The 57,671-nt window shown below is 63.3% G+C and carries 53 protein-coding genes and 1 pseudogene (2 of these 54 running past the window's edge); 33 read left to right on the forward strand and 21 right to left on the reverse strand.

What is annotated here, in order from left to right:
* The 10 genes from ribD to HX881_RS08260 form a co-directional block, all read left to right on the forward strand.
* Positions 1–745: the 3' portion of a bifunctional diaminohydroxyphosphoribosylaminopyrimidine deaminase/5-amino-6-(5-phosphoribosylamino)uracil reductase RibD gene (ribD, locus tag HX881_RS08215; RefSeq protein ID WP_177083890.1), read on the forward strand. It extends 395 nt beyond the left edge of the window; only the last 745 of its 1,140 coding nucleotides appear in the window; its start codon lies beyond the left edge, outside the window; it ends in the stop codon at positions 743–745.
* Positions 746–790: 45 nt separating this feature from the next.
* Positions 791–1,453, forward strand: a complete 663-nt coding sequence (locus tag HX881_RS08220; RefSeq protein ID WP_017123282.1) for a riboflavin synthase — start codon at positions 791–793, stop codon at positions 1,451–1,453.
* Positions 1,454–1,469: 16 nt separating this feature from the next.
* Positions 1,470–2,561 carry a bifunctional 3,4-dihydroxy-2-butanone-4-phosphate synthase/GTP cyclohydrolase II gene (gene ribBA, locus HX881_RS08225; protein WP_017123283.1) on the forward strand — a complete coding sequence of 364 codons (1,092 nt, stop codon included), beginning with the start codon at positions 1,470–1,472 and terminating at the stop codon, positions 2,559–2,561.
* 91 nt (positions 2,562–2,652) lie between these two features.
* Positions 2,653–3,129: a 6,7-dimethyl-8-ribityllumazine synthase gene (gene ribH / locus HX881_RS08230; protein WP_017123284.1), complete on the forward strand. Its 477-nt coding sequence runs from the start codon at positions 2,653–2,655 to the stop codon at positions 3,127–3,129.
* Complete coding sequence (gene nusB, locus HX881_RS08235) at positions 3,126–3,626, forward strand: transcription antitermination factor NusB (protein WP_017123285.1); 501 nt, start codon at positions 3,126–3,128, stop codon at positions 3,624–3,626. Before ribH ends, nusB begins: the two co-directional genes overlap by 4 nt.
* Positions 3,627–3,644: 18 nt before the next feature.
* Positions 3,645–4,610 carry a thiamine-phosphate kinase gene (gene thiL, locus HX881_RS08240; RefSeq protein WP_177083892.1) on the forward strand — a complete coding sequence of 322 codons (966 nt, stop codon included), beginning with the start codon at positions 3,645–3,647 and terminating at the stop codon, positions 4,608–4,610.
* Positions 4,607–5,110 carry a phosphatidylglycerophosphatase A family protein gene (locus HX881_RS08245; protein WP_017123287.1) on the forward strand — a complete coding sequence of 168 codons (504 nt, stop codon included), beginning with the start codon at positions 4,607–4,609 and terminating at the stop codon, positions 5,108–5,110. The genes thiL and HX881_RS08245 overlap by 4 nt, the downstream gene beginning before the upstream one ends.
* Positions 5,111–5,120: 10 nt before the next feature.
* A complete protein-coding gene (locus tag HX881_RS08250; RefSeq protein ID WP_017123288.1) occupies positions 5,121–5,891 on the forward strand; it encodes a substrate-binding periplasmic protein in 771 nt (256 codons plus the stop codon).
* A 99-nt stretch (positions 5,892–5,990) separates the two neighbouring features.
* Complete coding sequence (gene ribA / locus HX881_RS08255; protein WP_017123289.1) at positions 5,991–6,608, forward strand: GTP cyclohydrolase II; 618 nt, start codon at positions 5,991–5,993, stop codon at positions 6,606–6,608.
* Positions 6,605–7,024, forward strand: a complete 420-nt coding sequence (locus HX881_RS08260; protein ID WP_177083894.1) for an MFS transporter — start codon at positions 6,605–6,607, stop codon at positions 7,022–7,024. Before ribA ends, HX881_RS08260 begins: the two co-directional genes overlap by 4 nt.
* A gap of 384 nt (positions 7,025–7,408) precedes the next feature.
* Here HX881_RS08260 and dxs read toward each other — a convergent pair whose 3' ends face one another.
* From dxs to HX881_RS08275, 3 genes are all read right to left on the reverse strand, one after another.
* The gene (dxs, locus tag HX881_RS08265; protein WP_017123291.1) at positions 7,409–9,307 is read right to left on the reverse strand and encodes a 1-deoxy-D-xylulose-5-phosphate synthase; all 1,899 of its coding nucleotides are present in this window, start codon (positions 9,305–9,307) and stop codon (positions 7,409–7,411) included.
* 129 nt (positions 9,308–9,436) lie between these two features.
* Positions 9,437–10,324: a (2E,6E)-farnesyl diphosphate synthase gene (ispA, locus tag HX881_RS08270; RefSeq protein ID WP_017123292.1), complete on the reverse strand. Its 888-nt coding sequence runs from the start codon at positions 10,322–10,324 to the stop codon at positions 9,437–9,439.
* Positions 10,321–10,563 carry an exodeoxyribonuclease VII small subunit gene (locus HX881_RS08275; RefSeq protein WP_017123293.1) on the reverse strand — a complete coding sequence of 81 codons (243 nt, stop codon included), beginning with the start codon at positions 10,561–10,563 and terminating at the stop codon, positions 10,321–10,323. The genes ispA and HX881_RS08275 overlap by 4 nt, the downstream gene beginning before the upstream one ends.
* 360 nt (positions 10,564–10,923) lie before the next feature.
* Between HX881_RS08275 and HX881_RS08280 the strand changes: the two genes are divergently transcribed.
* The gene (locus HX881_RS08280; protein WP_177083896.1) at positions 10,924–12,378 is read left to right on the forward strand and encodes an MFS transporter; all 1,455 of its coding nucleotides are present in this window, start codon (positions 10,924–10,926) and stop codon (positions 12,376–12,378) included.
* Here the strand turns inward: HX881_RS08280 and HX881_RS08285 are convergent.
* Positions 12,354–13,349: a LysR family transcriptional regulator gene (locus HX881_RS08285; RefSeq protein ID WP_177083898.1), complete on the reverse strand. Its 996-nt coding sequence runs from the start codon at positions 13,347–13,349 to the stop codon at positions 12,354–12,356. The genes HX881_RS08280 and HX881_RS08285 overlap by 25 nt on opposite strands.
* A 226-nt stretch (positions 13,350–13,575) precedes the next feature.
* Between HX881_RS08285 and HX881_RS08290 the strand changes: the two genes are divergently transcribed.
* The 9 genes and pseudogenes from HX881_RS08290 to HX881_RS08325 all read left to right on the forward strand — a co-directional run bounded on the left by HX881_RS08290 (position 13,576) and on the right by HX881_RS08325 (position 25,277).
* On the forward strand, positions 13,576–14,169 hold the full coding sequence (locus tag HX881_RS08290; protein WP_177083900.1) for a chorismate--pyruvate lyase family protein: 594 nt from the start codon (positions 13,576–13,578) through the stop codon (positions 14,167–14,169).
* Positions 14,170–14,274, forward strand: a pseudogene (locus tag HX881_RS33160) (helix-turn-helix domain-containing protein); the annotation flags it as partial.
* 246 nt (positions 14,275–14,520) lie between these two features.
* Entirely contained in the window at positions 14,521–15,309 is a 789-nt protein-coding gene (locus tag HX881_RS08295; RefSeq protein WP_017123297.1) for a YfaP family protein, read from the forward strand.
* 51 nt (positions 15,310–15,360) lie between these two features.
* Positions 15,361–17,085: a DUF2138 domain-containing protein gene (locus HX881_RS08300; protein ID WP_177083902.1), complete on the forward strand. Its 1,725-nt coding sequence runs from the start codon at positions 15,361–15,363 to the stop codon at positions 17,083–17,085.
* Between the two features lie 23 nt (positions 17,086–17,108).
* Complete coding sequence (locus HX881_RS08305; protein WP_244861920.1) at positions 17,109–17,720, forward strand: DUF1175 domain-containing protein; 612 nt, start codon at positions 17,109–17,111, stop codon at positions 17,718–17,720.
* Entirely contained in the window at positions 17,717–22,285 is a 4,569-nt protein-coding gene (locus HX881_RS08310; RefSeq protein WP_177083904.1) for an alpha-2-macroglobulin family protein, read from the forward strand. The genes HX881_RS08305 and HX881_RS08310 overlap by 4 nt, the downstream gene beginning before the upstream one ends.
* Position 22,286: 1 nt before the next feature.
* Positions 22,287–23,933: a DUF2300 domain-containing protein gene (locus tag HX881_RS08315; protein ID WP_177083906.1), complete on the forward strand. Its 1,647-nt coding sequence runs from the start codon at positions 22,287–22,289 to the stop codon at positions 23,931–23,933.
* A gap of 3 nt (positions 23,934–23,936) precedes the next feature.
* Positions 23,937–24,752, forward strand: a complete 816-nt coding sequence (locus tag HX881_RS08320) for a YfaP family protein (RefSeq protein WP_177083908.1) — start codon at positions 23,937–23,939, stop codon at positions 24,750–24,752.
* 327 nt (positions 24,753–25,079) lie between these two features.
* Complete coding sequence (locus HX881_RS08325; protein ID WP_177083910.1) at positions 25,080–25,277, forward strand: helix-turn-helix domain-containing protein; 198 nt, start codon at positions 25,080–25,082, stop codon at positions 25,275–25,277.
* Positions 25,278–25,375: 98 nt separating this feature from the next.
* On the opposite strand, the gene HX881_RS08330 is transcribed toward HX881_RS08325, so the two are convergent.
* From HX881_RS08330 to HX881_RS08345, 5 genes are all read right to left on the reverse strand, one after another.
* Positions 25,376–25,897, reverse strand: a complete 522-nt coding sequence (locus HX881_RS08330) for a LasR-specific antiactivator QslA (RefSeq protein ID WP_177083912.1) — start codon at positions 25,895–25,897, stop codon at positions 25,376–25,378.
* 511 nt (positions 25,898–26,408) lie between these two features.
* Positions 26,409–27,551, reverse strand: a complete 1,143-nt coding sequence (locus HX881_RS08335) for a protein NO VEIN domain-containing protein (RefSeq protein ID WP_177083914.1) — start codon at positions 27,549–27,551, stop codon at positions 26,409–26,411.
* 227 nt (positions 27,552–27,778) lie between these two features.
* The gene (locus HX881_RS33345) at positions 27,779–27,934 is read right to left on the reverse strand and encodes a DUF6124 family protein (protein ID WP_484573279.1); all 156 of its coding nucleotides are present in this window, start codon (positions 27,932–27,934) and stop codon (positions 27,779–27,781) included.
* A gap of 17 nt (positions 27,935–27,951) precedes the next feature.
* Positions 27,952–28,638: a response regulator transcription factor gene (locus HX881_RS08340; protein ID WP_017123306.1), complete on the reverse strand. Its 687-nt coding sequence runs from the start codon at positions 28,636–28,638 to the stop codon at positions 27,952–27,954.
* Positions 28,613–31,990: an ATP-binding protein gene (locus HX881_RS08345; RefSeq protein ID WP_017123307.1), complete on the reverse strand. Its 3,378-nt coding sequence runs from the start codon at positions 31,988–31,990 to the stop codon at positions 28,613–28,615. The genes HX881_RS08340 and HX881_RS08345 overlap by 26 nt, the downstream gene beginning before the upstream one ends.
* A 322-nt stretch (positions 31,991–32,312) precedes the next feature.
* On the opposite strand from HX881_RS08345, the gene urtA reads away from it, so the two are divergent.
* From urtA to HX881_RS08390, 9 genes are all read left to right on the forward strand, one after another.
* Positions 32,313–33,557: an urea ABC transporter substrate-binding protein gene (gene urtA, locus HX881_RS08350; RefSeq protein WP_017123308.1), complete on the forward strand. Its 1,245-nt coding sequence runs from the start codon at positions 32,313–32,315 to the stop codon at positions 33,555–33,557.
* A 396-nt stretch (positions 33,558–33,953) separates the two neighbouring features.
* The gene (urtB, locus tag HX881_RS08355) at positions 33,954–34,871 is read left to right on the forward strand and encodes an urea ABC transporter permease subunit UrtB (protein ID WP_017123309.1); all 918 of its coding nucleotides are present in this window, start codon (positions 33,954–33,956) and stop codon (positions 34,869–34,871) included.
* Positions 34,872–34,881: 10 nt separating this feature from the next.
* A complete protein-coding gene (gene urtC, locus HX881_RS08360; protein WP_177083916.1) occupies positions 34,882–36,069 on the forward strand; it encodes an urea ABC transporter permease subunit UrtC in 1,188 nt (395 codons plus the stop codon).
* Positions 36,066–36,824, forward strand: a complete 759-nt coding sequence (gene urtD, locus HX881_RS08365) for an urea ABC transporter ATP-binding protein UrtD (protein WP_017123311.1) — start codon at positions 36,066–36,068, stop codon at positions 36,822–36,824. Before urtC ends, urtD begins: the two co-directional genes overlap by 4 nt.
* 10 nt (positions 36,825–36,834) lie before the next feature.
* A complete protein-coding gene (urtE, locus tag HX881_RS08370) occupies positions 36,835–37,524 on the forward strand; it encodes an urea ABC transporter ATP-binding subunit UrtE (protein WP_017123312.1) in 690 nt (229 codons plus the stop codon).
* A gap of 175 nt (positions 37,525–37,699) precedes the next feature.
* Positions 37,700–38,929 (forward strand): formamidase, encoded by a 1,230-nt coding sequence (fmdA, locus tag HX881_RS08375; protein ID WP_177083918.1) that lies wholly within the window; start codon positions 37,700–37,702, stop codon positions 38,927–38,929.
* 30 nt (positions 38,930–38,959) lie between these two features.
* Entirely contained in the window at positions 38,960–39,304 is a 345-nt protein-coding gene (locus tag HX881_RS08380) for an FmdB family zinc ribbon protein (RefSeq protein WP_017123314.1), read from the forward strand.
* Between the two features lie 15 nt (positions 39,305–39,319).
* Entirely contained in the window at positions 39,320–40,363 is a 1,044-nt protein-coding gene (locus HX881_RS08385; RefSeq protein ID WP_017123315.1) for an aliphatic amidase, read from the forward strand.
* Positions 40,364–40,366: 3 nt separating this feature from the next.
* A complete protein-coding gene (locus HX881_RS08390) occupies positions 40,367–41,383 on the forward strand; it encodes an AAA family ATPase (RefSeq protein ID WP_246356477.1) in 1,017 nt (338 codons plus the stop codon).
* Between the two features lie 22 nt (positions 41,384–41,405).
* Here the strand turns inward: HX881_RS08390 and HX881_RS08395 are convergent, their stop codons facing one another.
* Positions 41,406–41,996, reverse strand: a complete 591-nt coding sequence (locus HX881_RS08395) for a malonic semialdehyde reductase (RefSeq protein ID WP_017123317.1) — start codon at positions 41,994–41,996, stop codon at positions 41,406–41,408.
* A 150-nt stretch (positions 41,997–42,146) separates the two neighbouring features.
* Here HX881_RS08395 and HX881_RS08400 point away from each other — a divergent pair, with 150 nt between their 5' ends.
* Positions 42,147–42,464, forward strand: a complete 318-nt coding sequence (locus tag HX881_RS08400) for a winged helix-turn-helix transcriptional regulator (RefSeq protein WP_246356478.1) — start codon at positions 42,147–42,149, stop codon at positions 42,462–42,464.
* Between the two features lie 318 nt (positions 42,465–42,782).
* Here the strand turns inward: HX881_RS08400 and HX881_RS08405 are convergent, their stop codons facing one another.
* Positions 42,783–43,397 (reverse strand): hypothetical protein, encoded by a 615-nt coding sequence (locus tag HX881_RS08405; RefSeq protein ID WP_177083922.1) that lies wholly within the window; start codon positions 43,395–43,397, stop codon positions 42,783–42,785.
* 206 nt (positions 43,398–43,603) lie between these two features.
* Between HX881_RS08405 and HX881_RS08410 the strand changes: the two genes are divergently transcribed.
* The 3 genes from HX881_RS08410 to HX881_RS08420 all read left to right on the forward strand — a co-directional run bounded on the left by HX881_RS08410 (position 43,604) and on the right by HX881_RS08420 (position 46,650).
* Entirely contained in the window at positions 43,604–44,563 is a 960-nt protein-coding gene (locus tag HX881_RS08410) for a GlxA family transcriptional regulator (RefSeq protein WP_177084545.1), read from the forward strand.
* 57 nt (positions 44,564–44,620) lie between these two features.
* A complete protein-coding gene (locus tag HX881_RS08415) occupies positions 44,621–45,532 on the forward strand; it encodes a LysR family transcriptional regulator (RefSeq protein ID WP_177083924.1) in 912 nt (303 codons plus the stop codon).
* A 182-nt stretch (positions 45,533–45,714) separates the two neighbouring features.
* On the forward strand, positions 45,715–46,650 hold the full coding sequence (locus HX881_RS08420; RefSeq protein WP_177083926.1) for an alpha/beta fold hydrolase: 936 nt from the start codon (positions 45,715–45,717) through the stop codon (positions 46,648–46,650).
* 37 nt (positions 46,651–46,687) lie between these two features.
* Here HX881_RS08420 and HX881_RS08425 read toward each other — a convergent pair whose 3' ends face one another.
* The 10 genes from HX881_RS08425 to exaC all read right to left on the reverse strand — a co-directional run.
* Positions 46,688–48,169, reverse strand: coding sequence for a leucine-rich repeat domain-containing protein (locus HX881_RS08425; protein ID WP_177084547.1), 1,482 nt, complete (start codon positions 48,167–48,169; stop codon positions 46,688–46,690).
* Between the two features lie 360 nt (positions 48,170–48,529).
* Complete coding sequence (locus HX881_RS08430; RefSeq protein WP_177083928.1) at positions 48,530–49,288, reverse strand: LexA family transcriptional regulator; 759 nt, start codon at positions 49,286–49,288, stop codon at positions 48,530–48,532.
* Between the two features lie 228 nt (positions 49,289–49,516).
* Positions 49,517–50,044, reverse strand: a complete 528-nt coding sequence (ppa, locus tag HX881_RS08435) for an inorganic diphosphatase (protein ID WP_017123326.1) — start codon at positions 50,042–50,044, stop codon at positions 49,517–49,519.
* Between the two features lie 112 nt (positions 50,045–50,156).
* The gene (locus tag HX881_RS08440) at positions 50,157–50,969 is read right to left on the reverse strand and encodes a zinc-dependent peptidase (protein WP_177083930.1); all 813 of its coding nucleotides are present in this window, start codon (positions 50,967–50,969) and stop codon (positions 50,157–50,159) included.
* Between the two features lie 4 nt (positions 50,970–50,973).
* A complete protein-coding gene (locus HX881_RS08445; protein WP_017123328.1) occupies positions 50,974–51,627 on the reverse strand; it encodes a DedA family protein in 654 nt (217 codons plus the stop codon).
* 294 nt (positions 51,628–51,921) lie between these two features.
* Positions 51,922–52,380: a GNAT family N-acetyltransferase gene (locus HX881_RS08450; RefSeq protein ID WP_017123329.1), complete on the reverse strand. Its 459-nt coding sequence runs from the start codon at positions 52,378–52,380 to the stop codon at positions 51,922–51,924.
* A gap of 103 nt (positions 52,381–52,483) precedes the next feature.
* Positions 52,484–53,314: an ethanolamine ammonia-lyase subunit EutC gene (gene eutC / locus HX881_RS08455; RefSeq protein WP_177083932.1), complete on the reverse strand. Its 831-nt coding sequence runs from the start codon at positions 53,312–53,314 to the stop codon at positions 52,484–52,486.
* The gene (locus tag HX881_RS08460) at positions 53,311–54,705 is read right to left on the reverse strand and encodes an ethanolamine ammonia-lyase subunit EutB (RefSeq protein ID WP_177083934.1); all 1,395 of its coding nucleotides are present in this window, start codon (positions 54,703–54,705) and stop codon (positions 53,311–53,313) included. The genes eutC and HX881_RS08460 overlap by 4 nt, the downstream gene beginning before the upstream one ends.
* Before the next feature lie 123 nt (positions 54,706–54,828).
* On the reverse strand, positions 54,829–56,199 hold the full coding sequence (gene eat, locus HX881_RS08465; protein ID WP_177083936.1) for an ethanolamine permease: 1,371 nt from the start codon (positions 56,197–56,199) through the stop codon (positions 54,829–54,831).
* Positions 56,200–56,491: 292 nt separating this feature from the next.
* A protein-coding gene (gene exaC / locus HX881_RS08470) for an acetaldehyde dehydrogenase ExaC (RefSeq protein WP_177083937.1) crosses the window boundary here: on the reverse strand, positions 56,492–57,671 show its 3' portion. It continues 341 nt past the right edge of the window; the window shows 1,180 of its 1,521 coding nt (coding positions 342–1,521); its start codon lies off the right edge, out of view; its stop codon occupies positions 56,492–56,494.

The raw sequence follows: 57,671 nt of genomic DNA on the forward strand, positions 1-57,671 counted from the left end.
CGGCGTGCTCGAAGGTGAAGCGCGGGCGATCAACCAGGGTTTCCTCAAGCGCATGGAACATGGCCTGCCGTTCGTGCGGGTCAAGCTGGCGATGAGCCTCGACGGCCGCACCGCCATGGCCAGTGGTGAAAGCCAGTGGATCACCGGTCCCGCCGCGCGTTCCGCGGTGCAGCGGCTGCGGGCCCAGTCCAGCGTGGTGCTTACCGGCGCCGATACGGTGCTGGCCGACAAGGCCCGGCTGACCGTGCGCCCCGCCGAACTGGGCCTGGACCCCGAACTCACGGCCCTGGCCGAACGCCGGCCGCCGTTGCGGGTGCTGATCGACGGGCGCCTGCGGGTGCCGCTGGATGCGGCCTTCTTCCTGGCCGGTCCGGCACTGGTGGTGACCTGCGCAACGACCGTCAGCGCCGACTACCAGGCCGCCGGGCATGAAGTCCTGAGCGTGCCGGGCAGCGACGGCCAGGTCGACCTGCGCCAGTTGCTCGGCCTGCTGGCGGCCCGTGGCGTCAACGAACTGCTGGTCGAGGCCGGCCCGCGCCTGGCCGGGGCCTTTGCCCGACAAGGCCTGGTGGACGAATACCAGATCTTTGTCGCCGGCAGGTTCCTCGGCTCCAGCGCGCGTCCGTTGCTGGACTGGCCGCTGGAGCGGATGAGCGAGGCGCCACGGCTGAAAATCACTGAAATGCGCGCGGTGGGCGATGACTGGCGAGTCACCGCGATACCTGACCCGGCACCCGGCGTATAATTTGCGGCTTGCGCCCTGCGCTGGCTCGTTCTCGAGGAGGATTTCATGTTTACCGGCATTATCGAATCCATCGGCAGTATCCGTGCGCTGAGCCCAAAAGGCGGCGACGTGCGGGTCTATGTAGAAACCGGCAAGCTCGATCTGGGCGACGTCAAGCTCGGCGACAGCATCGCGGTCAATGGCGTGTGCCTGACCGCCGTGGAACTTCCGGGCGACGGTTTCTGGGCTGACGTCAGCCGCGAAACCCTGGACTGCACCGCGTTCAACGAATTGAAGGCCGGCAGCCGGGTCAACCTGGAAAAGGCCCTGACCCCGACCACCCGTCTCGGCGGTCACCTGGTCAGCGGTCACGTCGACGGTGTCGGCGAAGTCGTGGCCCGTGAAGAAAACGCCCGGGCCATCCAGTTCCGCATCCGTGCGCCGAAAGACCTGGCCAAGTACATCGCCCACAAGGGTTCGATCACCGTCGACGGCACCAGCCTGACGGTCAACGCGGTGAATGGCGCCGAGTTCGAGCTGACCATCGTCCCGCACACCCTGGCCGAAACCATCATGGCGGACTACCGTCCCGGTCGTCAGGTCAACCTCGAAGTCGACCTGCTGGCCCGTTACCTGGAGCGCCTGCTGCTGGGCGACAAGGCTGCCGAGCCGTCGAGCGGTGGCATCACCGAAAGTTTCCTGGCCGCCAACGGCTACCTCAAGTCTTGAAAGAAGGGGGTGCCGCGTGGCGCTCAACACGATTGAAGAGCTGGTCGAAGACATTCGCCAGGGCAAGATGGTCATCCTCATGGATGACGAAGACCGCGAGAACGAAGGCGACCTGATCATGGCCGCCGAATGCTGCAAGGCCGAGCACATCAACTTCATGGCCAAGCACGCCCGTGGCCTGATCTGCATGCCGATGAGCCGCGAGCGTTGCGAGCTGCTCAAGCTGCCACTGATGGCGCCGCGCAACGGTTCCGGTTTCGGCACCAAGTTCACCGTCTCGATCGAGGCCACCGAAGGCGTCACCACCGGCATCTCCGCCGCCGACCGCGCGCGCACCGTGCAAGCGGCCGCCGCCAGGGATGCCAAGGCCGAAGACATCGTCAGCCCCGGCCACATCTTCCCGCTGATGGCCCAGCCCGGTGGCACCCTGGCCCGCGCCGGCCACACCGAGGCCGCCTGCGACCTGGCGCGCATGGCCGGTTTCGAACCGAGCGGCGTGATCTGCGAAGTGATGAACGACGACGGCACCATGTCCCGTCGTGCCGAACTCGAGACTTTTGCCGCCGAACACAACATCAAGATCGGCACCATCGCCGACCTGATCCACTACCGGATGATCCACGAACGTACCGTTCAGCGGATTGCCGAGCAGCCGCTGGACAGCGAACTGGGTCATTTCACCCTGGTGACCTATCGTGATTCGGTCGAAGGCGACGTGCACATGGCCCTGACCCTGGGCAATGTCTGCGCCGAAGAGCCGACCCTGGTTCGCGTGCACAACATGGACCCGCTGCGCGACCTGCTGATGGTCAAGCAACCGGGTCGCTGGAGCCTGCGGGCCGCCATGGCCGCGGTGGCCGAGGCGGGCAGCGGGGTGGTGCTGCTGCTCGGGCATCCGCTGGATGGCGACGTGCTGCTGGCGCATATCCGTGAAACCGCCGACCACGCACCGGCGAAAAAACCGACCACCTACAGCATTGTCGGTGCCGGTTCGCAGATCCTGCGCGACCTCGGTGTGCGCAAGATGCGCCTGATGAGCGCGCCGATGAAGTTCAATGCGATATCCGGTTTCGACCTGGAAGTAGTAGAATACGTGCCCTCCGAATAAAAGGCTGGCGGGTGCCGGCCTTGATTCGCGGTTCAAATATCACTAAGGGGCGCGTACTTGACGCGTCCCGGCTCTTTAAGAGATTTGTCGAATGACCCTGAAGACCATCGAAGGTACCTTCATCGCCCCTAAAGGCCGCTATGCCCTGGTGGTCGGCCGCTTCAACAGCTTCGTCGTCGAAAGCCTGGTGAGCGGTGCCGTTGACGCCCTGGTTCGTCACGGTGTGAGCGAAAGCGACATCACCCTCATCCGCGCGCCTGGCGCCTTCGAAATCCCGCTGGTCGCGCAGAAAGTCGCCCAGAAAGGCGATTTCTCGGCAATCATCGCCCTCGGTGCGGTCATTCGTGGCGGTACCCCGCACTTCGAATACGTCGCCGGCGAGTGCACCAAGGGCCTGGCCCAGGTGTCCATGGAGTTTGGCGTGCCGGTAGCCTTCGGCGTACTGACCGTTGACTCCATCGAGCAGGCCATCGAGCGTTCCGGCACCAAGGCCGGCAACAAAGGTGCCGAAGCTGCCCTGTCCGCCCTGGAAATGGTCAGCCTGCTGTCGCAGTTGGAGGCGGTGTGATTAGCGACGAAAGCGATCGTTTCAACCCGCGCGATCCGAAGCCTGAAGGCAGCGGCAAGCCGTCCAAGAGCGCCAAGCGTCGCGAAGCCCGTCAGCTCGCGACCCAGGCACTCTACCAATGGCACATGGCCAAGCAGTCGCTGAACGAAATCGAAGCGCAGTTCCGGGTCGATAACGACTTCAGCGATGTCGACGGCGCCTACTTCCGTGAAATCCTCCACGGCGTGCCGCAGTTCAAGAGCGAGATCGACACCGCGCTCAAGCCGTGCCTGGACATCGAGATCGACGAACTGGACCCGGTCGAGCTGGCGGTCCTGCGCCTGTCCACCTGGGAACTGCTCAAGCGCGTCGACGTACCGTACCGCGTGGTGATCAACGAAGGGATCGAACTGGCCAAGGTCTACGGTTCCACCGACGGTCACAAGTTCGTCAACGGTGTGCTCGACAAGCTGGCACCGAACCTGCGCGAAGCCGAAGTGAAGGCGTTCAAGCGCTGACCGGCGCTTGCACTTCCCATGGGTGAGTTCGAGCTGATCCGCAACTTCTTTGCCGCCGCGCCCTGTGCGCAGGCCGGCGAAGGTGTTGACCTGGGGATCGGCGACGACTGCGCCCTGCTCAGTGTTCCTCCCGGGGAACAGCTGGCGGTTTCCACCGATACCCTGGTGGCCGGGGTGCATTTCTCCGACCCCTGCGATCCTTTCCTGCTCGGACAGCGCGCGCTGGCCGTCGCCGCCAGTGACCTGGCCGCCATGGGCGCCACGCCCATTGCCTTTACCCTTGCCCTGACCCTGGCGCATAACGACGCGGGCTGGTTGCAGGCGTTCGCCCAAGGGTTGAACCAGATGGCGCAGCACTGTGCCCTGCGGCTGGTGGGGGGGGATACCACGCGCGGCCCCCTGAGCCTGACACTGACGGTGTTTGGCCGGGTGCCGGTCGGGCAGGCACTGACCCGCGGCGGTGCGCAGGTTGGCGACCTGCTGTGCGTGGGCGGCGAACTGGGCAATGCGGCAGGCGCCTTGCCGTTGGTGCTGGGCCAGCGCACGGCCGCGCCGGCAATTGCCGAGCCGCTGCTGGCCCACTACTGGTCGCCTCGGCCGCAGTTCGCCCTGGGCCTGGCCTTGCGCGGCAAGGCGAACTCGGCGCTGGATATTTCCGATGGACTGCTGGCCGATTGCGGGCATATCGCGAGCGCGTCCGGCGTGCGTCTGTTGATCGAGCGTGAAAAGCTGCCACTGTCCCCGGCATTGCTGGCGTTTCTCGGCCAGACTTCAGCCGGGGATGCAGCGCTGAGTGGCGGTGACGACTACGTGCTGGCATTCACCCTGCCACCGGCTGAGCTGCCCGGACTGTTGCTCAACCATCCTTCGGTGCGGGTGGTCGGGCAGGTGGTCGCCGGGCAGGGCGTGGCACTGCTGGATGCCGACGGCCAGGACATCACCCCGCAGATCCGGGGCTACCAACATTTTCCGGAGACACCGTGACAGATCATCCCAAACAGGTCCCCGCTGAATTCGTACCACCGTCGGTGTGGCGCAATCCCTGGCATTTCCTCGCCTTCGGCTTCGGCTCCGGCACCTTGCCCAAGGCCCCGGGCACCTGGGGGTCGCTGGTTGCGCTACCCTTTATCCCGTTATGGCAGATGTTGCCGGACTGGGGTTACTGGCTGATGCTCGGCATCACCATGCTGTTCGGCTTCTGGCTGTGCGGCAAGGTGGCCGACGATCTGCGGGTGCATGACCACGAAGGCATCGTCTGGGACGAAATGGTCGGCATGTGGATCACCCTCTGGCTGGTGCCGGAAGGCTGGTACTGGCTGTTGGCGGGGTTCCTGATGTTCCGCTTCTTCGACATCCTCAAGCCGTGGCCGATCCGCTGGATCGACCGGCATGTGCATGGCGGCGTGGGGATCATGCTGGATGACGTGCTGGCCGGGGTGTTCGCCTGGCTGGCCATGCAGGGATTGGTGCATTTCCTTACCTGAGGGATTGGGTATGTCTGGCTGTCGCTTGTGGGGGCTGCTGTTATCGCTGTTGCTCTGTCCGCTGGCCTGGGCCGCTGAGAACCCGGGCCTGCCCGCGCAGATCCGCCTGGTCAGCGAGGAGTGGATCGACTACACCAATGCCGATGGCAGCGGGCTGGCCTGGGATGTGCTGCGGGAGATATTCGAGCCCCGGGGCGTCAAGGTCGAGATCCGCAGCGAACCCTACATCCGCTCGGTCGGCCTGGTGGAGCGCGGCGAGGCGGATGCCTGGGTCGGCTCCTACAGCAAGGAAATCAGCGACGCCCTGTACCCGCGCTGGAACTTCGATACCGACCATATCTACGCCCTGGGGCTGGCCAGCAACCCGGCCCCCAGCCTGGAAACCCTCGGTGCCTATCGCCTGGCCTGGGTGCGCGGCTACAAGTACCAGGACTACCTGCCCAATGTGCGCCACTTCAACGAGGTCCGCCGTCGCGACGGCATCCTCTCGATGCTGCAGCACAGTCGTGCCGACTACTACATCGACGCCGTGGCCGAGGTCGACTATGTCCTCGGCCAGGCCCCGGACCCCACGGTCTTCCGGCGTACCCACCTGCTGGAACTGCCGCTGTACCTCGGTTTTTCCGACAGCGAGCGGGGACGGGCGTTGCTGGCCCTGTATGACCAGCGGATGGATGAGCTGGTCAAGGGCGATCGGTTGCGCCATCTGTTCGAGCGCTGGAAACAACCTTATCCGTTCGAAACCGGCAGTGCCCCGGCGGCAACCAATCAAACTTATTGATAGTTATCATGGATAATTCGGCCTAAGCGTCTGTAGGAACCTCCTGTTACAATGCGACCTCTGCGAATTTCCAGTCCTCATACTGATCAGGAGCACACGGTGCCCGTCGTTTTCGTCGCCGCTTCCAAACTGCCCACCCCTTTTGCGACCTTCACCATGAACGGCTTTCTCGAAGAAGCCACCGGTCGTGAACACGTCGTGCTGACGCTCGGGGATGTGGCTGATGGTGCACCGGTTCTTGGCCGCGTGCACTCCGAATGCCTGACTGGCGATGCCTTGTTCAGCCAGCGTTGCGACTGTGGTTCGCAACTGGAAGCCGCCTTGCAGGCAATTGCCCGCGAAGGGCGTGGCGTCCTGCTGTACCTGCGCCAGGAAGGCCGTGGCATCGGCCTGATGAACAAGATCCGTGCCTACGAATTGCAGGATGGCGGTGCCGACACGGTCGAGGCCAACGAGCGCCTGGGCTTTGCCGCCGACCAGCGCGACTACGCCATCTGCCTGCCGATGCTCGAACACCTGGGCATCCAGTCCCTGCGCCTGATGACCAACAACCCGCGCAAGGTCAAGGCGTTGACCGACATGGGCATCACCGTCGCCGAGCGCGTGCCGTTGCACACCGGCCACAACCCGCACAACAAACTCTACCTGGCCACCAAGGCCGGCAAGCTCGGCCACATGATGGGCAATGAGCACCAGAGCGAGGCCGATCCGGCGTGACCCGTGGTCAGGTCAAGCGCCGGCTGGCGATCGGCTGGTACAAGCAACTGGTGCTGAGTGTGTTGCCGCTGTTTGTCGCCAACTGGTTTTTCGCCCGGTCGGAGTCGTTGTTGCCGGTGCTGGCGATGCCGTTCTTCATTGCCGGCGTGGCTTCGATGTTTATCAGCCTGCGGTTTTTCGGCGCCTACAAGCGTTCGCTGATCGCCACCCAGGCTGCCCTGGATACCCCCGAAGAACCGGCGGCCTGGATCGCCCTGGCGAATGTCCGGCGCAAGGCGCTGGTAGTGGCCGCACTGCCGACCTGGATCGGCACCCTGGCGGTCTTCGTCGGCCTGGAGGCGGTGCCACTGGTCTTGCTGGCGCTGTCCACCGTGGTGCTGTTCTACCTCTACCGCATTCCGCGTCAACTCGGCTGACGCATCGCTGGCCGTGGCGACTTCGGCCAGCGCCACGTCAGGGTGCCAGTCTGGCGCCTACACTGTCGGAAATCGTGATCGAATTGGGCGCTGCCGATCTGCTGGTCGGTGTGGCTGCAGGCGATGGCGCCGGGAAGCCAGACCGAGGTGCGCCCTTCGCGGGCAAGCCCGCTCCCACAGGGTTTTCGCCAGGACCACAAAACCGTGGGAGCGGGCTTGCCCGCGAAGAGGCCCTGCCAGGCAATCAAGACACCCGATTCAGAGTCCCGGTGTCCAGATCACCCCGAACAGACTTTCCTCAGACCCGGCCGCCGCGCTGGCATTTCGGGCAATACGACCGCCTGCGGGAACCGGCCAGCCGATTCCCGCAGGGGAGAGAGTTTTTTACAGCCCCAGCAGTTGCATGCGCCCGGTGACCGAAGCTTCGATCCCCGCCACATCCAGTCCGCATTCGGCGAGCATCTGTGCCGGCTTCGCGTGTTCCACGTAGGTGTCCGGCAGGCCCAGGTGCAGGATCGGCTTGAGCAGGTTGTCGCGCGCCAGGAACTCGCTGACCGCCGCACCGGCGCCGCCCATGATGGCGTTTTCCTCGATGGTCACCAGCAGTTCGTGGCTGCCGGCGATCTCGCGCACCAGGGCTTCATCCAGCGGCTTGACGAAACGCATGTCGACCACGGTCGCGTCGAGCTTCTCGGCCACCACCAGGGCTTCGGCCAGTTGCACGCCGAACACCAGCAGGGCGACCTTGCTGCCCCGGCGGCGAACCACGCCCTTGCCGATCTCGATCGGTTCCAGGTCTTTCTCGATGGTCGCGTTCGGGCCGTTGCCGCGTGGGTAGCGCACGGCCGCCGGACCGTTGTACAGGTGGCCGGTGCTGAGCATCTTGCGCAGTTCGTTCTCGTCGCTCGGGGTCATCACCAGCATGCCGGGGATGCAGCGCAGGTACGACAGGTCGAAGCTGCCGGCGTGGGTCGGGCCATCTTCGCCCACCAGGCCGGCACGATCGATGGCGAACAACACGTCGAGGTTCTGCACCGCGACGTCATGCACCAACTGGTCATAACCGCGCTGCAGGAAGGTCGAGTAGATCGCCACCACCGGCTTGGCGCCTTCGCAGGCCATGCCGGCGGCGAAGGTCACCGCGTGCTGCTCGGCAATCGCCACGTCGAAGTAGCGCAGCGGGAAGCGCTCGCTGAAGGCCACCAGATCGGAGCCTTCCTTCATGGCCGGGGTAATGCCCACCAGGCGGGGATCGGCGGCGGCCATGTCGCATAGCCATTCGCCGAACACACCGGAGTACTTCGGTCCGCCGGCCTTTTTCGGCGCGGCCGCCGGAGCGTCCAGGGGTTCGAGCTTGGTAATCGCGTGATAGCCGATCGGATCGACTTCCGCCGGGGCGAAGCCCTTGCCCTTCTTGGTCACCACGTGCAGGAACTGCGGGCCCTTGAGGTCACGCATGTTGCGCAGGGTGGCGATCAGGGTCGGCAGGTCGTGGCCGTCGATGGGGCCGATATAGTTCCAGCCCAACTCTTCGAACAGGGTGCCGGGGACCAGCATGCCCTTGGCGTATTCTTCGGTGCGGCGGGCGATTTCCCAGGCGCCGGGCAGGCGCGAGAGAACTTTCTTGCTGCCCTCGCGCATGCTCGCGTAGGTGCGGCTGGAAAGAATCTTCGCCAGGTAGTTCGACAGGCCGCCGACATTGCGCGAGATCGACATGTCGTTGTCGTTGAGGATCACCAGCATGTTGGCGTCCACTTCCGGCGCGTGGTTCAGCGCCTCGAACGCCATGCCGGCGGTCAGTGCGCCGTCGCCGATCACCGCGATGGCCTTGCGGTCGCTGTTTTGCAGGCGGGCGGCGATCGCCATGCCCAGGGCGGCGCTGATGGAGGTACTGGAGTGGCCGACGCCAAAGGTGTCGTACTCGCTCTCCGAGCGGCGCGGGAAGGCGGCCAGGCCGTCCTTCTGACGCAGGGTATGCATCCGTTCGCGCCGACCGGTCAGGATCTTGTGCGGATACGCCTGATGACCCACGTCCCACACCAGCCGGTCATCCGGGGTGTCGAAGACGTAATGCAGCGCGATGGTCAGCTCGATGACCCCGAGACCGGCGCCGAAATGTCCACCGGTCTGGCCGACCGAATAGAGCAATTCCAGGCGCAATTCATCGGCCAGGGTTTCCAGCTCGGCTTCACCCAACCGGCGCAGGCCGGCCGGCGTATCGGCACGGTCCAGCAGGGGCGTGGTCGGGCGCTTGCGGGGAATCTCATGGAACGTCGTGGGCATCAGGCGAATCGTTATAGGTATGGAGAGGCGGCAGTTTACCTTATGGAGCGCACGCTGCCCACGCGCTGTGACATCGGCGGGTCGGACGAGAGCCCCGCGCAGGTGCGAAAGGCCCGTGGCAACGCCAGGTCAGCTGCGCCGTTCAACGATATAGCGGGCCAGCTCGCGCAGCGGTTCGGCGGCCGCGTCAAACGGTCGCAGGGTGTGCAGCGCCTGGTCGCGCAGTTCCAAGGCGTAGGCCTTGGCGTTGTCGAGGCCGAGCAGGGCCGGGTAGGTCGGCTTGTCCCGGGCGATATCGGCGCCCTGGCGCTTGCCGAGGGTCGCGGTATCGCTCTCGACGTCGAGAATGTCGTCCTGCACCTGGAATGCCAGGCCGATGGCCTGGGCGTAGGTCTGCAGCGACTTGAGCTCGTCTTTCTGCGCATCGCCGCTGGCGAGGGCGCCGAGGACGACACTGGCCTCGATCAATGCGCCGGTCTTGTGCCGGTGCATGTATTCCAGGGCTTTCTGGTCGAGCTTGAGGCCCACCGAGCCGAGGTCGATGGCCTGGCCACCGACCATGCCGGCGGGACCGGCAGCCTGGGCCAGGGTGCTGACCATGGTCAGGCGGATCTCGGCGCTCAGGTTGCTCAGGCGTGGATCGAGCAGGGCGCTGAAGGCCAGGCTTTGCAAGCCGTCGCCGGCGAGGATGGCACAGGCTTCGTCGAAGGCCTTGTGGGTGGTCGGCTGGCCGCGACGCAGGTCGTCATCGTCCATGGCCGGCAGGTCGTCGTGGACCAGCGAGTAGGCGTGGATCAGTTCCACCGCGCAGGCCGCGCCATTGGCCTGTTCCGGCTTGCCGCCGAGGGCTTCGCAGGCGGCGTAGGCGAGCAGCGGGCGGACACGCTTGCCGCCGTTCATCACGCTGTAGCGCATGGCTTCGTAGAGGCGGGCGAGTTCGCCGCTCGGGGCGGCGAACAGTGTGTCCAGCGCGGCGTTGACCCGTTGCTGGCTGCTGTCCTGGTAGGCTTTGATCATTCTGGCTGTTCCGCGTCGAAGGGTTCTTCGGCCAGCTCGCCATCGCGCTCCAGCAGGATCTGCACCTTTTGCTCGGCCTGGGCCAGGGCGCCCTGGCAGTCGCGCGTCAGGCGGATGCCTTGTTCGAAAGCGGTCAACGAGTCTTCCAACGACAGCTCGCCGTTCTCCAGGCGCTCGACCAGCGTTTGCAGGTCAGCAAGGGATTGTTCGAAATCCAGGGAAACTTTTTTGCGGGCCATGGCGGCGATCTCGATAGGCGTTAAACCGGCGCGACACTAGCAGACAGCGGGTTTCGGGGCAAATGCGAGGGAGTTGCAGTCACGGTCCTGACGGGCCACCTATCCCTTGTAGGCGCTGGCTTGCCAGCGATGAGGCCCTTGAAGCTTGCATCATCCTTGCGGACGCCATCGCCAGCAGGCGGCTCCCACAGGTGGGGGATTATCCCGATTCCTGGCGAGGGGCATCCCGGTTTGTCCCGCTAGTCGGTACAAAGTCGTCTCTTTATAGTAGTCCATCGATCAAGGATGAATGATCGACATGGACCGCCCTCTCGTCGCCCCCGATATTCTCCTGCGCTTCTACACATAAGGCTGTCATCCATGGCGTCTTCTTCCGCTCGTACTCCCGGGTCCGGTGTTCTGTTGCTGATCATCCTGGCCTGCCAACTGATGATAGTGCTCGACGTGACGGTGCTCTACACCGCCCTGCCACATATCCAGAAAGCCCTGGACCTGTCGCTGCCCGACCTGACCTGGGTACAGAACGCCTACACCCTGACCTTTGGCGGGATGATGCTGCTCGGTGCGCGTTCCGGCGACCTGCTCGGGCGGCGCCGGGTATTTATCGTCGCCGTCACGGTCTTCACCCTGGCCTCGCTGCTCGGCGGGCTGGCGCAATCGGCCCACGAGTTGCTGATTGCCCGTGGCGTGCAGGGCATCGCCGCGGCGTTCCTCGCGCCGTCGACCCTGGCCCTGATGATGACCCACTTCGCCGCCGGTCCCCAGCGGCTGCGGGCGATCAGCTTCTACACGGCGGTGTCCGGCGGCGGTGGCGCGGTCGGACTGGTGCTCGGTGGGGTATTGACCGACATGCTGTCCTGGCGCTGGGTGATGTTTATCAACCTGCCGGTGGGCATCGGCCTGTTCCTGCTGGCCTGGCGTTATCTGAAGGAAACCGAGCGACATACCGGGCATTTCGACCTGTCCGGCGCGCTGACGGTCACCCTGGGCATGAGCGCCCTGGTCTACTGCTTTGTCCGCGCCGGTGCCCAGGGCTGGGACGATGCACCGACCCTGATCGCCCTGGCCTGTGCCCTGGTGCTGCTGACCCTGTTTGTCTGGATCGAACGTCGGGCCGAGCAACCGATCATGCCCTTGTACCTGTTCGCCAGCGCCGAGCGTTCCGGCGCCTATATCGGCCGGATGTTGCTGGTGGGCGGTATGGTCGGCACCTATTTTTTCCTGATCCAGTACGTGCAGGAGGTGCTCGGCTACAGCGCGCTCAAGGCCGGTGAAGCGTTTCTGGCGTTGACCATCACCCAGTTCGCCATGTCGATGTACGGCGTGAAGTGGCTGGCGCGGCATATCAGTGCCTCGACGATGCTGTTCTTCGGCCTGGGCACGGCGCTGGTGGGCATGCTGATGCTCACCGGACTGGGTAGCGAAGTGGACTACTTCCCGCGGTTGATGCTGCCGTTGATCATTCTCGGTATCGGCTGCGGTGCGGCGTTCGTGCCGCTGACCAGCGCCGGGATCGCCGGGGTGGAACCGCAGAATGCCGGGGCCGCGTCCGGCCTGGTCAACGTCGCCCACCAGGTCGGCGGTTCCCTGGGTACGGCGGTGATCATCGCGATTGTCGGCATGGCCGCGCGGTTGTCGCCGCAGCCGCTGGCGGCGGGGGCCGACGCCCAGGCCCGTCAGGCCCTGAGTCAGGCGTTGTCGGTGGGGGCGATCAGTTCCGCGGCGTTTTTCGCGCTGGCGCTGCTGGTGCTGTTCTTCACCTCGCGCCATACCCGTCGACGGGAACGACTTCAGGCGGCTGACGCGGCTTCCTGAACCCGGCTGGCCACCTCGCTCAACTGTGAGCGCAGCCAGTGCTGGGCCGGGTCTGCATCATTGTGGCTGTGCCAGATCAGTTCCAGCGACCTGGACACGCAGTGATAGGGCAGTTCCTGGGTCACCAGGCCCAGGGTCCGGCTGAATACGGCGGCGAGCGGACGGGGGACGATGGCCATCAGGTCGCTGTCTTCCAGCAGCATCGGAATGGCCATGAAATGCGGAATCAATACCTGCCGGCGCGGCTGCAGGCCGAGGGTTTCCAGGGCGCTTTCAAGGGCTGCGCGGTCGTAGCCGTCGGTCTGCCGGGACAGGCCGCGTTCCAGGATATAGCTCGGTGGCGCGCCGTCGGCGGCGGTCCCCAGCGACATCACCACCAGGGCATAGGTCGCCATGTCCTGCAGGGTGACGGCGCGTTGCGCGGTCGGGTGGTGTCTGCCGGTCACCAAGACTTCTTCCTGCTGCCACAGGGTGTGCGAACGCAGGCGTTCCGGCCGGTCCTGGAACATGCCGAGGGCGATATCGATACGCCCCAGGTCGAGCTGTTCGGCCAGGTCCAGGCGGGTCGACGGGGTGATCACCAGATTGATGCCGGGTGCCTCGGCGGCCAGCAGGCGATTGAACGGTGGCAGCAGCACGGTCGACGAATAGTCGCTGGCGGCGATCACGAACGAGCGCCGGGCCGACGCCGGGTCGAAAGCGGTGGTCGCCCGGGTCAGTACGGCGCTGATGTTCTGCAGGGCTTCACGCACCGCGCCGCTGATTTCGAAGGCGTAGTGGGTCGGTGTCATGCCCTTGCCGGTGCGCACGAAGATCTCCTTGCCGACACTGTCGCGCAGGCGTGACAGCGCATGGCTGACCGCCGACTGGCTGAGGTGCAGGCGCTGGCTGGCACGCAGGACGCTGCGCTCCTCCATCACGGCATCGAAGACCCGCAGCAGGTTGAGGTCGAGGCGGTCGAAAGCAATCATTCACGGGGCTCCGGTGGCGATGACGAATTCTGTGCCGAGCCGGCGCCGCGGGCAATCGGTGATGCAGGTTCCGTTGCTGATGATTGTTGTGCAGATTCGGCGAACGTTGAGAAGTGAATCCTGTGCACTTCGACAGTGCAGGAATGTCCCTTCAGTCGCCCGCCTCCCTATGTGACCCTATTGCCCATGCCGCACGATCGGTTTCGAGAAAAGGTGGAAAAGTGCAATGTTCGACAACGTCAGGAATCATCGAACCCTGTGTGCCGATCCGCATGTGCAATGGCAACTGGCCGGGCAACCGGGCGCCGGACTCGAGGCATCGGTTGCCGATTACCTGCTGGATCCGGGCTCATTGACCCAGCGTCTGGTCGAGATTTCCGGCGGTCGCTTCGCCATCACCCCGCTGTATGAGCGCGAAGACGTGTTGCTGGACAGCGAATGCACGGCGCTGCAATTAACCGCCGGCAGTCGTGGCTGGATTCGCGAGATCTATCTCACCGGCCAGGGCGTGCCCTGGGTTTTCGCCCGCACGGTGATCCCGGCTGCGGTGCAGCAGATGACCGGCCAGGACTTGCGGACCCTGGGCGATCAGCCGATCGGACCGCTGCTGTTCGGTGACCTCGACTTCCGACGTGGGCCGATAGAGTTCTGCCGTTACGAGGACTCGGCCCGCAACGGTCAGTTGACGGCATCGCCGCTGTGGGCGCGACGCTCACGCTTCGAACGGGGCGACCTGGGCATTCTGGTATCGGAAGTGTTTCTGCCGACGTTCTGGGCGAAGGTGGATGGGCCAGCAATCCTGGAAAAGCGCAGGGCCTGAAAGGATTGGGAGCAGGGGCGTCGACAACCCACGGGTGCGGCTCAGACCCTACTGCGGGTCGCCAGCCAACACCCCGAAGCCCTGCGTGATCTGCAGCCGGTGTGACACCATCAGTAGTGGCCTTTGGCCTTGTTTTTCATGGCGTGCACGGGGTTGAGTGTGCACGACCTCTCATTTGCCGACGCGCCCCGCAAATAGCGCTTTTCCGCCATTGTGCAACCAGATGTGAATCGCTAACCTCTGCGACTTCCCGACCTGTCCTCGACAGGTCCTTTCTGATTTCAGTGTTTCAGTGGTGCGCCATGGATGGATCGGGCGCAGGGTTTCGTGATGTCTGGCAAGGAGGCATAGATGCGTCGGTTTTTCCCCATCCTGATCGCCCTCTGGGCCGCGAGTGCCTGGGCCGAGCCCTCGGCCGAGTTGCAGGAGCCGACCGGTGGCTGGCGTTATTCCGGCCTCCTCGATCGCAGCGATGCGCCGCAGGTCGCTTATCCGACGCCGCCCATCGATCGTGGTATCCAGCGCAGTCGCACGCCCATCGAGGGCAAGGTCAATCCGCCATCCGGCCCGCGCCAGCCGCATACCCTGTCGGTCAACGGCAACCCACTGAATCTCTACACCGATGACAACGGTCGCTTCGTGCGGCCTTATGCCTTCGGTGCTGGTTCCAACAGCGTCGAAGTGCGCAGCTCCGCCGGCAAGTCCCTCAAGCGCGTGCAGTTCTACGAAGCCAATCGCTCGGTCACTCCCGCGCGTATCCGCGTGGTGCTTGGCTGGGACGACCCCAAGGCCGAGTTGGACATGCACATCATCACGCCGGACGGCCAGCACGCTTTCTTCGGCCATCCCGGCCTGACCAATGGCGGCGGCCTTGACCCGGATGGCGTCGATGGCCCTGGCCCGGAAATGTTCACCATGACCGCGCCGCTGCACGGCACCTACCTGATTTACGTCAACTACTGGGGCAACTTCGGTAGCGAAGGCTATAACTTCGATGAAGGCAAGAACCAGAACGAAGTGATCACTTCGCAGATCAACCTGATCCTCGATGAAAACACCGTCAACGAGAAACGCGAGACGTTTATCGTGCCGATGCGCGCCATCGGCGACCTGATGCTGGTCAAAACCTTCAACTATTGAACACTTCAATTACTGGGCATCCCGCTCCACGGATGAATGGGCTTTGTGAACATGAGCGATAACACTGCTTCCCCGGACGCCGGCACACCCGCCGCGGCCAAACCCGTCGGTTCGCGCCGCTGGCTGGGTGTCGTACTCGGGCTTTGCGTGGTGGGTGCGGTCGGCGGCGGGTTGGGCTGGTTTCTCCACCACAAACCCAAGGCCCCGGTGGCGGAACTGGCCCTGGAAAAGCTCGGCCTGAGCCGCCCGGATGCCCTGCTGGAAACCGCGTCCCTCAGCCAGTTGCCCAAGGACCTGCTCAGTGTGCCGTTCCTGCGCGAGACCCTGACCGAGGATTTCGTCTTCTACTACGAAACCCATGGCGACCGCCTGGGGCTCATCGGCAGCCTGCGCCGGATCATCTACGAGCATGACCTCAAGCTGCAGGACACGCTGATCGAGCAACTGTTCGACCAGCCGGCGGACGTCGCCCTGTGGCGCGGCAAGGATGGCCGGCTCAAGGACTTCCTGCTGGTGCTGGACCGCGGTGGCCTGGCCAAGGTGCTGGAGCCGCTGGCGCAGGTCGCGCTGGACGACACCCAGTTGAGCAAGGTCGGCGAACTGAAGGTGGGTGGGGATAACGTGTCGCTCTACCGCCTGGCCTACAACGCCAGCAAATCGCTGCTGTTCGCTTCCCGTGGCGACAAGATGGTGGTGCTGTCCAACCCGGAAAAACTCTACGACCACACCGACGATGCCGCGGCCGAACCGGGCGAGGTTTCGCTGCAGGCCATGGCCGCTTTGCTCAACGGCGACAAGCTGTTCCCCGAGGCCTTTGGTCTCAAGCCGCGGGAAACCACGGTGAAACAACGGATCTCGGTCGGCGCCAGCGTCCTCGCCATGGGTTACCAGCGCTTTATCCCGAACTTCGTCGGCCTGCGCCTGGACATGGACGACAAGGGCTGGCACAGCTTCCTGGCCATGGACGAGCTGGACAACCAGCCGGACTTCGACTTCAAGCCGATCTGGCAGGCCATGCCGGTGGGCGCCAGCGCCTGTGTCGCCTTGCCGGTCGCGGCCGAGCAGCAGAAGCCGCTGCTGGTCAAGCTCGGCGCCGACGAGGCGACCGCGCAGAAACTCACCGAACACATGAACGGCGCCGCCGGCCTGTGCTGGTACGCCGATTCGCGGCTCTACACGCCGTTGCTGGTGGCGAGCCTCGACAGCAAGGCCGGCGATGCGCTCGATGCCGACCTGGGCAAGCTGTTCGGCTCGATGGTCGGTTCCAACGAAAGCAATGTCGAAGGCGGCCTGTTCCCCGTCGACGAGCAGAAGAAAGACAGCGCCCACCAATGGAAGCGCCAGGTCAGCTCGACCTTCGGCCAGTACGCGGCCAAGGAAGCGCCGCAGCCGGACGCGATCACCGGCAAGGGCTTCTTCCGGGTCAGCCTGGCCCGCCACGGCTCGACGCTGCTGTTCTCCCTGGACGACAAGCTGGTGGACAAGGCCCTCGGCACTCTCGACAAGCACTTCCCGCCGCTGGCCGATGTGCTGCCCAAGGATGTGCTGATGCCGATCTACTTCGGGCCTGACGCCCTGGCACAACTGATGAAGCAGGAAACCCTCGACAGCCTGCCCCAGGACATGGAACCGGTATTCCGCAACGCCGCGCAGACCCACCTGCTGCCCAAGCTGCAGAAGCTCGCCGGCTACGGCAAGTACGCCCTGACCCTGCCCGAAGGCAGCGAACCGGATGGCCACTGGCAGTGGCTGCCTCTGCAATGGCGGGCGATGTGATTCGTCTGTTCAAGAGCCTGGGCATGGTGGCGTGCTTGCTGAGCCTGCCCGCGTGGGCCATCGAGGCTCCGCCGCTGAATGTCGAGCAGTCCCAGGTGTTTCGCGCCTGGTTCGTGCGCATTGCCCAGGAGCAACTGACCCAGGGCCCGAGCCCGCGCTGGTACCAGCAGGACTGCGCGGGCCTGGTACGTTTCGCCGCCAACGAAGCGCTGAAGGTTCACGATGACAAATGGCTGCGCGCCAATGGCCTGTCCAACCGCTATCTGCCGCCGGAGCTGGCGCTGGAGGCCGGGCAACGCAGCCTCGCCCAGCAATGGCAGCAGGGCGGCGGCAAGGTCGGGCCCTACGTCAATGCGATCAAGCTGATCCAGTTCAACAGCCAGTTGGTCAGCCGCGACCTCAACCAGGCGCGGCCCGGTGACCTGTTGTTCTTCGACCAGGGCGACGACCAGCACCTGATGATCTGGATGGGCCGCAACATCGCCTATCACACCGGCACCACCACCCCTACTGACAACGGCATGCGCTCCGCCAGCGTGCAGCAACTCATGACATGGAAGGACACCCGATGGATACCCGATGCAACGAACCCCAACTTCATCGGCGTCTATCGGCTGAACTTCCTCTCTCGATGAACGGGTCTCGAATGATGCGTCTGTTATCCCGAATGGTTTTTGCCCTGGCCGTGCTGCTGCCGGTGGCCGCCGGTGCCGCCGACGACTCGGTGCCGCCGAGCAACTACACGCCGATTGCCGGGGAGAGTTTCTTCCTGCTGGCCGACACCAGTTTCGCCAGCGACGAGCAGGCGATGGTCCGTCTGGAAGCCCCGGGTCGCGACTACCGGCGGTTCCGCATGGAGCCCTATGGCGGCGCGGACATCCGTGTGTACCGCATCGACCAGCCGCTGGAATTCCTCAAGCGCCAGAAGAACCTGCACCGGGTGGTCAGCGATGCCCAGTTCAAGGGCGAAGGGTTGTCCAACACCCTGGCCTACCTGTGGGACAACTGGTACGCCAAGTCCCGCCGGGTGATGCAGCGTGCGTTCTCCTACGAGTCGCGCAAGCAGGTCACCGAGCAAGTGCCGGAACTGAAGATGGGCAACACCCTCGGCGCGCCGACGCCCTACGACGCCCATCCGCAATACGCGCCGCTGCCGGGCCTGCCGCTGGTCAGCCAGTTCCGCTACCCGCTGTGGGAAGCCAAGCCGATCCAGCCGCCGAAGGGCGTCGACTTGGCCGGTTCGTCGAGCCAGTTCATCAGCGTCTCGCCGGGTAACGTCTATGTGCCGCTGGGCAAGTTGAAACCGGGCCTGTACCTGGTGGAAGCGCTGATCGGCAAATACCGCGCGACCACCGTGGTATTCGTCTCCAACACCGTCGCGGTGAGCAAGATCACCGGCGACGAGCTGCTGGTCTGGGCCGCGCGCAAACATGAAGGCAGCTCGGTGCCCAAGGTCAAGGTGCTGTGGACCGATGGCCTGGGCGTGATGAGCAGCGGCGAGACCGATGCCGATGGCCTGCTGCGGCTCAAGCACGTCAGCCCGGAGCGCTCGTTCATGATCGGTGAAGACGAGGAGGGCGGTGTCTTCGTCTCCGAGAACTTCTACTACGACAGCGAAATCTACGACACCAAGCTCTATGCCTTCACCGACCGGCCGCTGTACCGGCCGGGTGATTGGGTGTCGCTGAAGATCGTCGGCCGCGAATTCAAGAACGCCCGCGACTCGGTCAACCCGACCACCGCCCCCGTGCGCGTCACCGTGCTCGATGCCACCGGCACCGCCTTGCAGTCCCTGGACCTGAACCTGGACGCCAAGTCCGGTACCCAGGGGCGTTTCCAGTTGCCGGACAATGCCGTGGCCGGCGGCTACGAACTGCGCTTCACCTACCGCGACCAGACTTACAGCAGCGCCTTCCGCGTCGCCGAGTACATCAAGCCGCATTTCGAAATCTCCATGGACCTGGCCAAGCAGGACTTCCGTACCGGCGAGGCGATCAAGGGCAAGTTGCTGCTGCTCTACCCGGACGGCAAGCCGGTGGCCGATGCCCGCGTGCAACTGAGCCTGCGTGCCCAGCAACTGTCCATGGTCGACAACGAACTGCAGTACCTCGGGCAGTTCCCGGTGGAACTGACCAGCGCCGAACTGACCACCGACGACAAGGGGGTTGCCGTCCTCGACCTGCCGGCGGCGGAAAAGCCGAGCCGCTACATGCTCACGGTATTTGCCAGCGATGGCGCCGCGTATCGGGTCAAGACCACCAAGGAAATCCTCATCGAGCGTGGCGCGGCGCGTTATCGCCTGTCGGCGCCGCAGCGCTTCAGCGCCACGGGTGAGAAGGTCCAGTTCGGCTACGTCAGCGAAGCCAGCGCCGATGCGGCCGCCCGCCAGCCGGCGACCTACAGCTGGGTGCGCCTGGAAGACCAGTCCACCGGCGGCGGCAAGCTCGCGGCCGTGGACAAGGGCTTCAGCGTCACCTTCGATCGTCCGGGCACCTACAACCTGTCGATCAAGGACGATCACGAGCGCATCCTCGGCGCCACCGGCCACTCGGTGACCGGCGATGGCGTCAAGGCCGTGCCGGGCACGGTCGAAATCCTCCTCGACAAGCCCGAGTACCAGGCCGGCGACGAAGCCCTGGCGCTGATCACGTTCCCGGAACCGGTCACCGATGCGCTGCTGTCCCTGGAGCGGGACAAGGTCGAAGCCACCGCGCTGCTGTCCAAGGGCGCCGACTGGTTGCGCCTGGAAAAGCTCAGCGACACCCAATACCGCGCGCGCATCCCGGTGAAGGACAACTTCGCCCCCAACCTGACCTTCTCCGTGCTCTACACCAAGGGCGGTGAATACAGCTTCCAGAACGCCGGCATCAAGGTCGCCGCGCCGCAGATCGACATCGCCGTCGCCACCGACAAGGACAGCTACCAACCGGGCGACACCGTCTCCGTGGACCTGACCACACAGTTCGCCGGCAAGCCGATTCCGGCGCACCTGACCGTCAGCGTGGTGGATGAAATGATCTACGCGCTGCAACCGGAAGTGGCGCCGAGCATCGACCAGTTCTTCTATCATCCGCGGCGCAACAACGTACGCACCAGCGCCAGCCTGTCGTTCATCAGCTACGACGTCGCCCTGCCGGGCAGCCCCGGCGCACCGGGCAAGGCCAATCGCAGCGAGCGCGGCGTGAAGGTGCTGGAGCGGCCACGGCGTGAAGACGTCGACACCGCCGCCTGGCAGCCGGAGCTGGTCACCGATGCCAACGGCAAGGTGCGTTTCACCTTCCGCATGCCCGATTCCCTGACCCGCTGGCGCATCACCGTGCGCGCCATGGCCGATGCCGGGCAAGTCGGGCAGAAGAACCAGTTCATCCGCTCCGACAAGCCGCTGTACCTGAAATGGAGCGGACCGACCCACTTCCGCAACGGCGATAAACCGACCTTCGGCGTGTTCGCCTTCAGCCAGGCCGACAAGCCGGTCAAGGCCGAACTGCTGATCCGCCTGGCCGGCCAGGAGCAGCGCCTGCCGCTGTCGCTGAACAAGGGCATCAACTACATTGCGCTACCGAGCAGCGCCCTGAGCAGTGGTCAATGGAGTGCCGAACTGCAACAGGAGGGCAAGACCCAGGATGCCCTGGCGGTTCGCCTGACGGCCGTCGGTGACGGTTGGCAGATCACCCAGAGCCAGAGTCTCGGCGTAGCGGCGGGCGATACCCCCCTGAGCCTGCCGGCGGACGCCAGCGATATCCGCCTGCGCCTGGATGACAGCCCGCAAGCGCTGTTCCGCGCCAGCCTCGACGACCTGCTCAGCTACCCCTACGGTGGTGTCGAGCAGACCGCCAGCCAGTTGCTGCCGCTGAGCATTGCCTACCCGGCGCTCTCGGCCAATGCCCAGGTCCGCGATCGCCTGCGCCTGATCATGCAGAACAGTCGCCTGCGCCTGGTGCAGATGGCCGGCCCGGATGCGTGGTTCACCTGGTGGGGCGAAGATGTCACCCCGGATGCCTTCCTGACCGCCTATGCCTATTACGCCGACTGGAACGCCAGCAAGGCCCTGGGCATCAGCCTGCCGCCGGAACACTGGCAGCGGGTGCTGGACGTCTACGCCAAACAGGCCGCCGCCACGCCGCTGTTGCAGCGGGCCCTGGTGGTGGCGTTCGCCAAGGAGATGCAGTTGCCGGTGAACACCCTGTTGAGTGGCCTGGTGGACGAACTGGCGAAAGCCGGTGAGGGCGATACCGCCAACCTGCTGGACGATGGTGAGGACAGCCTGGTCATGAGCGCGCCGGATTCGGCCCTCGGCCTGGCCAGCGCACGAGTACTGACAGCCGCCCTGGCGCGCCAGAACAAAGTGGCCCTGCCAGACGCTTTCACCAGGCAACTGGCCGCCGCCGAGCAACGCCTGGGCGCCAGCTCGCAGCCGTTCGCCGTCGCCTTGAGCCTGTCGCTCAAACCGTTCAATGCCGACCAGGCCCAGGACCTGTTGCAGCGTCTGTTGCCGCAGCAATCGACCCTGGAACGCGCCCTGGCCCTGACCTGGTTGCAACGCAGCGTCGAACAGGCACCGAAGGCCGTGACCCTCGCCCCGGGTGAAGGCTGGCAGCCGCGCCAGGGCGCGACCGGCGAAAACTACTGGCAGTGGCAGGGCGCGGGCGTGCCGTCCGTGCTCTCGCTGAGCGGTGCCCAGGAGCGCCCTGTACGGGCGAACCTGAGCTACCTCAGCCAGGCCAAGGTGCCGGACGACCTGCCGGTGACCATCAAGCGCCGCTTGCTGCAACTGGTGCCGGGTGATGACGCCTACAGCTTCAGCCTGAAGGCGGTGGGCAAGGAGCCGCTGTCCAGCGACAACCTCTACCTGGACGAAGTCATCCTCACCAGCAAGGGCCCGAAACCGCTGCGCTACGGCATGCTCGAAGTGTCGCTGCCGCCGGGTGCCGATGTCGAACGCACCACCTGGGGCGTGAACATCGTCGGCGAACCGGGCACCGATTCCGCGCCGTTGGAGAAAGCCCGTTTCGAAGCCGGGCAACTGGCCTACGCCGTACCGGTGAACAGCCTGAGTGGCGAAGTGCGGGTGCGTCACCTGATCCGCTTCTCGCAGAAAGGTCAGTTCAACCTGCCGCCGGCACGTTTCAGCCAGATCTATGCACCGGAGCATCAGGCCCTGGAGCAGAAGTCGAGCCTTGGACAGATCACGGTCGAATGACATGACCCGTCGCCTGGCCTGGCTGTTGTTGTGTGCCCTTCCTCTGCTGGCGATGGCCGAGGAAGAGCCCGTGCGCCTGGCCTGGAAGGGCGCCGATGGCTACGAACTGGTGCAATTGAATCGCACCCAGGTGCTCGCCCGCGAGCCATTGCCGGCAAGCCTGCAAGCACCACTGGGCAGCCTGTGGAAATTGTTCGTCTACGCCTGGCTGGTGGATAACGACCAGCAAGAGCCGGCCTACGATTGCCACGGCCAGGATCGCGACGAAGTCTATTGCTGCACACCGGGTGGCAGCATCGCCCGGGATCCGGCGCTGGTGAAATCCTGCGGACTGTATTTCGAGCCCGAGCGGCTGCAGATCGACGCTGCTCGCTGGCGGGACTACTGGCAGGCACGACACGCTCCGGCGTGGCTGCTCGATCTCGACCAGCTCAAGCCGCAGACCCGCGTGTCGATTGCCGAGCTGCTGGAAACCCTGCGCACCTTGCCGGCCCAGGAACAGGCCCGAAAGCTCTTGCTCGATGTGGTGCTCGGCGCCGCGGACGGCCAGGCGGTCGGCGTGCTGGGCGGACGCCTGCGGGTCAAGACCTGGAGCTGGCTGGGCGACAACGATCCGCAATCGCGCCAGGGCGGCTTTGCCGGCTGGCTGGAAGACGGCACGCCACTCTGGGTCGGCGGGCGCGGCACCAGCCAGATGGTCCTGCGGCACTACTCGGACGTCCTCGGCAACTTCCTGCCCGCGCCGTCGCCCGCGGATGCCGGGCGTTGCGTGCAGGTCGAACTGTTTTCGCGCTACCCGCTGAAAGGCGTCAGCCGCGCCGACGGCCAGGCGGCCGCGAACGGGGCGCTGCAAGGCCGCTACCGGGTCGACTTCGCCAATGGCAACCAACTGGACATCGAGAGCGCCGGCGAACTGTTCCTGCTGCAGAACGCTGGCCAGCCGCAACTGGTCGCCCGCCTGGATCGCGAAGAGTACGTCGCCCGGGTCCTGCAACGGGAAGCCAGGAGCGAACCGATCGAAGCCGCCAAGGCCCTGGCCGTCGCCATCCGCACCTACCTGCTGCAGAACGCCGCGCGCAACGGCGATTGCCTGAGCATCGACGACAGCAGCAGTCGCCAGCGCGTCGCCCCGCGCCCGGCCACCGCCGATGCCCGCGCCATTGCCGCCTGGACCAGCGACCTGGTGCTGGCCGGCAGCCCGGTGACCTACCACAGCGACCAGCCCGGCCCGGACAAACTGTCCTGGCAACAGGCCGTCGAACAGGCCAATGCCGGTGCGCGCTACGACCTGATCCTGCAGCGCGCTTACCCGCGCGCGAGCCTCAGCCGCTGGGACAATCCGGTCGCTTCCTGCGAGCCGCTGCCCGCCGCCCGCGACTGGCTGCTCAAGCAGCGCCGTGGCTGGCGCCCGCGCCTGGACCAGGAAGTCGGCTATAACGAACTCAGCCAGTTCGCCGTCTGCCGGTTGTCCTTTGGCCGGCCTTACGTCGACCGTGAGCGCCAGCGCATCTACGTGCGCGGCGTGCTGACCCAGCAAGACCGGCTCGACCTGACACACGAATACCTGCACCTGGCCTTCGAAGCCCATCCGAATGGTCAGGACGAAGACTACATCGAAGGGCTTGCCCGCCACCTGTTACTGGAATAGGCCATGACATTGCGTATCCACACCGTTGCCCTGTTCCTCAGCGCGCTGGCCGTACTGGCCCCGGTCCATGCCGACAACGCCACCCGGCTCGACACCCCGATCGGCGGCTGGCGGGTCGGCTCGGCGGACGAAGAACGCTACAGCCAGACGGTCAACTATCCGGCCTCCTCGGTCAACACCCCGGAGGGCCAGGCCAGCACGGCGCGCATCCTCGGCCAGATCAAGGGCGCGCCCAAGGATGCCAAGGCGCCGGGCAACCTGATCATCAACGGCATCAGCATGCCGCTGAAGCTCGATGCCGCCGGTAACTTCGACCGTCCGTACTCGTTCCCGGGCGGCACCAACAGCGTCGAAGTCCGCAGCCCGGACGGCCAGCAGCGCAAGCGCGTGCAGTTCCTCAATTCCGGCGGCGGGACCAAGGCCAAGCTGCGGATCCTGCTGTCCTGGGACAGCGACGGCACCGACCTCGACCTGCACGTGGTCACACCGGACGGCGCGCACATCTGGTACGGCGACCGCACGGCGCCCAACGGTGGCTCGCTGGACGTCGACGTCACCACCGGCTATGGCCCGGAAATCTTCTCCATGCCCGCACCGATCAAGGGCCAGTACTTGGTGTATGTGAACTACTACGGCGGCGGCTACCGCAGCGATGACGACGAAGGCGGCGGCCAGGAAAACGCCGTCCAGGCCCTGACCACGGCCAAGATCACGCTGATCACGGAAGAAGGGACGGTCAACGAGAAGATGGAATCGTTCATCGTGCCGATGCGGGCACCGGGGGAGCTGACGTTGGTGAGACGGTTTAGTTATCCCTGACGAGACACCGTGAGGATATGTCGCTGACGGTTACATGAACGAAGAATGTATCGCTGAAATCGCTTTTTAGCGACACGTCGGAAATTTCGTTCTTGCCTGGTCCCAAATGCGGATGGTTGGCGAGGACGTTGGGCGACAGACAATCTCGATGTGATGGCTAACGAAACGCGATCAGGGCCTCTTCACCGCTCACTCAAGACAAAACACCTCTCTGTCTGTGTAGCGCGGACTCGTAGGAGCCGGCTTGCTGGCGATTGCGATGTCACATTCGACGCCGCCATTATCCGCGAACGAGGTCTCCAATCCGACGAGCCAGCGGCGTTCGAAATGAACGACCCCGTTTCTGACTACGATCCTGCTTCGGCTCTGGAAGACGCTCCATCGGTTGCTATTTTTATGGCAGACGCTTTCGAGAGTGACGATGTGGGGTATATCGCACTGGCGCTGGAGGTCGTTGCCCGTGCCAAAAGCATGGCCCATCCGGCCCGCGAATCCGGACGGCCATGTGAGCGGCGGCACCGATGATCTGAGTCTTTACGCAGGTCGCCCATCGGTTCCGAGTCGTTGGGGCATGATGGGCGACTGCGGGAGTCATCCAGTAAGTCGTCGTTTGCTCGGTGCGTTCAACTCGACGACCTTCGAACGTTCTGGTGCTGCGCCGCAATCAAGTGGTGCTGCAATCGCCTTAAAAATCCCGCCTCGAAAGCATTACGCCGAACCCCCTCCGGGTGGCTGATACGTGCCTGTGTCAGTTGCCACCACAATGGCTGGGTGTTTTGCCGCTCCAGCCAGCGTTCCGCACAACGAGCGCCACTGGCGATTTCCTGAGCGAACTGATCGTCCCAAGGGGTAGGCGGTGCGGAAGGAGGATCGGTTGAGGCATTGATGCTGACCACTGCGTGTGACTCGGATAACGGCGGAGGATGCCTCCGCCGCAAGGCCAGATCGTAAAGAGCGAGGGCATCCTCGATCAGTTTGTCAGCCAGGTCCTTTTGTTGTTGATCCTTGAAGGCAAGCGTGCGGGCACCGTCCAGGCAGAGCCGGGCGGCATGACGTAGTCGATCGGCCGCTTCGTCGTGGCTCAGGGAAGTGAGTCTTATCAGGGTAGAGATGGGCAATCGGGAGAGTAATGAGCGATCAACCATGGAAATGTTCTCCGTGGTCAAGCCGTGTTGGTGGCAGACAGAGTCGGCGGTGCCCGTGCGTAAAAGGAGGGTAGGCCATTTTCCTTATAGTCCCTGGTTGGATTAAGGAACCGCCATCCGCCGTTCTGACACGGTTAGGGTGGCGGACCGCACGAGGGTCAGAAACCGGCAACCAAGGGAACCGGTCAGGCCGAAGCCTGCCTCGCGCGGTCCACCATAGACGCAGCAGCCAGACGCAAAAAAACGCCGACTACGGAGAGCTATGGCGCTGGCCGCGCCCTGGTTGAGCGAGTTCTGACACTCGGTCACGGGAACGCCCGTGACTCAACCAGACTAATCGAAGGGGGTAAAGCTGTTTAAGTTCCGGTTGGACTTAAATTTCGTGCGAAGTATCCGATAGGGATGGAGAAATGTCTTGCGGTTCGTGTTGCGCGCGTTTGGTCGGTGCTTAAGCTCTGGCACCATGCAAGTCACTGCCAAACTGACTCCGTGTGATTGGCCGGCTGGAAAGTCAGCCAACGTAGTTTCGAAAGCTCGCTCTGAAATCCAGAGGCTTCAGGTGCAACTGATCCGACAGATCGCCGCGCAGAATGAAGAGTTTGGGTGCGTTACGCAGTTCGAACACTCGATAGAGAAAGAACTGCTGATCCATCTCCTTCGAAAATTGCAGTTCGTTGTGGCTGATGATGAAGGGCGCGGCTATTCCGTTGTTGGTGGTTTTGACTTCGATGTACCGAGGGTCCACCGGTGTATCGAACGACAAGATGTCGAACCCGGCTCCGTCGCCTCGGGTATCCGATATCCATTCCAGTTGCTGAATCAGGTCCGGGTAGCCGGCCTCCTGCAACCGCTGGTGTTCGTAGCCGATAACCCATTCCTCCCCACTGCGACCCAGTTGTCGGTTGGCTTCGTCACGTGCCGCAAAATTGAGTTTGCGTGGTATGCGGATGCGCGATGTGGCTTCGGATACCTGAATTAAAGTTTCCTTCCTGGGCGCATCCACCAGCACGCTGCCGGTGTATGTCTTCTCTCCGGGCGCTTTCACTTCCTCAAGGGCATCGACAACTTTGTGCATGACGCTGCGGTTGTCCGTGACATAGGCCTGAACCGCCTGACGCAGCAAAAGTTGGCTGTTGCCTCGGGGCTTGTAACCCTGGATAAAAGGCAATTCCAGCCCCGCCAGAATGGCGCTGATGTTTGAATGCTTGAGCTCGACCGAACCTTTGCTGCGTCCGTTGAGACGGGCACGCAAGGCTCTGTTGTGTTCGGTTTTGTTGTAGGGGCGCTGTTCAGCTTCAAGCCGCAGCATCTCAAAGTAGTCGGCGACGGTCGCATCGACTTCGTCCTGGGACCAGTCCTCTCCGATTCGGATCACCTCAAAGCCAAGTGACTGCACTTTGGCCGCGAGGGTCGCTTCGTTTTCGACAAACGGTGGCGCGCTCAATGAACGATCAGATTGAAATTGCACCGCGTAGGCCACGGCCACAATGGCTTTGATATCGCACTGTTCGCCATTTTTGGGGTTGCGTACCAGAAAGTACCTCGACTTTCCGAAGCCATACCGCTTCAGGAAGGCAGAACGTCCCAAGTTTGAAAACTCGTCAAGAGCGGCTTGGACGGCGGCGGGGCTTTGTAGTCGGGAGAGCTCGTTCATTTCGCGTCATGCGCCACTGTGTAGGTCAATTCCTATGAGTCTGCAGGAGAGTCTCACATAAAAAATGAACTCTAAGAAATGACCTGCCAGCGTAAGAGAAATATCCCTGCGTGAATGACGGGCGGTTACTGGGTGTCGGGGTTGGAGAACTGAGGAGGAAAGCTTTCTGACAGCCAGTAAAAAAGGAGCCTTAGCTCCCTTTTTTTTCGAGCCTGACCTCGTGTTTGTCAGCTTGCCGTCCCTGTCGACTGCTCCTCAATCAATGTTTCCAATAGGCGTTGAGCCAACTCGATCAGATGTACTACACCCATTGCCCCTTTGCGATTCGGGCCAGTGAGGTTGTCCGCATTTTCATCGTCTGTGGTGCCAGCGGTGTCCAGTATGGAACTGGCGTTGACCGCTACATCCGCCGATGCTCCGTCATCGCCGACAACACCACCGACGTCGCCGCCGTCCGGGTCTCCACTCCCAGCTTGATATAGACGTGCTCCAGATGCTTGTTCACCGTGCGTGGGCTGAGGTCCAGGATGGTGCCGATATCGCGGTTGGTCTTGCCACAGGCCACCCAACGCAGCACTTCCACCTCGCGCCCGGTCAGTTGGAAGCGCGCCGACAGCACCTTGCTCGCCGGTTCATCGTTCAGGCTCAAGGCCGCCACGGGCTGCGACGCCGCCCGCGCCGACAACAAGGTACGCGAGGTGCGCAGATGCGCCGCGACCCGCGCCAGCACTTCGTCGATCTGGATCGGCTTGGTCACGTAGTCGCTGCCGCCCACTTCAAAACCCTGGACCACGTGCCGGCTCTCTGTCAGCGCGGTCATGAACAGCACCGGGATATCGGCGCTCTCCGGCTGCGCCTTGATCCGTCGGCAGGTCTCGAAACCGTCCAGGCCCGGCATCATCGCGTCCAGCAGGATCAGGTCCGGGCGTCGGCGCTCGATGCGGTTCAGCGCACTCAGCCCGTCGAGGGCCACCAGCACCATATAGCCGGCATCGTTGAGGGCGTCGGAGAGCAGGGCGAGGTTGTCCGGGGTGTCGTCCACAATCAGCACGACGCCAGGTTCAGTGACTGTGGTCAGTGCATTCATCTTCTGCCTCCTTGAGGGCGCGGTTGATTTCGTCCAGGCGAAAGTTTTTCAGCAGCTTGCGGAGCGAGCCGATAAACGCCGCCGTGTCTGGCGCCTCGGCCTCGATGCTGTCGAGTTTTTCCTGCAAGCCACGGACATAGCCGATGGCGCTGAGTTCGCCGAGGGCGACAAGGTCGGGGTGCGAAGGCAGGACCCAGGGTTCGGCAAGGGCGGCGGGGGCTGGTTTTTCCCGGCGCAACCATTGCAGGTCGAGTTGCTTCTGGATGCGCTCCAGCAGTTCCGGGGTGCGTACCGGCTTGGCCAGATAGTCGTTGCAGGCGCTGGCAAGGCTGCGCTCGTCGTTGAAGGCATTGGCCGAGATGACGATGATCGGCACCGTCGACAGGGCGTTGCGGCGGATCAGGCGGCTGGTTTCCCAGCCGTCCATGGTCGGCATCGACAGGTCCATCAGGATCAGGTCCGGTCCCAGCAACGCCACCTGGCGAATGGCTTCCTGGCCGTTGCTGGCCTGCACCACTTCGAATCCCAGCGGGCTGAGCATGCCGTTGAGCACCTTGCGATGGTCGACATGGTCGTCCACCACCAGCACCCGCCGACGCGGTCCCTGGTAGCCGATGATGTCGTGTTCGACATGCACCACCGCCTGGGGCGCGCGGACCTGGGAGAGAAACAGACGCACCTGGAAACAGGTGCCCTTGTCCTGTTGGCTGCGCACCTGCAGCTCGCCGCCCATCAGCGAGGTGAGCATGCGGGTGATGGTCAGGCCGAGGCCGACGCCCTTGTCCTGGCGCATCAGGTCACCGCGTTCGAACGGCTGGAAGATCCGCTCGATATGTTCGGGGTCGATGCCGATACCGGTGTCGATGATCTCGAAGGTCGCGGTTTCGCGCATGTAGCCGACCCGCAGGCAGACTTCGCCGCTGTCGGTGAAATTGACCGCATTGCCCAGCAGGTTGATCAGGATCTGTCGTACGCGTTTCTCGTCGCCACGGACCACCGCCGGCATCTTGCCGATCAGTTCCAGGCGAAAGCGCAGGCCTTTTTCCTGGGCTTGCGGGGTGAACATCAGTTCCAGGTCGTGGATCAGTTCCGGGAAGGGGATTTCCGTCAGCTCCAGGCGCAGCTTGCCGGCCTCGATCTTGGCCACGTCGAGCAGGCCATCGATCAGCGACAGCAGGTGCGAGCCACTGCGCAGGATGGTTGCCAGGGCGTCCTGGTGCTGTTCGGGCATGGCCGCGTCGCGCTGCAGGTTCTGGGTGAAACCGAGGATGCTGTTGAGCGGTGTGCGCAGTTCATGGGACAGCCCGGTGATGTAGCGGCTCTTGGCCGCGTTGGCCGACTCGGAGGCTTCCTTGGCATCCTGCAGGGCCTGGTCGGTGACGCGGTGGGCGGCGATTTCCTGCATCAGTAGCTGGGTCTGGCGGTTCGATTCTTCCTGGGCGACGTGGCGGCTTTCGCGGGTCAGGACGATCCACCAGGCGAGGATCGCCGCCAGCATCGAGAGCACCAGGAAGGCCTTGAAAAATGCCTGGTACAGGGTCGCCGAATGAGGCAAACCCTGGGAGGCCTGGCCGTAGATCAGCGCCAGGGCGCCGCTGAGCATCAGGATCAGCACCAGCAGCAGGCCAAGGTAATGCATCAGCCGGGTGTGCAGGCGCGGCACCATGGTGTTCGGCAGCAGCCAGCGCAACAGCGATTCGAACTGCGCCGACAGGCGCCCCTGGGGTTTGCAGCGGTCGCCGCAGCGGGCATCCAGCGAACAGCACAACGAGCAGATGGGCGTGCTGTAGGCCGGACAGAAGGCCATGTCGGCGGTTTCGAAGGCATTGCGACACAGGCCGCAGGTGACCTGCATGCTCGGCGCCACCGGCTGCAGCAGCAACGGGTCGCTGGTGCGGGCGATGTAGTAGCGGCTGCGGGTCGCCCAGGCCAGCAGCGGCGCGGTGATCAAGGCGGTGCCGAGGGCGACGAAGGGCGGCGCGGCCTGGGCCAGGGTGCCGAACAGGCCGAAGTGGGCGAGGATCGACAGCAACGAGGCGATCAGCATCGAGCCGACGCCCACCGGGTTGATGTCGTAGAGGTGCGCGCGCTTGAACTCGATATGTTTCGGCGACAGGCCCAGGGGTTTGTTGATCACCAGGTCGGCGACCACCGAGCCGATCCAGGCGGTGGCGATATTGGCGTAGAGGCCGAGCACCTGGTCGATGACATCGAATACCCCCAGCTCCATCAGCATCAGCGCAATCGCCACATTGAACACCAGCCATACCACGCGGCCGGGATGACTGTGGGTGACCCGGGCGAAGAAGTTCGACCAGGCCAGGGAGCCGGCGTAGGCATTGGTCAGGTTGATCTTCATCTGCGACACGAAGACGAACAGCACCATGGCGCCCAGGGCCCATTCCGGTGAGGAGAACACATAACTGAAGGCCACCAGGTACATCTGCGTCGGTTCGGCGGCGCGCTCCATGGGGATTTCGTGTTGCAGGGCGAGAAAGGCCAGGAAGGCCCCGGCGGCCATTTTCAGGGCGCCGGGAATGATCCAGCCGGGACCGGCGCAGAGCAGGGCGGCCCACCAGCGCTTGCGGTTGGCGGCGGTCTTCTCCGGGAGGAAGCGCAGGTAGTCGACCTGTTCGCCGATCTGCGTCACCAGCGACAGGGCCACGGTGCACGCCGCGCAGAACGCCAGCAGGTTGAAGTCGCCGCCGCTGGCACTGCGGCCCTGGAAGCTGGTCCAGTCGCTGAAGGCCTGGGGATTTTTCAGCAGCACGAACAGGTAGGGCAGTACCAGCAGCACCAGCCACAGCGGCTGGGTCCAGAGTTGCAGGCGGCTGATCAGGGTTACGCCATAGGCCACCAGCGGGATCACCAGCAGCGAGCAGATCACATAGGCGAAGGCCAGCGGGATATGGAAGTACAGCTCCAGGGCCAGGGCCATGATCGCCGCTTCGAGGGCGAAGAACAGAAAGGTGAAGCTGGCGTAGATCAGCGAGGTGATGGTCGAACCGATGTAGCCGAAGCCGGCGCCACGGGTCAGCAGGTCCATGTCGACGCCGTAGCGGGCGGCGTAGTAGCTGATGGGCAGGCCGGTGAAGAAGATCACCAGGCTCACCGCGAGGATCGCCCAGAAGGTGTTGGTGAAGCCATAACTCAGGGCCAGCACCCCGCCGATCGCCTCCAGCGCGAGGAATGACACCGCGCCCAGGGCGGTGTTGGCGATGCGCAGTTCCGACCACTTGCGAAAGGATTTCGGCGTGTAGCGCAGGGCGTAGTCTTCCATGGTCTCGTCGGCGACCCAGCTGTTGTAGTCGCGGCGGATCTTGGCGATGCGCTGGGTACCCGGTGGTAGCACGGTGAAAGACTCCTGCGAACAAGGCGCTCCATGCCTGGCGGGTGGTGGTGAAAAATTGAGCAATTTCCGTGCCCCATGTTGCCAGACCCTGCCGGCAGCTGCGGTCGTGCGTAGTCCCTGTGTCTCTGGGCAACACCAGGCGGGCCGGGGCTCGGGCGCTAGCCTGCGCCACCTTGGTGCGATTTTCCCTACGTCAAATGACGTATGCGCTTACGTCAGGCTGCGTATACCGGCCAGCGCTGCTCGCCGCCATGCTGATGCCATCACCGTTGCTGGCCGCCCCTGGGGCGAACCGGCAGCGCCACCGCAGAGGAGTAGCAGCATGGAACCACGATTGATCCGCACCAAAGGTCTGTTGCCGCGCCGTCTGGCGCTGGGAGCGGCGGCCCTGTCGTTACTGGCCGCCAGTGTGTTCAGCCAGGGCGTCATGGCGGATGACGCCAATAGCACCGGCCTGGCCGTGACCCCGACTGAAGTCACCGTCGGCCAGTTGCACTCGGCCACCGGCACCATGGCGATTTCCGAAACCGGTTCGATCCAGGCCGAGCGCCTGGCCATCGAGCAGATCAACGCCTCCGGCGGCATCCTCGGCCGGCAGATCAAGGTGATCCAGGAAGACGGCGCCTCCGACTGGCCGACCTTCGCCGAGAAGGCCAAGAAGCTGCTGGTCAACGACAAGGTGGCGACGGTGTTCGGCTGCTGGACCTCGGCCTCGCGCAAGGCCGTGCTGCCGATCTTCGAGAAGGAAAACGGCCTGCTCTACTACCCGACTTTCTACGAAGGGCTGGAACAGTCGAAGAACGTGATCTACACCGGCCAGGAAGCCACCCAGCAGATCCTCGCCAGCCTCGACTGGATCGCCAAGACCAAGGGTGCCAAGACCTTCTACCTGGTGGGTTCGGACTACATCTGGCCACGCACCTCGATGAAGATCGCCCGCAAGCACATCGAGAACGTGCTGCACGGCACCGTGGTCGGCGAAGACTACTACCCGCTGGGCAACACCCAGTTCGGCTCGCTGATCAACAAGGTCAAGCTGAAGAAACCCGATGTGGTGTTCGCTGCCGTGGTCGGTGGTTCCAACGTGGCCTTCTACAAGCAGCTCAACGCGGCGGGCGTCAACGCGGCCAAGCAGACCCTGCTGACCCTGTCGGTGACCGAAGACGAGCTGCTGGGTATCGGCGGCGAGAACATGGCCGGTTTCTATGCCTCGATGAAGTACTTCCAGAGCCTGGACAACCCCAACAACAAGGCCTTTGTCGAAGCCTTCAAGGCCAAGTACGGCAAGGATGCGGTGATCGGCGACGTGACCCAGGCGGCCTATCTCGGCCCGTGGTTGTGGAAGGCCGCGGTGGAGAAGGCCGGCAGCTTCGACGTCGACAAAGTGGTCGCCGCCTCGCCGGGCATCGAGTTGAAAACCGCGCCTGAAGGCTACGTGAAGGTGCATGAAAACCATCACCTGTGGAGCAAGACCCGCATCGGTGAAGTACAGCCCAACGGCCAGTTCAAGGTGGTCTACGAGTCCGATCTGATCGAGCCGAATCCGTTCCCCAAAGGTTACCAATAACGTTCGACCGCTATCGCCGGCAAGCCGGCTCCTACAAAGGCTGGGTACGACGATCCTTTGTGGTGGAGCACCTATCTGTGGGAGTTGGCTTGCCAGCGATGAAGGCCGATCAGGCGGTGCAAGGCTTTCGGGCCCCATCGCCGGCAAGCCGGCTCCTACAAAGGCTGGGTACGACGATCCCTTTGTGGTGGAGCACGTATCTGTGGGAGCTGGCTTGCCAGCGATGAAGGCCGATCAGGCGATGCAAGACTTTCGGGCCTCATCGCTGGCAAGCCGGCTCCTACAGGGGGCGTGTTGGCCGTCATTGTGGGTTAACGATCAAGCCGGTCTGCGCCCGAACCAGGCTTGTCGCAGATGCGGTTTTTTATTTCTACCTCCAAGCAGGAGACCATCATCATGGAATGGCTATCGGAATTTGGTGCCATCGCGGCAATGCAGGGGTTCAACGGCTTGTCCGTGTTCTGCGTGCTGCTGTTGATGGCGCTGGGGCTGGCGATCATCTTCGGACAAATGGGGGTCATCAACATGGCCCACGGCGAGTTCCTCACCATCGGTGCCTACACCACCTATGTCTGTTCGAGCCTCACCAGCCATTTCGCCCCGGGGTTCCAGCCCTACTATTTTTTCTTCGCCATCATCTTCTCGTTCCTGATCGCCGGTGCCATCGGCTGGCTGGTGGAGTGGGCGATGATCAGCCGGCTGTACAAGCGGCCGCTGGACACGCTGCTGGCGACCTGGGGCCTGTCCCTGGTCATGCAGCAGACTTTCCGCTCGGTGTTCGGCGCCCGTGAAGTCAGCGCCACGCCACCGGAGTGGCTGATGGGTTCGTTCAACCCCACGGAGTCCATCGAGATCCCGCGCAACGGCCTGTTCATGATCGCCCTGACCGTGCTGCTGACGGCCGGCATCTTTGTCCTGCTCTACCGTTCACGCTGGGGCCTGCATGTGCGGGCGACGGTGCAGAACCGTCTGATGAGCCGGGCGGTGGGCATCAACACGCGCAAGGTCGACCGCATGACCTTCGCCCTGGGGTGTGGCGTGGCCGGCGTGGCCGGCGCGGCCTTTACCACCATCGGTTCCACCGGGCCCACCGCCGGTTCGCAATACATCGTCGACACCTTCCTGGTGGTGGTCTTCGGTGGTGCGCAAAGCCTGTTCGGCACCATCGCCTCGGCGTTCGTGATTGCCCAGACCCAGTCGATCTCGGAGTTTTTCCTCAGTGGCTCGATGGCCAAGGTGCTGACCCTGTCCGGGGTCATCCTGATCCTGATGTTGCGCCCCCAGGGGCTGTTCTCCATCAAAGTGCGCAAGTAGAGGCGAGCCGATGAACGTTCTAGACAAGATGCTGGCGGGCAAGCCGAACCTGCTCGGTGTGGCGCTGTTGGCGCTGCTGATTTTCGTGGTGTTCCCGCTGACCCTGGATGCCTTCCGCCTGAACATGGTCGGCAAGTACCTGACCTACGCTTTCGTCGCTGTCGGCCTGGTGTTGTGCTGGGGTTATGGCGGCATTCTCAGCCTCGGCCAGGGCGTGTTTTTCGGCGTCGGCGGCTACTGCATGGCGATGTTTCTCAAGCTCGAGGCCTCCGACCCGGTGAGTACCAAGATCCAGACCACGCCGGGCATCCCGGACTTCATGGACTGGAACCAGATCACCGAACTGCCGTGGCTCTGGGTGCCGTTCCACAGCTTCAGCTTCACGCTGCTGGCGGTGATCCTGGTGCCGGTGCTGCTGGCCTTTGTCATCGGCATGGCGCTGTTCAAGCGACGGGTCGGCGATGTGTATTTCTCCATCGTCACCCAGGCCATCGCGCTGATTCTCACGGTGCTGATCGTCGGCCAGCAGGGCCTGACGGGCGGGGTCAACGGCATCACCGACCTGAAGACCGTGCTCGGCTGGGACCTGCGCACCGACAACGCCAAGCTGCTGCTGTATTTCCTCAACGCGGGGCTGTTGTTCGGCTGCATTTTCATCGGCCGTTTTGTCCTCGCGTCGAAGCTGGGCCGCTTGCTGATGGCGATGCGTGACAAGGAGGAACGGGTGCGCTTCTCCGGGTACGACGTGGCCGCCTTCAAGATCTTCGTGTTCTGCATCGCCGCCGGTTTCTCGGCGATTGGCGGGGCGATGTTCGCCTTGCAGGTGGGCTTCATGTCGCCGTCGTTCGTCGGCATCGTGCCGTCCATCGAGATGGTGATCTTCACCGCGGTCGGCGGGCGCATGTCGCTGCTCGGCGCGGTGTACGGCGCCTTGCTGGTGAACTACGGCAAGACCTATTTCTCCGAGTCCTTTCCCGAGCTCTGGCTGTACCTGATGGGCGGGCTGTTCATTGCCGTGGTCATGTACTTCCCCAACGGTCTCGCCGGGCTCTGGGACAGCCATGGCCGCCAGGCGCTGGCCCGTTTGCTGCGGCGCGCGCCGCGCTCACAGCCGGTGGCCGAGCCCTTGCCGCAGGCAACGCGGATCGAGCCGCCGACGCCGACGCCCGAGCGTCCTTCCCTGGAGACACAACCATGAGCGCCATCGGTTTTCAGATGAACAAACCGGTGCTGGCCATCGAGGGACTGACGGTGTCCTTCGACGGTTTCAAGGCCGTGGACAACCTCAACCTGTATATCGACCGCAATGAAGTGCGGGTGGTGATCGGGCCCAACGGCGCCGGCAAGACCACGGTGCTCGACCTGATCTGCGGCAAGACCCGCGCCACCAGCGGCAGCATCCAGTTCGACGGCAAGGAACTGACGAAGATGCACGAGTACAACATTGTCCGCGCTGGCGTCGGGCGCAAGTTCCAGAACCCGTCGATCTACGAAAACCTCACGGTGTTCGAGAACCTGGAGATGTCCTATCCGGCCGGGCGCAAGGTGTTCGGCGCATTGTTCTTCAAGCGCAGCGCCGCCGTGGTTGCCCGGGTGGAAGAGGTGGCCAGGGAGATCTTCCTCGGCGACCTTTTGCAGCAACAGGCCGACCTGCTGTCCCACGGCCAGAAGCAGTGGCTGGAGATCGGCATGCTGCTGATGCAGAACCCCGACCTGCTGATGCTCGACGAGCCCGTCGCCGGGATGAGCGTCAACGAGCGGGTGCAGACCGCCGAGTTGCTCAAGCGCATCAGCCAGGGCCGTTCGGTGCTGGTGATCGAGCACGACATGGAGTTCGTCAAGAGCATCGCCCACAAGGTCACCGTGCTGCACCAGGGCAAGGTCCTGGCCGAGGGCAGCATGGAGTCGGTGCAGAACAATCCGAAAGTCGTCGAAGTCTATCTGGGCCATTGAGGAAGCAGGCATGTTCAACGTCAACAAGCTGTCCTGTGGCTACGGCCAGAGCCAGATCCTCCACGACCTCGACCTGGCCGTGGCGAAACAGGAAATCGTCGCCGTGATGGGCCGCAACGGCATGGGCAAGACCACGCTGTTCAAGAGCCTGATGGGCATCCTCCCGCAATGGGGCGGCCAGGTCAGCGTCGACGGGCGCGAGGTGTCGAGCCTGGAGACCCACGAGCGGGTGGAGCACGGCATCGCCTATGTGCCCCAGGGGCGGATGATCTTCCCCAGCATGACGGTACTGGAAAATATCCAGACCGGCTTGCCGGCCTCGGCCCGGGGCCAGGTGCCAGAAGACCTCTATGCGTTGTTCCCGGTGCTGCACGACATGCGCTCGCGCAAGGGCGGCAACCTCTCCGGCGGGCAACAGCAGCAACTGGCGATTGCCCGGGCGCTGGCGACCAACCCCAAGGTGCTGTTGCTGGACGAGCCCACCGAGGGCATCCAGCCGTCGATCATCAAGGACATCGCCCGCACCCTGAAGGAAATCCGCACCCTGCGGGATCTGACCATCGTGGTTTCCGAGCAGGTGCTGTCCTTCACCCTGGAAATCGCCGACCGCTTCCTGGTGATCGAGAAGGGCCGCTTCGTCATCGAGGAAACCCGCGCCAATGTCGACGAGGCGACCATCAGCCGTTACCTCTCCGTATAGACACCACAGTCCTGTAGGAGCCCGGCTTGCCGGCGATAGCACCCTTGAAATCGCCATCGCCAGCAAGCCGGGCTCCTGCAAAAGGGAGCTACGTCATCCGACGTATTGGCCGATTCGCGCCGCCATTCGAGACTGCCAGCAACGCTGTACATCCCTACTGTCCAGGAGCTTTGCCATGACCGATACCCTGATCAAAGTCGACCTCAACCAGCCCGTCACCGAGAACGAGCAGATCCACAACCGCTGGCATCCGGACATTCCGATGGCCTGCTGGGTCAAGCCGGGGGATGACTTCATTCTTGAGACCTATGACTGGACCGCCGGGGCGATCAAGAACAACGACGACGCGTCGGATGTGCGCGATGTCGACCTGTCCACCGTGCATTACCTGTCCGGCCCGGTCGGTGTGCACGGCGCCGAGCCCGGCGACCTGCTGGTGGTCGACCTGCTGGATATCGGCGCCAAGGCCGACTCGCAGTGGGGCTTCAACGGTTTCTTCTCGCGGCAGAACGGCGGCGGCTTTCTCACCGATCACTTCCCCAGCGCGCAGAAAGCCATCTGGGATTTCAAGGGCATGTTCACCAGTTCGCGGCACATCCCCGGCGTCAACTTCGCCGGCCTGATCCACCCCGGGCTGATCGGCTGCCTGCCGGATCCGGTGATGCTCGCCGACTGGAACCGCCGCGAGCAGGAGCTGATCGACACCAACCCGACCCGCGTCCCACCGCTGGCCAACGCCCCCCTGGCCGCCACCGCGCACATGGGCAAGCTCAAGGGCCAGGCTCGCGATGACGCCGCGGCCACCGGCGCGCGCACCGTGCCGCCACGCGAGCATGGCGGCAACTGCGATATCAAGGACCTGTCCCGCGGCTCGAAGATTTTCTTCCCGGTCTACGTCAAGGGCGCCGGCCTGTCGGTGGGTGATCTGCACTTCAGCCAGGGTGACGGCGAGATCACCTTCTGCGGCGCCATCGAGATGGCCGGCTGGGTGCATATGAAGGTCGAGCTGATCAAGGGCGGCATGGCCAAGTACGGCATCAAGAACCCGGTGTTCAAGCCAAGTCCGATCACCCCGAACTACAAGAACTACCTGATCTTCGAAGGCATCTCGGTGGACGAGAGTGGCCAGCAGCACTACCTCGACGTCAACGTCGCCTACCGCCAGGCCTGCCTCAATGCGATCAACTACCTGACCAAGTTCGGCTACTCGCCGGCCCAGGGTTATGCCCTGCTGGGATCGGCGCCGGTGCAGGGCCATATCAGCGGCGTGGTGGATATCCCCAACGCCTGCGCGACCTTGTGGCTGCCGACCGAGATCTTCGACTTCGACATCAACCCCAACGCCAGTGGCCCGATCAAGCACCTGGACGGCAGCATCGACCTGCCCATCGCCCACGATCTCTAAGGCGCCCTCCACACGCCGGGAGTACCAAGCATGCCGACCTACGAATACCAGTGCCAGGCCTGCGGCACCTTCACCATGCTGCGGCCGATGGACCAGCGCCATGAGCCTTGCCAGTGCCCCTACTGCGGCGGCGCGGGCGGCGGCTTGCAGCTCTCGGCGCCGGCCTTGAACTGCCTGTCGAGCAGCCAGCGCCAGGCCATCGCCACCAACGAGCGCAGCGCCCATGCGCCGCAGACCGTCGCCGAGTACCAGCAGCGGCGCCATCCCAAGGGCTGCGGTTGCTGCGCGCCGAACAAACCGGTGGTGCCGAGCAAGGCCAATCCCCTGGGACTCAAGAGCAAGACCGGGCCACGGCCCTGGATGATCAGTCACTGACAGAGGTTTTTTTCCATGCGCCATGGCGACATTTCCAGCAGCCCGGATACCGTCGGGGTTGCTGTCGTGAACTACAAGATGCCGCGCCTGCACAGCAAGGCCGAGGTCATCGACAATGCCCGCAGGATCGCCGAGGTGATCAAGGGCATGAAGCAGGGGCTGCCGGGCATGGACCTGGTGGTGTTCCCCGAGTACAGCACCATGGGCATCCTTTATGACCATGACGAGATGATGGCCACCGCCGCGACCATTCCCGGCGAAGAAACCGCGATCTTTTCCGCGGCCTGTCGCGAGGCCAATACCTGGGGCGTGTTCTCCCTCACCGGCGAGCGCCACGAGGAACATCCGCACAAGGCGCCCTACAACACCCTGGTGCTGATCGACAATCAGGGGCGGATCGTCCAGCGTTATCGCAAGTGCATTCCCTGGTGTCCCATCGAAGGCTGGTACCCCGGCGATCGCACCTACGTGTGCGACGGTCCCAAGGGCATGAAGATCAGCCTGATCATCTGCGACGACGGCAACTACCCGGAGATCTGGCGCGATTGCGCGATGAAGGGGGCGGAACTGATCGTCCGTTGCCAGGGCTATATGTACCCGGCCAAGGAGCAGCAGGTGCAGATGTCCAAGAGCATGGCCTGGGCCAACAACTGCTACGTCGCGGTGGCCAACGCCGCCGGTTTCGACGGTGTGTACTCGTACTTCGGGCACTCGGCGATCATCGGTTTCGATGGCCGCACCCTCGGCGAATGTGGCGAGGAAGAAATGGGCATCCAGTACGCCCAGCTGTCGATCTCGCAGATACGCGATGCGCGGGCCAACGACCAGTCGCAGAACCATCTGTTCAAGCTGCTGCACCGTGGCTACACCGGCATCTTCGATTCCGGCGATGGCGACAAGGGCATTGCCGACTGCCCGTTCGAGTTCTACCGCACCTGGGTGCTGGATGCCGAGAAGGCCCGGGAGAACGTCGAGAACATCACCCGCCGCACCGTGGGCGTGGCGGATTGCCCGGTGGGGCAATTGCCCCATGGCGGCAAAGAAAAGACCGCGGGCTGAGGCATGTCGTCGCTCGAACCGGTCCCCGCGGCGGGACAGCCCGAAGTCCGTCCGCTGGCCTCGCGGTTCACCTTCGAGCCGCGGCAGGTCATGGCACTGCTGCGCCAGCGCATCGTCGGCCAGGACGCGGCGCTGGCGGCGGTGGAGGCGCAGCTCAAGGTGCTCAAGGCGGATATCGGCGATCGCGAGCGGCCGCTCGGGGTCAACCTGTTCATGGGCCCGACCGGCGTCGGCAAGACCGAGATCGTCCGCCTGCTGGCCCAGGCCATCAATGGCCGTGCCGACGCCATGTGCCGTATCGATATGCAGACCCTGGCCCAGGAACATTACGCGGCGGCGCTGACCGGGGCGCCGCCGGGTTATGTCGGCAGCAAGGAGGGCGTCAGCCTGTTCGACAGCGAACTGATCCAGGGCAGCTACAGTCGGCCGGGTATCGTCCTGTTCGATGAACTGGAAAAGGCCAGCGATGAGGTGCTGCGCAGTCTGCTGGGGATCCTGGAAAGCGGCACCCTGACCCTGGCGAGCGGCAGCCGTACCCTGGACTTTCGCAACAGCCTGATCTTCATGACCAGCAATATCGGCGCGCAGCAGGCCAACGCCCGGCGCCAGCGCTTGAGCGGCTGGCGGCGCTGGCTGGGCCGGTTCGGCGAAGCCGAGGCGCAGGTGCTGGAGCGTGCCTTGCACAGCCGTTTCGAACCGGAGTTTCTCAACCGGATCGACCGCATCCTGGTATTCGAGCGCATCGAGGGCCGCTGGCTGGAGGCGCTGCTGGATATTGAACTGGGCAAACTCAACAAGCGCCTGGGCCCGCATCGCTCGCTATCGCTGGACGATGCGGCCCGTGCCTGGCTGTGCCGCGGGCATGATCCGCGTTTCGGTGCGCGGGCCCTGGTGCGGCGGGTGCGGGTCGAGCTGGAACCGGCGATTGCCGATTACCTGCTGGCTGGCGCCGGGTCCGGACCGATGAGGGCGACGGTGCGGGATCAGCGCCTGGTGGTGCTGGCGCAGGCGGGTGGGTGAAAAGCGTTCAGCGTTTGTTCGCCTAGATAAAACGGTTGGCCTCGTCGAAGTCCAGGCGCGGCGCGCGCTCGTAAAGCGTCGTCGAGTCGCCGTAACCCAGGGTCGCGATGAAGTTGACGCGAATGCTGGAGTCGGCGAAGAAACTCGCATTGATCTGCTCTTCGTCGAAGCCCGACATCGGGTTGGTGTCCAGCCCGAGCATGCGCGCGGCAATGATGAAATAGGCGCCTTGCAGGGAGGAGTTGCGAAAGGCCGACTCGGCGATCAGGCGCTGGTCGTCCCCATACCATCCGCGGGCATCCGCATGGGGAAACAGCCGTGGCAGGTAACGGACGAAATCCAGCTCCATACCCAGGATCGCGGTCACCGGCGCGGCGCGGACTTTCTCCGCGTTACCCGCATAGCAGAGCGCGGCGAGTCGTTCCTTGGCCTCGGGACTGTGACACCACACCACCCGCAATGGCTGCTGGTTAGTCGAGGTGGGGCCCCACTTCAGCAGGTCGTAGAGGGCGCGTATGGTGCTCTGCGCAACGGGCCGGTCAATGAAGCTGTTGAAGGTTCGGGCCTTGCGAAAAACCTGGTCCAGCAGCTCATCGGAAAGTGGCATATTCATCTGGTAGGCTCATGTTGTGGAAAGAGACGAGCACCTTAGAAAGCCAGGCCTGAAAAGAAAAGTAGGCACTTTTTGTATACCGTGGGCGTGAGATATCCGATGACAGAAGCTACGCACCTCCTGAACCGCGACACGCTGGAAGACTGCCCCTTGTCTGCCTTCGTAAACCTGGTGGCGGGGAAATGGGCGATCCCCATCCTGTATCGGCTTATCGTCACGGACGGGCCTATCCGCTTCGGGGAGTTGCAGAGGGCGGCAAGGCCGATCACCCAGAAGGAACTGACCAAGCAACTGCGACTGCTGGAAACGCCGGGCCTGGTGCGGCGGACGGTCTTCCCCGAAATGCCACCCCGCGTGGAGTACGAAGCCACGCCGGTGGCGCGTGAACTCATTGGAGCGCTGGAGGCCCTTGAGCAGTGGATGCGGGTGCATGGCAGCAAGCTTGTGACACCGCCGACCGCCGGGTAGGGCATGACATCGCGCAAAGCCCGGCGCACACGCGGCTTTTACCGAGCGGACTGCCGCGCCGCCTGCTCTATCAGCGCCGCGACCTGTCGTGGATGGGATTCAAACACGGCATGGCTGGCGCCATCGATCTCCACCGAACGTGTGTTGCGGCCAGCCGTAATTTGGGAAAGTTCATGTTCAATCCTCCGGCAAAAATGCCAAGGTTTATTGAAGTTGCTCAGTAGATGAGCGGGAGAGTTTCAATACGGGTCGGATAACACAGGTACTTGTCGCGATCCTGTTGATGACTTATTGAAGACAGCCGTGGAGGGCGGGGCTTCAGAACTGCGGCAATACACCGTTCTTTTCAACAAACAGTACTTGTGCGTCATACTTTCCAGTCGTACCCGGTGTCACCACCAGAAAGACTTTTTTCCCCGTTATCAGATCTGCCCGGCTCGCGGGGACCGGCGTCACCACGGGCACGTTTTCCGGTACTGTCACCTGGCTGCTGCCTCCCCTGTACGACAGGTCCAGCTTCCGGCCGCTGCTGCCGGTGACCACCTTGACCACATTCGCATTGGTCATTGTGCTGTTGGCGCCGAAGTCATAAGGGAAGTGCCCCTCGGCTACACCGCGCGCTGCCTCCGAAAAGATGATCATCGAGGTGGCGGTCAGTTTTCCATCGCTGCCGGTCAGTGCCGGGGTCCCCACGTATGAGCCGACTTTGGCATCGGACAGCCTGGCACTCTTGAGCGCCGAAACAGCGAGGTCCGGGTTGATATCGACCGAAATAATGTCGCCGCCATTGCGGTGCACCTTCAGCATTTCGCCTTCGAAAGACACGATGTCCCCACGAATCCGCTCCGGTTTGACATCAGGGGTTTGTGCCAGGGATATGCCCGAAAAGAGAATGGCGGCGAATAGGGTGCCTAATTTGTAATGAGTCGACACGAGTTACTCCATTTATAACGTTGAGATTGTTCTGTGGGTTGTATCGATGAGTCGGGCGAACTTGCGCTCGGAAACTTGTTGTCGTCCCTGATAGTTGTTTTTGTCCTTCTGCCTGCGCCTGAATGCTTATGCGGCGAGAGCTACTGTACAAACCCCATGTCGACGGCAATACTAGCCTGATCGACAATTTTGATACCGATCCTGCCATGCGTATTTTTGTCCTTGTGCTCGAAGGGGTGTTCGACACCGGCCTGACCACCGTGCTCGATAGCCTGAACATGGCCAACCGGCTTGCCGGTGTGGCGGGGAGCGGTACGGCGGGCTTCGAGATCCGTGTGGTGGGTGTACGACCCACGGTGCGCACGGCGTTGGGCATGCAGGTGCCCGTGGGCGATATGACCGATGGCATCACCCCCGATTGGGTGGTCATCCCGGCGCTCAACCACATGACGGCCGAGGAGCTTGTCCCGGAACTCGCCCGCGATGATGTGCATGACGCATTGGATGCGTTGCGCTTGTGGCACCGCCAAGGAGCCCGTGTCGCAGCGGCGTGTACGGGGACATTCCTGCTGGCCGAAAGCGGTTTGCTCGACGGCGGGGACGCGACGACGACCTGGTGGCTTTCACCGCTGTTCCGGCAGCGCTACCCGCAGGTGCACCTGGACGCGCATCGCATCATCGTTCCCAGCGCCCGCGTGCTGACGGCCGGTGCGGCCCTGAGCCACCTTGACCTTACGCTCTGGTTGATCCGCAACCACAGCCCCGAACTGGCGGCACTGGTGGCCAAGTACCTCGTGTTTGATACGCGGCTGTCACAGTCCGTCTATGCGATCTCCGATCACCTCAAGCATTCGGACCCGCTCGTCGAGCGATTTGATCGCTGGGTGCGCGAGCACCTCGACACGGCCATTGCCCTCGACGTCGTGACACGGGCACTGGCAACCACCAAGCGAACGCTGACGCGGCATCTGAACGAGGTGCTGGGGAAAACACCGGTCGAATATATTCAGGACCTGCGGATAGAGCGCGCCGTGCACCTGCTCAGGACCAGCGAGCTTACGGTCGAGCGCATTGCCGAGCAGGTCGGCTATGCAAACGGCGTCACGTTGCGCACGTTGTTGCGCCGACGCTTGGGCAAGGGTGTCCGCGAGCTGCGGGCATCATGAGTCGCGCTGCCTGCGTTTGCCCCATCCGCCCGCAAGTGTCCAGAAGAGGAAAGCACCATGGATCGCCTGGATGCCATGAAAGTCTTCGTCGCCACGCTGGACGAAGGAAGCCTTACCGGCGCCAGCCGCAAGACCGGTCGCTCGATCGCCGCGGTCAGTCGTGCCATTGCCTTTCTTGAAGCCCGTGTGGGCGTGCCGCTGTTGCACCGCACCACGCGCTCGATCCGGTTGAGCGAAGCGGGGGAGCGTTATGCGGTCAGCTGCCGAAAGCTCCTGATGGAGCTGGATGAGGCCGAGCGCAGCGCGGCCGATGAGTCGAGCGTCGCGCGAGGGACCCTGACCCTGTCCGCCACCCAGTTCGCCGGGGTGGAGATCCTGCGGCCCATCATCGATGCCTTCATGGACGAATATCCCTCCATCAATGTACGGCTGCATCTGCTGGATCGACAGGTCAACCTGATCGACGAGGGCATGGACCTGGCGCTGCGTATCAGCCACCTTCCGGACTCCACGCTGGTGGCGCATCGGATCGGCGAGGTACGGCGGGTGGTGGTGGCGTCGCCGTGCTACCTGGAGAAGCATCCCGATATCACCAAACCGGCCGACCTTTGCAAACACCCGATCATCGCCATGGATCACATGGGCCTGAACTCCTGGAGTTTTCCGCCACTGGAAGGCTCGTCGGTGCCTCGTTTCATTTCATTCACGCCGCGGCTGATCATCAATAGTGTCCGTGCGGCCATTGCCTCGGCGGTGGAGGGGCATGGCGTGACCCGCCTGCTCTCCTACCATGTGGCGCCGGAGGTCAGTCAGGGCCTGCTGCAAATCGTGCTGGCCGATGCGGAGCCGCCGGCCATGCCGGTGCATATCGTTTCGCCATTTGGCCGCCTCGCCGTGCCCAAGGTTCGCGCTTTTATCGACTTCGCGCTGCCGCACCTGCGTTCCCGTTTCGCATCCCTTAGCCAATGAAAGGCCAGTGTCAGTCGCGACGATTACTACGCGACGCGCAAAACTGTTTAGCGGGCGGCAGGCATTCTTTGGCCTGTTGAATATTCATACAGTGAACAAACGTCGCCGGTCATGTAACGGACAGGCGTTATCTGCCTGGGCGCGTTGAAAATTATCAGCCTTTCATCTGGAAGAGGAATCTCATGATTCGACCATTTTTCATGGCGTGTCTTTTCGCGACTGTCAGTCTTCCGGCAATGGCGGATATCACCCCATTCCCGACTTCATTCCGAAACGAGTCCATCCAGACTCAGGGCGCGCAGTTGCATGTTCGTGTCGGTGGCAAGGGGCCTGCAGTTGTACTTCTGCATGGTTTCGGCGATACCGGGGATATGTGGGAACCCTTGGCCGTCAATCTGGCGCGCGACCATACCGTTGTCGTCCCTGACCTGCGTGGCATGGGGCTGTCATCCCATCCGGAGGATGGTTATGACAAAAAAACGCAGGCCATGGACATTCGCAATGTATTGATGAAACTCAATATCGACCATGCCGTGGTGGTTGGGCATGACATCGGCAGCATGGTTGCCTACGCCTATGCCGCACGTTATCCCGACAAGACCGACAAGTTGGTCGTAATGGATTCGCCGTTGCCGGGGATTCCTCCTTGGGATGAAGTCATCAAGTTGCCAATCCTCTGGCATTTCGATTTTGGCGGAAAAGACATGGAACGATTGGTGGCAGGCCGCGAACGGATTTACCTGGATCGTTTCTGGAATGAGTTCTCGGGTAATCCGGCGAAGATCGATGAAGCCACTCGCAGTCACTATGCAGGTTTGTACGCTCGCCCTGGGGCCATGCGTTCTTCTTTTGCACAGTTTCAAGCCATACGGCAGGACGTCAAGGACAACCGGATGGTCATGGCTACCCGGCTGACCATGCCGGTGCTCGCCATCGGTTCGGAAAAACTGTTTGGTGCCAACGAGGCAATAATGATGCGTAACGTTGCCAGCAATGTGACGGAGTTTGTCGTACCTGGCGCGGGGCATTGGTTGATGGAGGAGGCGCCGGACACCATTGTCCTTGTCGTGCGCAACTTTGTGGATGGCACACCTGTAAGGGGATTGCCGGCAGGCTGAGGGTAGGGCAGCGGCGGTTGTGATCGTAGCGCGGGTCTCAGATGCCGGGCCCCGTCACGCGTGCCGGCAATCGGGCCAGGCGATCCCAACCGTCCGCGTTGATTGCACAGCTGTTCGGCAACCACAGTGTTTGCAGTGGCAACTGCTCCAGCACGGACACCGCTGCCGAGGTGATCCGCGATTCCCCTGGGCCTGCCCCAAGCGTCAGATCCTGCAGCGGCAAACGGGCGAGGTGGGCAACGCCGGCGTCGGTGAGCCAGGGGCTTTCATACAAACCGAGACGCCGCAGGGGGAGTTCGTGCAGGCAGGCCAGGTCGGCGTCGCATAGCTTCAGGCCGCCGAGCTCAAGTTGTTCCAACGGCAATCCCAGTTCGACGAGCATTCGCAGAACCTTGCCGTCGACTCCCTCACAGAAACTGAGATTCAGCTTTTTAAGTGGCAGTCCGGCCAGTTGCTTCAGTTCTTTCCAGGTGATGTCGTTCAACGACAGGTCGAGGGATTCCAGATCCAGACCGCGCAGATCGGACAGCGTGCGCGCGTCGATGCCCTGCACATCGGCGAGTCCCAGGCGTTTCAGCGGGAACACGTGCAGCGTGTCGAGCCGCTCGATCATTTGCTGTGAGGACTTGAGATCCAGATCGGTCAGCGGCATGCCTTCCAGTAGCACAATGTCGTCCTCGCCGATATACGAGGAGTGCAGCGACAGCCGCTCGATCGGCAGGTCCTTGATGGCGTGCAGCAGGGTGTCTGTTGCGTAGCAGCCGTCAAGGCTCAGCGAGCGCAGGACTGCCAGGTCTGCGAGCCAGGCAGGGTCTTTCAGGACGGCGCCATTCGAACTGATCGACAGCTGTTCGAGCGGATGATTGGCCAGATGGCGCATTCCACGTGAAGTAAGTTCTCCCGCGCGCTCCAGTGTCAGCGAGCGCAGCTTGAGGCGTGACAGGACTTGCAGGCCATCGTCGGTGATTTCATCGCAACGGTTCAACGACAGCTCCTGCAACGGACCGCTGCCGAGTTGCTGGAGGAAACCGTCGTTGAAGTCTTCACCGTAGGTCTGCAACTTCAGCCGGCGCAGTCGTTCGAGCGAAGGCAGGCTGGTGGCGTCGTCATCGCGCGAAAACCCGCTGATTTCCAGGGTTTCCAGGGCAACGTCCGGCAAGCGCCGCCAGCTATCCGGACCGCAGCTGAAGTTCGGGCCGTTGAGTATCAGGGTCCGCAAGGGCAGGTCAGCCAGGGCGTCACACCAGGCCAGCTCGGCGTTGTCCAGCTCGATATGATCCACGGGCAGTCCACGAAGCTGTGGCAACCATGCGGCCGGGCGATTGGCATGGGGTGTGGCGTTCAACCGGGCAACCGCGACCCTCGCGGCCGGATCACCCAGGCCCGCCGCCACGCGCAAGCCATCCAGCGAAGCCTCTGCACTGTCGAGCAGATCGCGATAAAGCGCCGCCCGCGTCGCGATGTCATCGGGGGCTGCGCGGAGGCGGGCGATCAGGGCGTTGCGGTCGGGGTTCTGCACGGGTTGAGAGTCCGAAATGAGAGCGCTGATAGGAATGATCAGACTCATTTTACAAGGCCGCAGAGCTCAGCCCAGGATGACTTTCAAACAGGCATTAAAAAGCCGGCTTGTGGCCGGCTTCTCGGGGACGGGTTTGGCTCATTTTTGGTAAGCCTCGCCCGCCTTCAAAACGACATCCAGAATCGCAATGTCTGGTTGTAGGATGCTGCGCAACAGTCTTGCATAGCATCAGGGGCGCGCTGGCCTGCTTTCGCGGGACGCTGCCCAAATGTGCCGCGCAGGATACCCACATTTACGACAGATTCCCAGCGAAAAGCGCTGCGCAGAGCTGTCGTTTTTAGTGAAAACAACGTTTTGAAACTATTTGAAGGGCACCGGTGGGCGGCGCTTGTTCAGGGTCGACCACCAGAACACCCAGCCGAGGATGCGGATGTTCTGCCGCTCGATCTGTTCCGCCGTGAACACTTCATCGGGGTATTCGTCGCTGTTGTGGCTGCGTAGACGCAGGGCGCCCGCCGGCAGGCGATAGACGTACTTCACCCGCAGCATGCCGTCGTGCTCCAGGGCATAGATTTCGCCGTCCACCACCTGGGTCAGGCTACGGTCGACGGCGATGGTGGAGCCGTCCTGGATCTTCTCGGCCATGCTGTTGCCGGTCATCGGTGCGCAGATGGCCTTGTCCGGGTCGACGCCCATGGCCTGCAGGATCCGGTAGGGCAGGCGCACCTTGCGCCCGGGCATGGCGGCGACCTGGGTCTGCTTCGAGCCGGGGCCTGTGGGGGTTTCCTTGTAGAGCGGGACCTGTACATCGTTGCGTTCGGTGGCGGCCAAGTCTTCACGGGCCGAGTAGGGGGCTTTTTCGTGGGTGTGCAGGTGCGAGTGGTCGCCCGCAGTTTCGTCGGCCGAGGCGCCGGGATGCTTCGGACCATCGCCCGTGCGTAGCCAGCGGCTGTTGACACACAAAAGCTCGGCTATCTCATCCATGCGTGCCATTGGAATGCCACGTTTGAACCAGTTATTGACGTGCTGCGGCGTCACTTGCCGGTTGGCAGCGAAGTCCGAAGCGGAAAGATGGCACTCCCGCAGGAGGGCTCTTAAGCGGTCACCTGATGTATTCATGAACACAGAGTTTACTGGCGTGCTACACCTGTTTAAATAAACGAGGTGTTCAAAAATGGTCGATAAAAGCACACAAAGTGATTGATCTGGTTGACTAATCCTACTCTGACGCGTGGACGCCTGTTTCGTTGTGTTTATTAATTAAACCATTTGTTTATTTGTGGGTAAACAGACACAAAAACCCCGGCGGACCGGGGTTCTTCGACAGCGGATGCGTACAGGGGCAGATCAGCCCTTGTAGGCGGCAACCGACTTGGTGATTTCGGCGCGAGCGGCTTCAGCGTCGCCCCAACCTTCGATCTTCACCCACTTGCCTTTCTCGAGATCCTTGTAGTTCTCGAAGAAGTGCTTGATCTGCTCCAGCAGCAGCGGTGGCAGGTCGGTGTATTCCTTCACGTCGACGTACAGCTGGGACAGCTTGTCGTGCGGGACCGCGATGACCTTGGCGTCGCCGCCGCCGTCGTCGGTCATGTGCAGGATGCCGACCGGACGGGCGCGGATCACCGAGCCTGGAGCGACCGGGTAAGGGGTTACGACCAGCACGTCGAGGGGATCACCGTCGTCGGCCAGGGTGTTGGGGATGAAACCGTAGTTGGCCGGGTAGAACATCGGGGTGGCCATGAAACGGTCAACGAACAGGCAATCGCTGTCTTTGTCGATTTCGTATTTGATCGGCGCGTGGTTGGCCGGAATTTCGATCGCGACGTAGATGTCGTTCGGCAGGTCTTTGCCAGCCGGAATCTTGCTGTAGCTCATTGGGCGATGCCCCCGTTAGTTGACCAAAAAAACTGGTCGGATTGACCAAAAAGTGGCGGCGATTATAGGCACATTCCAGGGTGGATGCCACGTGTCGCAGGACGTGCGGGCCTTAGGCTTCAGTCTTATACCGTGGGTCGTGGGCCTGCAGGTGCCGCAGTCGGGCCAGCGGATCCTGGCGGTAGAACGCGCGCAGTTGCTCGTAGACCCGTGGATAGGCCGCGACCAGCAAATCCGGGGCACTGAAGAAGTATTCGCTGGTGACCGCGAAGAATTCCGCCGGGTTTTCCGCCGCGTAGGGGTCGATGGCGGTTTCGGCATCGGGATTTCGGTCCAACTGGCGGTTGAGGTCATCGTAGGCGTGCTGCATCACCTTGGCCCACTCGCCGACCCGCATGTCGCTGTGCAGTGGCGGCAGGCCGTTGGCGTCGCCGTTGAGCATGTCGAGCTTGTGCGCCAGTTCGTGGATCACCAGGTTGTAGCCTTCCCAGGCACCGCTGGCGAGCACGCCGGGCCAGGCAAGGATCACCGGTCCGCGCTGCCAGGCTTCACCGCTGTGTTCACCGTCCCATTCGTGCTCGACGCCGCTGGCATCGCGGTGGCGCTGGGGGCTGAGGAAGTCGTCCGGGTAGAGAATGATCTCGTGGAAACCCGAATACCACTCGAGGTCACCCAGGTGCAGCAACGGCAATTGCGCCTGGGCCGCCAGCAGCAGGCGGTTTTGCTGGTCCAGTTCGACACCGGGCAGGGTAGTCAGGTGCTTGTCAGCGAGGAACAGCACGCTGTGCTCCAGCAGCCAGCGATCTTCGGCGTCGCTCAGGCCGTCGAGGAAGCTCAGGTGTTCGCGCACCCGCTGCCAGGTTTCAGTGGCAACGGGATGGCGGGCGAGGACCCGCCGGCGCCGCCAGGCACTCAGGGACCACACGGTTTCAGTGGGTCTCGGCTTTGGACGCACCGCCGAAGCGGCTGCGCAGCACGCCGATGATCATCGGTACCAGCGACAGCACGATGATGAAGACTACCAGCAGCGACAGGTTTTTCTTGATGAAGGGCACGTTGCCGAAGAAGTAGCCCAGGGTCACCAGGCCACCCACCCAGAGCACGGTGCCGAGGACGCTGAACATGAAGAAGCGCGCATAAGGCATCTTGCCGACACCGGCGACGAACGGCGCAAAGGTCCGCAGGATCGGCAGGAAGCGCGCCAGGGTCACGGTCTTGCCGCCATGGCGGTCGTAGAAGTCGTGGGTCTTCTGCAGGTAGTCGCGGCGGAAGATCTTCGAGTTCGGGTTGCTGAAGAGTTTTTCCCCGGCGGTGCGGCCGATGATGTAGTTGGTGCTGTCACCCAGGATTGCCGCGAGCATCAGCAGGCCGCCCAGCAGGACCGGGTCCATGCCGCCACCGGCAGCCACCGCGCCGGCGATGAACAGCAGCGAGTCGCCCGGCAGGAAAGGCATCACCACCAGGCCGGTTTCGCAGAAGATCACCAGAAACAGGATGGCGTAGATCCATGGCCCGTAATTGTTCACCAGCAGGTCGAGGTACACATCGAGATGCAGGATTAGGTCCAGCGGGTTGAAATCCATGGGTGGCACCTGTGTTGACGGTCCGACTCGGCAGACCTGTGCGAAGAAAAGTAGACACGTAGTTAACTACATCGAATGTAGTTTTTTCGTACATTCCTGGGAAAGGCGGATTATAAGAGCTGGAGAGGATTCTGCCTGTCGAGTTTGTAGCGAGGGATGTCGTCGGGTTGCGGGGCGTAGGCGTCCGGCATTGTGGGAGCTGCTTGCCGTGACGCCGTACCGCCGCGAAGCCTTGGCGGTCTGAGGGGCCTCTTCGCGGGCAAGCCCGCTCCCACAGGGAGTCGGGGCGAGCGATCAATCTTCGCTGATGGGCAACACGTAGTTCTTGAATTCGGTGTCTTCGCGAAAACCGATGGATTCGTAGGTCTTCTGCGCCACCTTGTTGTCGCTGCTGGTGGAGACCCGTAGCCGCACGGCATGGGTTTCGCGGGCCATTTTCTTCGCCGTGCGCATCAGGTTATCGGCCACCAGCTGGCGTCGGGCATCTTCGGCCACGTAGATGTCGTTGAGGATCCATACGCGCTTGAGCGACAGCGAGGAGTAGCTGGGGTAGAGCTGGCAGAAACCGAGCAGTTTCTTGTCGTCATCGTCGGCCAGGGCCAGGTAGATCACCGACTCTTTGCGGCGCAGGCGCTTTTCCAGGAAGCTGCGGGACGAATCGGGGAAGGGCAGTGCACCGTAGAATTCGCGGTATTTGACGAACAGGGGCGTCAACAGGTCCAGATGTTCCAGGGTCGCTTGAGTAATCCGCATAGATCAGGCCTCAACTTCGTGGATATGACGGCAAACGGTTCACTCGGGCAGCCGTAACGCCGATGCTGCCCAAAGCGCGGGAAAAGCGCAATCCGGATGACGATCAGTCCTGGGTCGGGCCCAGTAGGAAGTTGCCGTTTGAGTGGACATCCGATTCGCTTTCCAATGTTTGCACTTGGGCCTCGTCCTTGAGATTGACCCCCGACAGCTGCCGGCGGCAGGCTTCTTTCATCAGGTACAGCAATTTGTGGGCGGCCATGCCGTAACTCATGCCCTCCAGCCGGACGTTGGAGATGCAGTTGCGGTAGGCGTCGGTCAGGCCGACTTTTGGATTATAGGTGAAATACAATCCCAGGCTGTCCGGCGAGCTCAAGCCCGGGCGTTCGCCGATCAGGATCACCACCATTTTCGCCCCGAGCAGTTCGCCAACCTCATCGGCGACCGCCACGCGCCCCTGTTCCACCAGGATCACTGGCGACAACGACCAGCCTTCGGCAGCGATCTGTTCTTCCAGGCGCGCCAGGAAGGGGGCCGCATGGCGATGCACGGCCAGGGCCGAGAGCCCGTCGGCGACGACAATGGCCAGGTCGACCCCGCCGGGGTGGGCCAGGGCATGTTCGCGCAGCCGTTGGGCCGAGGCAGTGTTGAGCTTGCGCCCCAGGTCCGGGCGTTGCAGGTAGCCGTGGCGGTCGTCGGCGGCGCTGTGCAGCAGCAGGGTGTCACGCCCGCGCCCGGCCAGTTGGGCGCTCAGGCCGGCATGGTCGAACGGCAGGTGCACGGCATCGCGGGCCTGGGCGTGGGCGAACTGGAAATCCAGCTGCGCGCTGGTGGGCAGGCTGGTGCCGGTGCGGCCCAGGGCGATCCGCGCCGGGGTCAGGCGGCGCAGTTCCAGCCAGGGGTTGTCGTTGTCGATCTCTTTGGCCATGTCGTTCATCCGAGCTGCGCCAGTGCCTGGCGAAACGCCGGCGGCAGGCTGTTGCCAAAATGCACCTTGCCATCGGCCTGGGTAAAGATACCCATCTTCGCCAGCCACTGTTCGAATTCCGGCGCGGGCTTCAGGCCCAGGGTCTGGCGGGCGTAGAGGGCGTCGTGGAACGAGGTGGTCTGGTAGTTGAGCATGATGTCGTCGGAGCCGGGGATGCCCATGATGAAGTTGATCCCGGCCACGCCGAGCAGGGTCAGCAGGGTGTCCATGTCGTCCTGGTCGGCTTCGGCATGGTTGGTGTAGCAGATGTCGCAGCCCATGGGCACGCCCAGCAGCTTGCCGCAGAAGTGGTCTTCTAGGCCGGCGCGGATGATCTGCTTGCCGTTGTACAGGTATTCCGGACCGATAAAGCCGACCACGGTGTTCACCAGGAACGGCTTGAAATGCCGGGCCACGGCGTAGGCGCGGGTTTCGCAGGTCTGCTGGTCGACACCGAAATGCGCGTTGGCCGAGAGGGCGCTGCCCTGGCCGGTCTCGAAATACATCAGGTTCTGCCCGAGGGTGCCGCGATTCAGGCTCAGGCCGGCGTCGTAGCCTTCCTGCAGGACGTTCAAGTTGATGCCGAAACTGGCGTTGGCCGCTTCGGTGCCGGCGATGGACTGGAACACCAGGTCCAGCGGCACGCCACGGTTGATCGCCTCGATGGAGGTGGTGACGTGGGTCAGCACGCAGGCCTGGGTCGGGATCTCGTAACGCTTGATCACCGCGTCGAGCATGTTCAGCAGGTCGCAGATCGAGGTCAGGCTGTCGGTGGCCGGGTTGATGCCGATCATGGCGTCGCCGTTGCCGTAGAGCAGGCCATCGAGGACGCTGGCGGCGATGCCGGCCGGGTCGTCGGTCGGGTGGTTGGGTTGCAGGCGGGTCGACAGGCGGCCGCGCAGGCCGAGGGTGCCGCGGAATTTGGTGACGACGCGGATTTTCTGCGCCACCAGCACCAGGTCCTGCACGCGCATGATCTTCGACACGGCGGCGGCCATTTCCGGGGTCAGGCCCGGGGCCAGGGCGCGCAGGCTCTGTTCGTCGGCGGCGTCGCTGAGCAGCCAGTCGCGCAGGCCGCCGACGGTCAGGTGGCTGACGGCGGCGAAGGCCTGTTTGTCATGGGTGTCGACGATCAGCCGGGTGACTTCATCGGTTTCGTAGGGGATCAGCATTTCCTCGAGGAAATGCCGGAGCGGAATATTGGCCAGGGTCATCTGGGCCGCGACCCGCTCGCCGTCGTTCTGTGCGGCGACGCCGGCGAGGAAATCCCCGGAGCGTGCGGGGCTGGCCTTGGCCATGACCTCCTTGAGGCTGTCGAAGCGATAGGTCTGGGCGCCGACGGAATGGGCGAATGTGGCCATGGGCGGTGTCCTCCTGAACCTTAGCGATAACCCTTCCCTGTGGGAGCTGGCAAGCCGGCTCCCACAGTTCAACGGTGTTCATGTGTGCAGTGCAGGGGCGTGGGGCGCCCCGCACTGGTGCAATCAGTTACCCGTGAGCATAGCGTCCGCCGGGGCGTCCGAGCGCTGGCTGGCGGTCAACTGGAAGTAAATGAATCCCGCCGCCATGAAACCCAGGAAAATCAGGCCGATCAGCATGTTGAACCAGGCCATCGCCACCAGGCAGACCAGGGCCAATGCAAGGGCGATGCCGGGGACGATCGGATAACCCGGGGCACGGAAGGTCCGTTCCAGGTTCGGCTCTGTTTTGCGCAGCTTGAACAGGCTCAGCATACTGATGATGTACATCACGATGGCACCGAATACCGACATGGTGATCATCGCGGCCGTCAGGCTCATGCCTTGCAGGTTGACCAGGCCGTCGCTGTAGATCGCCGCGATGCCGATCACGCCGCCCGCCAGGATGGCGCGGTGAGGTGTCTGGAAACGCGAGAGCTTGGCCAGCGAGCGTGGCAGGTAGCCGGCCCGGGCCAGGGCGAAGAACTGCCGCGAGTAGCCGAGGATGATGCCGTGGAAACTCGCCACCAGGCCGAACAGGCCGATCCACACCAGCATGTGCATCCAGCTCGAATTGCTGCCGACCACGGCTTTCATGGCCTGGGGCAGCGGGTCGTTGATGTTCGACAGCTGGCGCCAGTCGCCGACGCCGCCGGCCATGACCATCACGCCGATGGCCAGGAAGACCAGGGTCAGGATGCCGCTGACATAGGCCTTGGGAATGGTGCGCTTGGGGTCCTTGGCTTCTTCGGCGGCCATGGCGGCCCCTTCGATGGCGAGGAAGAACCAGATCGCGAAGGGGATGGCGGCGAAGATGCCGGGGATCGAGTCAATGCTGAAGGTGTTCGAGCCCGACCAGCCATTGAGCACGAAGTTGCTGAAGCTGAAGCCCGGCGCGACCACGCCCATGAACACCAGCAGTTCGGCGACGGCCAGCACGGTGACCACCAGTTCGAAGGTGGCGGCGATGCTGACGCCGAGGATATTGAGGGTCATGAACACGAAGTAGGCGCCGACGGCGGCGAGCTTCGGGTCGAGCCCGGGGTATTGCACGTTGAGATAGGCGCCGATCGCCATGGCAATCGCCGGTGGGGCGAAGACGAATTCGATCAGGGTGGCGATGCCGGCGATCAAGCCGCCTTTCTCGCCAAAGGCCCGGCGACTGTAGGCAAACGGTCCACCGGCATGGGGAATCGCGGTGGTGAGTTCGGTGAAGCTGAAGATGAAGCAGGTGTACATGGTCGCCACCATCAGCGCGGTGACCAGGAAGCCCAGGGTGCCGGCGGTCCCCCAGCCATAACTCCAGCCGAAGTATTCGCCGGAGATCACCAGGCCGACGGCAATGCCCCACAGGTGCAGGGTGCCGAGGGTCGGTTTGAGTTCGGTTTTTGTAGTCATAAGTCCTCGCTTGTCTTTTTTATTGTTGGGTTGTTGGACTTGCGGGTGTCGATTTCTTGTACAGCGGGCACGCAATGCCCTTAGTGGCGCAGCCAAGGCTTTTTGGGGTGTCTATAAGGGCCTCTTCGCGGGCAAGCCCACTCCCACGGGTTTGCGATGCACACAAGATAGGTGCCTGGTGCCGCACTTGTGGGAGCTGGCAAGCCCACTCCCACAGGTTTGCGATGCACACAAGACAGGTGCCTGGCGCTGCACTTGTGGGAGCGGGCTTGCCCGCGAAGGGGTTCAGGGTTTAGAAGAACCCGAGTGGATTGATGTCATAGCTCACCAGCAGGTTCTTGGTCTGCTGGTAGTGATCGAGCATCATTTTGTGGGTTTCACGGCCGACACCGGACTTCTTGTAGCCGCCGAACGCGGCGTGCGCCGGGTACAGGTGGTAGCAGTTGGTCCACACGCGACCGGCCTTGATCGCCCGGCCCACGCGGTAGGCGCGGTTGATATCGCGGGTCCACAGGCCGGCGCCGAGACCGAACTCGGTGTCGTTGGCGATTGCCAGGGCTTCGGCTTCGTCCTTGAAGGTGGTGATGCTCACCACCGGGCCGAAGATTTCTTCCTGGAACACGCGCATCTTGTTGGTGCCCTTGAGCAGGGTCGGCTGGATGTAGTAACCGCTGGCGAGGTTGCCCTCGAGTTTTTCCACCTTGCCGCCGGTCAGCAGCTCGGCGCCTTCGCCCTTGGCGATTTCCAGGTAGGAGAGAATCTTGTCGAATTGCTGCTCGGAAGCCTGGGCGCCGACCATGGTGTCGGTGTCCAGCGGGTCACCACGCTTGATCTGGCTGACCTTCTTCATCACGGCCTGCATGAACTCGTCGTAGATCGACTCCTGTACCAGGGCCCGGGAAGGGCAGGTGCAGACTTCGCCCTGGTTGAAGAACGCCAGCACCAGGCCTTCGGCGGCTTTTTCGATAAAGCTCGGCTCGGCCTGCATGATGTCTTCGAAGAAGATGTTCGGCGACTTGCCACCCAGCTCCACGGTGGACGGAATGATGTTTTCGGCGGCGCATTTCATGATGTGCGAGCCGACCGGGGTCGAGCCGGTGAAGGCGATCTTGGCGATGCGCTTGCTGGTGGCGAGGGCTTCGCCGGCTTCTTTGCCGAACCCTTGCACCACGTTCAGCACGCCGGGCGGCAGCAGGTCGCCGATCAGTTCCATCAGTACGCAGATGCCCAGCGGGGTCTGCTCGGCGGGCTTGAGCACCACGCAGTTGCCGGCGGCTAGGGCCGGGGCGAGTTTCCAGGCGGCCATCAGCAGCGGGAAGTTCCACGGGATGATCTGTCCGACCACGCCCAGCGGTTCATGGATGTGATAGGCCACGGTGTTGCCGTCGATTTCGGCGGCACTGCCTTCCTGGGCGCGCAGGCAACCGGCGAAGTAGCGGAAGTGGTCGGCGGCCAGCGGGATGTCGGCGTTG

The organism is Pseudomonas gingeri, assembly GCF_013386115.1.
Lineage (GTDB): Bacteria > Pseudomonadota > Gammaproteobacteria > Pseudomonadales > Pseudomonadaceae > Aquipseudomonas > Aquipseudomonas gingeri.

Bases quoted from the DNA above. Each gene is read 5' to 3' on its own strand.
- HX881_RS08220 (WP_017123282.1), top strand. From the start codon at position 791: ATGTTTACCGGCATTATCGAATCCATCGGCAGTATCCGTGCGCTGAGC.
- ribH (WP_017123284.1), top strand. From the start codon at position 2,653: ATGACCCTGAAGACCATCGAAGGTACCTTCATCGCCCCTAAAGGCCGC.
- thiL (WP_177083892.1), top strand. From the start codon at position 3,645: ATGGGTGAGTTCGAGCTGATCCGCAACTTCTTTGCCGCCGCGCCCTGT.
- HX881_RS08250 (WP_017123288.1), top strand. From the start codon at position 5,121: ATGTCTGGCTGTCGCTTGTGGGGGCTGCTGTTATCGCTGTTGCTCTGT.
- dxs (WP_017123291.1), bottom strand. From the start codon at position 9,307: ATGCCCACGACGTTCCATGAGATTCCCCGCAAGCGCCCGACCACGCCC.
- ispA (WP_017123292.1), bottom strand. From the start codon at position 10,324: ATGATCAAAGCCTACCAGGACAGCAGCCAGCAACGGGTCAACGCCGCG.
- HX881_RS08275 (WP_017123293.1), bottom strand. From the start codon at position 10,563: ATGGCCCGCAAAAAAGTTTCCCTGGATTTCGAACAATCCCTTGCTGAC.
- HX881_RS08280 (WP_177083896.1), top strand. From the start codon at position 10,924: ATGGCGTCTTCTTCCGCTCGTACTCCCGGGTCCGGTGTTCTGTTGCTG.
- HX881_RS08285 (WP_177083898.1), bottom strand. From the start codon at position 13,349: ATGATTGCTTTCGACCGCCTCGACCTCAACCTGCTGCGGGTCTTCGAT.
- HX881_RS08290 (WP_177083900.1), top strand. From the start codon at position 13,576: ATGTTCGACAACGTCAGGAATCATCGAACCCTGTGTGCCGATCCGCAT.
- HX881_RS08295 (WP_017123297.1), top strand. From the start codon at position 14,521: ATGCGTCGGTTTTTCCCCATCCTGATCGCCCTCTGGGCCGCGAGTGCC.
- HX881_RS08300 (WP_177083902.1), top strand. From the start codon at position 15,361: ATGAGCGATAACACTGCTTCCCCGGACGCCGGCACACCCGCCGCGGCC.
- HX881_RS08305 (WP_244861920.1), top strand. From the start codon at position 17,109: ATGGTGGCGTGCTTGCTGAGCCTGCCCGCGTGGGCCATCGAGGCTCCG.
- HX881_RS08310 (WP_177083904.1), top strand. From the start codon at position 17,717: ATGAACGGGTCTCGAATGATGCGTCTGTTATCCCGAATGGTTTTTGCC.
- HX881_RS08315 (WP_177083906.1), top strand. From the start codon at position 22,287: ATGACCCGTCGCCTGGCCTGGCTGTTGTTGTGTGCCCTTCCTCTGCTG.
- HX881_RS08320 (WP_177083908.1), top strand. From the start codon at position 23,937: ATGACATTGCGTATCCACACCGTTGCCCTGTTCCTCAGCGCGCTGGCC.
- HX881_RS08325 (WP_177083910.1), top strand. From the start codon at position 25,080: ATGAACGACCCCGTTTCTGACTACGATCCTGCTTCGGCTCTGGAAGAC.
- HX881_RS08330 (WP_177083912.1), bottom strand. From the start codon at position 25,897: ATGGTTGATCGCTCATTACTCTCCCGATTGCCCATCTCTACCCTGATA.
- HX881_RS08335 (WP_177083914.1), bottom strand. From the start codon at position 27,551: ATGAACGAGCTCTCCCGACTACAAAGCCCCGCCGCCGTCCAAGCCGCT.
- HX881_RS08340 (WP_017123306.1), bottom strand. From the start codon at position 28,638: ATGAATGCACTGACCACAGTCACTGAACCTGGCGTCGTGCTGATTGTG.
- urtA (WP_017123308.1), top strand. From the start codon at position 32,313: ATGGAACCACGATTGATCCGCACCAAAGGTCTGTTGCCGCGCCGTCTG.
- urtB (WP_017123309.1), top strand. From the start codon at position 33,954: ATGGAATGGCTATCGGAATTTGGTGCCATCGCGGCAATGCAGGGGTTC.
- urtC (WP_177083916.1), top strand. From the start codon at position 34,882: ATGAACGTTCTAGACAAGATGCTGGCGGGCAAGCCGAACCTGCTCGGT.
- urtD (WP_017123311.1), top strand. From the start codon at position 36,066: ATGAGCGCCATCGGTTTTCAGATGAACAAACCGGTGCTGGCCATCGAG.
- urtE (WP_017123312.1), top strand. From the start codon at position 36,835: ATGTTCAACGTCAACAAGCTGTCCTGTGGCTACGGCCAGAGCCAGATC.
- fmdA (WP_177083918.1), top strand. From the start codon at position 37,700: ATGACCGATACCCTGATCAAAGTCGACCTCAACCAGCCCGTCACCGAG.
- HX881_RS08380 (WP_017123314.1), top strand. From the start codon at position 38,960: ATGCCGACCTACGAATACCAGTGCCAGGCCTGCGGCACCTTCACCATG.
- HX881_RS08385 (WP_017123315.1), top strand. From the start codon at position 39,320: ATGCGCCATGGCGACATTTCCAGCAGCCCGGATACCGTCGGGGTTGCT.
- HX881_RS08390 (WP_246356477.1), top strand. From the start codon at position 40,367: ATGTCGTCGCTCGAACCGGTCCCCGCGGCGGGACAGCCCGAAGTCCGT.
- HX881_RS08395 (WP_017123317.1), bottom strand. From the start codon at position 41,996: ATGAATATGCCACTTTCCGATGAGCTGCTGGACCAGGTTTTTCGCAAG.
- HX881_RS08410 (WP_177084545.1), top strand. From the start codon at position 43,604: ATGCGTATTTTTGTCCTTGTGCTCGAAGGGGTGTTCGACACCGGCCTG.
- HX881_RS08415 (WP_177083924.1), top strand. From the start codon at position 44,621: ATGGATCGCCTGGATGCCATGAAAGTCTTCGTCGCCACGCTGGACGAA.
- HX881_RS08420 (WP_177083926.1), top strand. From the start codon at position 45,715: ATGATTCGACCATTTTTCATGGCGTGTCTTTTCGCGACTGTCAGTCTT.
- HX881_RS08430 (WP_177083928.1), bottom strand. From the start codon at position 49,288: ATGAATACATCAGGTGACCGCTTAAGAGCCCTCCTGCGGGAGTGCCAT.
- ppa (WP_017123326.1), bottom strand. From the start codon at position 50,044: ATGAGCTACAGCAAGATTCCGGCTGGCAAAGACCTGCCGAACGACATC.
- HX881_RS08445 (WP_017123328.1), bottom strand. From the start codon at position 51,627: ATGGATTTCAACCCGCTGGACCTAATCCTGCATCTCGATGTGTACCTC.
- HX881_RS08450 (WP_017123329.1), bottom strand. From the start codon at position 52,380: ATGCGGATTACTCAAGCGACCCTGGAACATCTGGACCTGTTGACGCCC.
- eutC (WP_177083932.1), bottom strand. From the start codon at position 53,314: ATGAACGACATGGCCAAAGAGATCGACAACGACAACCCCTGGCTGGAA.
- HX881_RS08460 (WP_177083934.1), bottom strand. From the start codon at position 54,705: ATGGCCACATTCGCCCATTCCGTCGGCGCCCAGACCTATCGCTTCGAC.
- eat (WP_177083936.1), bottom strand. From the start codon at position 56,199: ATGACTACAAAAACCGAACTCAAACCGACCCTCGGCACCCTGCACCTG.